The sequence below is a fragment of the Bradyrhizobium sp. JYMT SZCCT0428 genome (genome assembly GCF_018131075.1).
GTDB lineage: Bacteria > Pseudomonadota > Alphaproteobacteria > Rhizobiales > Xanthobacteraceae > Bradyrhizobium.
On record NZ_JAFCLS010000054.1, the window covers coordinates 1 to 49,541 of the forward strand.

General features: G+C 62.0%; 41 protein-coding genes and 1 pseudogene. 11 read left to right on the forward strand and 31 right to left on the reverse strand.

Annotated features, from left to right (window positions below):
- The 25 genes and pseudogenes from JQ575_RS36350 to JQ575_RS36470 form a co-directional block, all read right to left on the reverse strand.
- Window positions 1–859: pseudogene (locus tag JQ575_RS36350) on the reverse strand (hypothetical protein); the annotation flags it as partial.
- Entirely contained in the window at window positions 819–5,456 is a 4,638-nt protein-coding gene (locus JQ575_RS36355; protein ID WP_212038019.1) for a cadherin-like domain-containing protein, read from the reverse strand. The gene JQ575_RS36355 and the pseudogene JQ575_RS36350, both read right to left, overlap by 41 nt.
- Window positions 5,457–5,804: 348 nt before the next feature.
- A complete protein-coding gene (locus JQ575_RS36360) occupies window positions 5,805–7,412 on the reverse strand; it encodes an isochorismatase family protein (protein ID WP_212038020.1) in 1,608 nt (535 codons plus the stop codon).
- Window positions 7,413–7,434: 22 nt separating this feature from the next.
- Window positions 7,435–8,283 (reverse strand): MBL fold metallo-hydrolase, encoded by an 849-nt coding sequence (locus JQ575_RS36365; protein ID WP_212038021.1) that lies wholly within the window; start codon window positions 8,281–8,283, stop codon window positions 7,435–7,437.
- A 39-nt stretch (window positions 8,284–8,322) separates the two neighbouring features.
- Window positions 8,323–9,222 (reverse strand): amidohydrolase, encoded by a 900-nt coding sequence (locus JQ575_RS36370; RefSeq protein ID WP_212038022.1) that lies wholly within the window; start codon window positions 9,220–9,222, stop codon window positions 8,323–8,325.
- Window positions 9,219–10,337 (reverse strand): VWA domain-containing protein, encoded by a 1,119-nt coding sequence (locus tag JQ575_RS36375; RefSeq protein WP_212038023.1) that lies wholly within the window; start codon window positions 10,335–10,337, stop codon window positions 9,219–9,221. Before JQ575_RS36375 ends, JQ575_RS36370 begins: the two co-directional genes overlap by 4 nt.
- Entirely contained in the window at window positions 10,334–11,215 is an 882-nt protein-coding gene (locus tag JQ575_RS36380) for a MoxR family ATPase (RefSeq protein ID WP_212038024.1), read from the reverse strand. Before JQ575_RS36380 ends, JQ575_RS36375 begins: the two co-directional genes overlap by 4 nt.
- A 10-nt stretch (window positions 11,216–11,225) precedes the next feature.
- The gene (locus JQ575_RS36385) at window positions 11,226–12,251 is read right to left on the reverse strand and encodes a xanthine dehydrogenase family protein molybdopterin-binding subunit (RefSeq protein ID WP_249167145.1); all 1,026 of its coding nucleotides are present in this window, start codon (window positions 12,249–12,251) and stop codon (window positions 11,226–11,228) included.
- 1 nt (window position 12,252) lies between these two features.
- Entirely contained in the window at window positions 12,253–13,932 is a 1,680-nt protein-coding gene (locus JQ575_RS36390) for a xanthine dehydrogenase family protein molybdopterin-binding subunit (RefSeq protein WP_212038026.1), read from the reverse strand.
- Window positions 13,933–13,942: 10 nt separating this feature from the next.
- Window positions 13,943–14,425 carry a (2Fe-2S)-binding protein gene (locus tag JQ575_RS36395; protein WP_212038027.1) on the reverse strand — a complete coding sequence of 161 codons (483 nt, stop codon included), beginning with the start codon at window positions 14,423–14,425 and terminating at the stop codon, window positions 13,943–13,945.
- 11 nt (window positions 14,426–14,436) lie between these two features.
- Entirely contained in the window at window positions 14,437–15,261 is an 825-nt protein-coding gene (locus JQ575_RS36400) for a xanthine dehydrogenase family protein subunit M (RefSeq protein ID WP_212038028.1), read from the reverse strand.
- 8 nt (window positions 15,262–15,269) lie between these two features.
- Entirely contained in the window at window positions 15,270–15,713 is a 444-nt protein-coding gene (locus JQ575_RS36405; protein WP_212038029.1) for an SRPBCC family protein, read from the reverse strand.
- Window positions 15,714–15,716: 3 nt separating this feature from the next.
- Window positions 15,717–16,154 (reverse strand): SRPBCC family protein, encoded by a 438-nt coding sequence (locus tag JQ575_RS36410; RefSeq protein ID WP_211995586.1) that lies wholly within the window; start codon window positions 16,152–16,154, stop codon window positions 15,717–15,719.
- A 3-nt stretch (window positions 16,155–16,157) separates the two neighbouring features.
- Window positions 16,158–19,064 (reverse strand): flotillin family protein, encoded by a 2,907-nt coding sequence (locus JQ575_RS36415; RefSeq protein WP_212038030.1) that lies wholly within the window; start codon window positions 19,062–19,064, stop codon window positions 16,158–16,160.
- 39 nt (window positions 19,065–19,103) lie between these two features.
- The gene (locus tag JQ575_RS36420; protein ID WP_212038031.1) at window positions 19,104–19,937 is read right to left on the reverse strand and encodes a phosphoenolpyruvate hydrolase family protein; all 834 of its coding nucleotides are present in this window, start codon (window positions 19,935–19,937) and stop codon (window positions 19,104–19,106) included.
- A gap of 11 nt (window positions 19,938–19,948) precedes the next feature.
- Complete coding sequence (locus JQ575_RS36425; RefSeq protein WP_212038032.1) at window positions 19,949–22,210, reverse strand: ABC transporter permease; 2,262 nt, start codon at window positions 22,208–22,210, stop codon at window positions 19,949–19,951.
- Window positions 22,197–22,979: an ABC transporter ATP-binding protein gene (locus JQ575_RS36430; protein ID WP_212038053.1), complete on the reverse strand. Its 783-nt coding sequence runs from the start codon at window positions 22,977–22,979 to the stop codon at window positions 22,197–22,199. The genes JQ575_RS36425 and JQ575_RS36430 overlap by 14 nt, the downstream gene beginning before the upstream one ends.
- A gap of 23 nt (window positions 22,980–23,002) precedes the next feature.
- Entirely contained in the window at window positions 23,003–24,064 is a 1,062-nt protein-coding gene (locus JQ575_RS36435; RefSeq protein ID WP_212038033.1) for a branched-chain amino acid ABC transporter permease, read from the reverse strand.
- A gap of 3 nt (window positions 24,065–24,067) precedes the next feature.
- Window positions 24,068–25,084, reverse strand: coding sequence for a branched-chain amino acid ABC transporter permease (locus JQ575_RS36440; protein WP_212038034.1), 1,017 nt, complete (start codon window positions 25,082–25,084; stop codon window positions 24,068–24,070).
- A 139-nt stretch (window positions 25,085–25,223) separates the two neighbouring features.
- On the reverse strand, window positions 25,224–26,060 hold the full coding sequence (locus JQ575_RS36445; RefSeq protein ID WP_212038035.1) for an AraC family transcriptional regulator: 837 nt from the start codon (window positions 26,058–26,060) through the stop codon (window positions 25,224–25,226).
- Between the two features lie 136 nt (window positions 26,061–26,196).
- Window positions 26,197–27,252 (reverse strand): iron-containing alcohol dehydrogenase, encoded by a 1,056-nt coding sequence (locus tag JQ575_RS36450; RefSeq protein ID WP_212038036.1) that lies wholly within the window; start codon window positions 27,250–27,252, stop codon window positions 26,197–26,199.
- 116 nt (window positions 27,253–27,368) lie between these two features.
- The gene (locus JQ575_RS36455; protein WP_211995594.1) at window positions 27,369–28,634 is read right to left on the reverse strand and encodes an ABC transporter substrate-binding protein; all 1,266 of its coding nucleotides are present in this window, start codon (window positions 28,632–28,634) and stop codon (window positions 27,369–27,371) included.
- Window positions 28,635–28,973: 339 nt separating this feature from the next.
- Window positions 28,974–30,125, reverse strand: coding sequence for a Gfo/Idh/MocA family protein (locus tag JQ575_RS36460; RefSeq protein ID WP_212038037.1), 1,152 nt, complete (start codon window positions 30,123–30,125; stop codon window positions 28,974–28,976).
- 30 nt (window positions 30,126–30,155) lie between these two features.
- Window positions 30,156–31,229, reverse strand: coding sequence for a sugar phosphate isomerase/epimerase (locus tag JQ575_RS36465; RefSeq protein WP_249167146.1), 1,074 nt, complete (start codon window positions 31,227–31,229; stop codon window positions 30,156–30,158).
- A 1,016-nt stretch (window positions 31,230–32,245) separates the two neighbouring features.
- Window positions 32,246–32,932 carry a DarT ssDNA thymidine ADP-ribosyltransferase family protein gene (locus JQ575_RS36470; RefSeq protein WP_212038038.1) on the reverse strand — a complete coding sequence of 229 codons (687 nt, stop codon included), beginning with the start codon at window positions 32,930–32,932 and terminating at the stop codon, window positions 32,246–32,248.
- Between the two features lie 390 nt (window positions 32,933–33,322).
- On the opposite strand from JQ575_RS36470, the gene JQ575_RS36475 reads away from it, so the two are divergent.
- The 10 genes from JQ575_RS36475 to JQ575_RS46680 all read left to right on the forward strand — a co-directional run bounded on the left by JQ575_RS36475 (window position 33,323) and on the right by JQ575_RS46680 (window position 42,033).
- Window positions 33,323–34,558, forward strand: a complete 1,236-nt coding sequence (locus JQ575_RS36475; protein WP_212038039.1) for a site-specific integrase — start codon at window positions 33,323–33,325, stop codon at window positions 34,556–34,558.
- Between the two features lie 277 nt (window positions 34,559–34,835).
- Window positions 34,836–35,372 (forward strand): hypothetical protein, encoded by a 537-nt coding sequence (locus JQ575_RS36480; RefSeq protein ID WP_212038040.1) that lies wholly within the window; start codon window positions 34,836–34,838, stop codon window positions 35,370–35,372.
- Window positions 35,373–35,465: 93 nt separating this feature from the next.
- Window positions 35,466–35,837 carry an AlpA family transcriptional regulator gene (locus JQ575_RS36485; protein WP_212038041.1) on the forward strand — a complete coding sequence of 124 codons (372 nt, stop codon included), beginning with the start codon at window positions 35,466–35,468 and terminating at the stop codon, window positions 35,835–35,837.
- 147 nt (window positions 35,838–35,984) lie between these two features.
- The gene (locus JQ575_RS36490) at window positions 35,985–36,215 is read left to right on the forward strand and encodes a hypothetical protein (protein WP_212038042.1); all 231 of its coding nucleotides are present in this window, start codon (window positions 35,985–35,987) and stop codon (window positions 36,213–36,215) included.
- Window positions 36,212–38,338 (forward strand): VapE domain-containing protein, encoded by a 2,127-nt coding sequence (locus tag JQ575_RS36495; protein WP_212038043.1) that lies wholly within the window; start codon window positions 36,212–36,214, stop codon window positions 38,336–38,338. The genes JQ575_RS36490 and JQ575_RS36495 overlap by 4 nt, the downstream gene beginning before the upstream one ends.
- A 388-nt stretch (window positions 38,339–38,726) precedes the next feature.
- Window positions 38,727–39,143, forward strand: a complete 417-nt coding sequence (locus JQ575_RS36500; protein WP_212038044.1) for a hypothetical protein — start codon at window positions 38,727–38,729, stop codon at window positions 39,141–39,143.
- Window positions 39,140–40,564, forward strand: coding sequence for a hypothetical protein (locus JQ575_RS36505; protein WP_212038045.1), 1,425 nt, complete (start codon window positions 39,140–39,142; stop codon window positions 40,562–40,564). The genes JQ575_RS36500 and JQ575_RS36505 overlap by 4 nt, the downstream gene beginning before the upstream one ends.
- A gap of 29 nt (window positions 40,565–40,593) precedes the next feature.
- A complete protein-coding gene (locus tag JQ575_RS45880; RefSeq protein ID WP_283842681.1) occupies window positions 40,594–40,716 on the forward strand; it encodes a hypothetical protein in 123 nt (40 codons plus the stop codon).
- A 439-nt stretch (window positions 40,717–41,155) separates the two neighbouring features.
- Window positions 41,156–41,833: a recombinase family protein gene (locus tag JQ575_RS36510; RefSeq protein ID WP_212038046.1), complete on the forward strand. Its 678-nt coding sequence runs from the start codon at window positions 41,156–41,158 to the stop codon at window positions 41,831–41,833.
- Entirely contained in the window at window positions 41,830–42,033 is a 204-nt protein-coding gene (locus tag JQ575_RS46680; RefSeq protein ID WP_212038047.1) for an SEC-C metal-binding domain-containing protein, read from the forward strand. Before JQ575_RS36510 ends, JQ575_RS46680 begins: the two co-directional genes overlap by 4 nt.
- Window positions 42,034–42,339: 306 nt before the next feature.
- On the opposite strand, the gene groL is transcribed toward JQ575_RS46680, so the two are convergent.
- The 5 genes from groL to JQ575_RS36535 all read right to left on the reverse strand — a co-directional run bounded on the left by groL (window position 42,340) and on the right by JQ575_RS36535 (window position 48,101).
- Entirely contained in the window at window positions 42,340–43,992 is a 1,653-nt protein-coding gene (gene groL / locus JQ575_RS36520) for a chaperonin GroEL (protein WP_212038048.1), read from the reverse strand.
- Window positions 43,993–44,026: 34 nt separating this feature from the next.
- Window positions 44,027–44,344 (reverse strand): co-chaperone GroES, encoded by a 318-nt coding sequence (locus JQ575_RS36525; RefSeq protein ID WP_212038049.1) that lies wholly within the window; start codon window positions 44,342–44,344, stop codon window positions 44,027–44,029.
- A 485-nt stretch (window positions 44,345–44,829) separates the two neighbouring features.
- Window positions 44,830–46,812 (reverse strand): bifunctional diguanylate cyclase/phosphodiesterase, encoded by a 1,983-nt coding sequence (locus JQ575_RS36530; protein WP_212038050.1) that lies wholly within the window; start codon window positions 46,810–46,812, stop codon window positions 44,830–44,832.
- A gap of 735 nt (window positions 46,813–47,547) precedes the next feature.
- Window positions 47,548–47,874: an HNH endonuclease gene (locus JQ575_RS46685; RefSeq protein WP_409364861.1), complete on the reverse strand. Its 327-nt coding sequence runs from the start codon at window positions 47,872–47,874 to the stop codon at window positions 47,548–47,550.
- A complete protein-coding gene (locus tag JQ575_RS36535) occupies window positions 47,832–48,101 on the reverse strand; it encodes a hypothetical protein (protein WP_212038051.1) in 270 nt (89 codons plus the stop codon). Before JQ575_RS36535 ends, JQ575_RS46685 begins: the two co-directional genes overlap by 43 nt.
- Before the next feature lie 482 nt (window positions 48,102–48,583).
- Between JQ575_RS36535 and JQ575_RS46690 the strand changes: the two genes are divergently transcribed.
- The gene (locus JQ575_RS46690; RefSeq protein ID WP_212038052.1) at window positions 48,584–49,105 is read left to right on the forward strand and encodes a septal ring lytic transglycosylase RlpA family protein; all 522 of its coding nucleotides are present in this window, start codon (window positions 48,584–48,586) and stop codon (window positions 49,103–49,105) included.
- 109 nt (window positions 49,106–49,214) lie between these two features.
- Here JQ575_RS46690 and JQ575_RS36545 read toward each other — a convergent pair.
- Window positions 49,215–49,541: ABC transporter substrate binding protein (locus JQ575_RS36545; protein ID WP_283842682.1), on the reverse strand; the 327-nt coding region annotated here is incomplete at its 5' end.

Genomic DNA, 49,541 nt, shown 5'->3' on the forward strand with positions numbered 1-49,541 from the left:
AGGTTTGACCGGAGCTGGAAAAAACCAGTTGGTCACTGTCTGTCCCTGCATCGATGGCGATGTTGGGATTCCATGCGGATGTGCTGCCGACGAATATAGTATCAAATTGGGCACCGAGGTTGATCGTCGTGACATTGGCACTTCCGCTGCTTAATAGTTGAACGGTATCGGACGAGCTTCCCCCCTGAATGATCGTGGCACTGGCAGCATCAGCAAGACGCACCAACTGACCACTAAAAGTACTGTCGTTGCCAACGTCGATCGTCGTTACGCTGGCATTGCCGGAGAGCATCACAGTATCGAAGCCGTCACCACCCAGAATGGTCGTTGCACTGGCGTTGCCGGAGAGCGTCATAGTATCTCTTCCGGCGCCACCCTGAATGGTACCGGCGCTGGCGGTGCCGGACAGATTGATCTGGCTCGTAAACGTGCTCCCGCCGAGCGTCACATCGCTGGTGGTGCCATCCCTCAGCGTCAGCGTGACCGGCGTCGTCGAGACGTTGACGACCTCCACCTTCTCGAAGTTCGCAAAGCCCGCAAGGGCGTTCAAGTTGAACGTGCCACCCCCGAACAGGACCAGCGAATCAAACCCTTCACCCCCGTCAAGATCGTCCCCGGGATTGAGCGTCAAGGCGTTGCCCTTGACCGTATCGTCGTCCGCCGTCAAGGCGAGAACATCGGCGCCCTCGGTGAGGACGATCGCATTGGGGTCTGAATGGAATGTCCCCTCGGTATCGACGATCGTCTCGATCGACGAGCTGAAGAAGATTGCTTCGCGTTCGGAGGCGGTGAAGGCGAAGCTTGAGGTCTGGAGCGTGTCATCGCCGGTGCCGCCGAAGACAGTGAGTGCCGGTGGCATTGCTGCTGTGAACGGCGAGACCCGAGATCGTCTTGCCGGTCAGGTCGAACGTCGCCTCGCCGGTCACGACTTTGCCGCCCGAGTTCCCGGAGATGCCGGTGAAGCCCGTCAGGGTGTCACCATCCACGAGCACGGAGTTGGTGCCGACCGATAGATTAGAGATATTGGTCAATGTTGCCGGCCGCAGATCATAGGTTTGACCGGAGCTGGAAAAAACCAGTTGGTCACTGTCTGTCCCTGCATCGATGGCGATGTTGGGATTCCATGCGGATGTGCTGCCGACGAATATAGTATCAAATTGGGCACCGAGGTTGATCGTCGTGACATTGGCACTTCCGCTGCTTAATAGTTGAACGGTATCGGACGAGCTTCCCCCCTGAATGATCGTGGCACTGGCAGCATCAGCAAGACGCACCAACTGACCACTAAAAGTACTGTCGTTGCCAACGTCGATCGTCGTTACGCTGGCATTGCCGGAGAGCATCACAGTATCGAAGCCGTCACCACCCAGAATGGTCGTTGCACTGGCGTTGCCGGAGAGCGTCATAGTATCTCTTCCGGCGCCCCCCTGAATGGTACCGGCGCTGGCGGTGCCGGACAAATTGATCTGGGTCGTAAAGGCGACCCCGCCGATCGTCACATCGCTTGTCGTGCCGTCCCTCAGTGTCAGCGTGACCGGCGTCGTCGAGGACGTGTTGACGACCTCCACCTTCTCGAAGTTGGCAAAGCCCGCAAGGGCGTTCAAGTTGAACGTGCCGCCCCCGAACAGGGCCAGCGAATCAAACCCGTCGCCCCCGTCAAGATCGTCCCCGGAATTGAGCGTCGAAGCGTTGCCTATTACCCGCGTATTGACGGCGCTGGGTAGAAGCACGTCCGTTCCGGTGGTCAAGGTGACTTCCTCACCACCGACAACATTGAACACAGTCAAGTTGAAGCTCTGCGCAACCGGCGTTGAGCCGTCCTCGTTGCCGTCCTCCACCGACACGGCAAACGATGCCGCCGACGTCTCCGTGCCGTCATGCTGGAACGACACCAGCCCGGCCGCCAGCTGCTGGCCCGTGAAGCTGGTCGCCGATGACCCGTTCACCAGCAGCGTGCCGTTCACCGGGTTGGTCACCGTGAACGTCACATCCGCAGCGCCGTCGTCCGGATCCGTGAAACTCAGGTCGGTCGCCGTGATTGCATAGGTGCCGCCCTCCTGCACCGCCGCCGTCAGATCGCCCGTCAGGGCCGGCGCCTGATTCTGCGCCGTCACCGTCAGGTCGAAGCTTTGCGCCACCGACGTCGAACCGTCCTCGTCGCCGTCCTCCACCGAAACCGCAAACGACGCCGCCGACGTCTGCGAGCCGTCATGCTGGAACGACACCAGCCCATCCGCCAACTGCTCGCCCGTGAAGCTACTCGCCGATGACCCGTTCACCAGTAGTGTGCCGTTAACAGGGTTGGTCACCGTGAACGTTACATCCGCCGCGACATCGTCCGGGTCCGCGAAGTTCAGGTCGGCCGTCGTGATCGCATAGCTGCCGCCTTCCGACACCGTCGCCGCCAAGCCGCCCGTCAGGGCCGGCGCATCGTTCTGCGCCGTGACGCTGAAGTTGAAGCTCTGCGCAACCGGCGTCGAACCGTCCTCGTCGCCGTCCTCCACCGAAACCGCAAACGATGCCGCCGACGTCTCCGAGCCGTCATGCTGGAACGACACCAGACCGTCCGCCAATTGCTGGCCCGTGAAACTGCCCGCCGATGATCCGTTCACCAGCACGGTGCCGTTTACGGGGTTAGTTACCGTGAACGTGACATCCGAGGCGGCATCGTCCGAATCCGTGAAGTTCAGGTCGGTTGTCGTGATTGCATACGTGTCGCCTTCCGACACCGTCGCCGCCAGATCGCCCGTCAAGACCGGCGCCTGATTTTGTGCCGTCACCGTCAGGTCAAAGGTCTGCGCCACCGGCGTTGAGCCGTCCTCGTTGCCGTCCTCCACCGACACGGCAAACGATGCCGCCGAGGTTTCCGAGCCGTCGTGCTGGAACGACACCAGCCCGTCCGCCAGCTGTTGGCCCGTGAAGGTGCTCGCCGAGGATCCGTTCACCAGCAGCGTGCCGTTCACCGGGTTCGTCACCGTGAACATCACATCCGATGCGTCGTCGTCCGGATCCGTGAAGTTCAGGTCGGCAATTGTGATTGCATAGCTGCCGCCTTCCGACACCGTGGCCGCCAGGTCCCCGGTCAGACCCGGCGCGTCGTTTTGCGCTGTGACATCAAAGTTGAAGGTCTGCGCTACCGGCGCCGAGCCGTCCTCGTCGCCGTCCTCCACCGACACCGCAAACGACGCCGCCGACGTCTCCGAGCCGTCGTGCTGGAACGACACCAGCCCGTCCGCCAATTGCTGGCCCGTGAAGCTGGTCGCCGATGACCCGTTCACCAGCACGGTGCCGTTGACAGGGTTGGTCACCGTGAACGTCACACCCGACGCGCCGTCGTCCGCGTCCGTGAAGTTCAGGTCGGCCGTCGTGATTGCATAGCTGCCGCCTTCCGACACTGTCGCCGCCAGCCCGCCGGTCAGGACCGGCGCGTCGTTCTGCGCCGTGACACCAAAGTTGAAGGTCTGTGCTACCGGCGTCGACCCGTCCTCGTTACCGTCCTCCACCGACACGGCAAACGACGCGGCCGACGTCTCCGAACCGTCGTGCTGGAACGATACCAACCCGGCCACCAGCTGCTGGCCCGTGAAGCTGGTCGCCGATGACCCGTTCACCAGCACAGTGCCGTTGACAGGGTTGGTCACCGTGAAGGTCACACCCGACGCGACATCGTCCGGATCGGTAAAGTTCAGGTCGTCGGTTGTGATCGCATAGCTGCCACCCTCCGACACCGTCGCCGCCAGGTCGCCTGTCAGAACCGGCGCGTCGTTCTGCGCCGTGACACCAAAGTTGAAGCTCTGCGCAACCGGCGTCGAGCCGTCCTCGTTGCCGTCCTCCACCGACACGGCAAACGACGCCGACGACGTTTCCGAGCCGTTGTGCTGGAACGAGACCAGCCCGTCCGCCAACTGCTGGCCCGTGAAGCTGGCCGCCGAAGACCCGTTCACCAGCACGGTGCCGTTGACGGGGTTGGTCACCGTGAACGTCACACCCGACGCGACGTCGTCGGGGTCCGTGAAGTTCAGGTCGGCCGTGGTGATGGCATAGGTGCCGCCCTCCGATACCGTCGCCGCTAGGTCCCCGGTCAGGACCGGAGGCGCATTTGTCGACGGGAAGGTGATCGTCGCCGTCGCGCTCCCGATGTTCTGGCCACCATTGGCGGTGCCGTCACCGTCGTTGAGGGTGAACGCAAGCTGACGGGGCTGCGTCGACGGGCTGCCGGAGGTGTTCGCATAGCCGATGTGCTCGAGCAGAATCTGCACCGCCGCCGGTGTGGAATTGTTGTTGCTGAACGTGATGACAAGATCGGTTCCATTGGTGCCGCCCGACACGGAGCCAATGGTAGTGCCGTTGACGCGCACGGTGCTGCCGCCGTTGGTCAAGGTGACCACCGAATCGGCTATGATGCCCAGCCGGTCTGTCGTCACACCGTTCTGAGTGAAGGCGACGCGCAGCGCGCCGCCGTTGAAATTCGTCGAATCGACATCGATGACCGTGCCTGCGGGCGCGATCTTAGTCAGCGGACTGCCGACACTGTACGCAAGCGACACCGAACTGCCTGCCGCCCCGCCATTCAAGTCGACCACCGGCGCATCATTTGCGGCCGCGACGCTGACGGTCACGCTGCGCGCTACACTGGCGTCCGTGCCGTCACCGACAACGATCTGAACCGTCCGGTTGGAGGACGTCGGTTGATTGCTGGTGTTGTTGTACTGGATGCCTTGCAGGATCGCCTGATAGGTGGCTTGCGAGGCGGAGCCAGTGATCGATAGCGTACCGGTGGCCTGGCTGTAGCTCACCGTCAGCCCGGCGGCAGCGGCGGCTGCAGAAGCGTTGAGCGAAAGCTGCTCGACCGCATTTCCGTCCGGACGCGTCGTCAGCCTGGCAGTAAGCGAAGTGACGTTTGGCGAGTCGGGATCGGAGATCGTCGCGACCGGCGCAATCACGCTCGGGGTCTGCTCGATGAACGCGTCGGTCGCATTGTTGCCGGTCCCCGGGCCATTGAGATCAACGAGTGGGCGGTCGTTCACCGGCGTGACAGTCAGCGTGTCAGTGCGACTGGTCCCCGCGAGATTGAACGTGAGAGCCTGGCTGGTTGTGGGAGCGTCGCTCGTATCCAGAAAGGTCAGATTGCGGATGACAGTCTGAACCCGGTTATCGGTCGCGTTACTGTTGAAGGTGACGACGAAATTCGCGCCGCCAGAGCCTCCCGCGAACGTGCCAATGGTGTTGCCGTTAATACGGATGCTATTGCCGACAATGGTGACACCGTTGCCAAATCCGATCTGATCTTCGGCCAGCAACCCCGAAATGGTCAGCGTCTGGCCGTTGAAGTTGCCGCTCGCGCTTACGGTCGCTCTCGGCGCTAACCGGATTGCAGACCCGCCTTCGGAGTAGGAGCCCGTCGCGTTGACGCCAGAAGTGGAGTTGTCGAGGTCGAAGCCATTCACAGTCGCCATAGCGCCCTCCTCATGTGGGGCGGAAGGCTGCGTTCGCTGCGCAAGGGCAATAGTGGATATGTGCCCGGGCAGACCTGAGTCAGAATTGGACTCAAATCCCGTTCACAAGAAGCGGCCAGACAATTAGTCCCCTCGCTACGACGAAGCCCTTCCGGATTATTTTGATACGTGCTTCAAATGCCCCATCGTGTGGATGGCGCGTCGCTGCGCCGGCGGCAGAGCGGCACGATGGGCGGGCTGAGGACACCCCAACCTGGTACACTTGTCCATGTGCCTCGTCGCCAGGGTAGAGCCCTCTTCCGGGGTAATCCCATCGCATAGTCCTGCAACGAAGATTTCTACCCTAGATCAGGACAATGCAGCGATGAGATCGTCAGCGCGAGTCACCATCGCCACGTTCTGGATCGCGTAGTTCACCGCGGCAATGTGCCATTCGGCGTTCATCGTCGAGCAGCAATCCTCCGGCACGATCATGTAGAAGCCTTTGTCCGCGCCGGTGCGGGCGGTGTGCTCGATTGACATATTGGTCCAGGCGCCGGTGACGATGACGAAATCGCGCCCGGCCGCCTTCAGCATCGCCTCCAGCCTCGTGCCCTCCCAGGCACTCATCCGCATTTTCTCCACCACCTGGTCGCCGGCGTGCGGCTCGAGCCCCGGCACCGGCGCAGCGCCCCAGGTGCCGCGCACCAGTGCTTTGGCGTCGATCAACCCCTCGAACAGCGGCGCATTCGCCGTAACGCCCGGCGCGCCGGGCTCCACCACGAACCAGACGTGAATCACCATGACGCCGCGCGCACGCGCGGCCTCCGCGAGCCGCTTCGCGTTGGCGATGGCGTTCTGTTCGCGGCAATGTGCCGGCGAACCGGACGACTCAAAAGCGCCGCCGTCCATCACCACATCGTTTTGCATGTCCTGAATGATCAGCGCACAGCGCATCGGATCGACCGCGTAACCCGGCTCGGCGAGCTGGGCCGCAGACCGATTGACAGTGGCCACCGGAGCCACCGGAGCCGGTGCCGGCCGGGCTGCGGCCGGCGCGTTCTGGCTGGCACGCATATAGGGTTCGTTGCGCGGCCCGACCTTCACCGGCACCGCATAGACCGAATGCGTCGCGGTGATGTAGAGCGTGCGCCAATCCGGCCCGCCCCAGGTCAGATTGCTGACCAGTTCGGGAACGCGCAGCTTGCCGATCAATCTGCCGTCCGGCGCATAGACCCAGATTCCGCCCGGCGCCGAAACCCAGACATTGCCGAGCGCGTCGCATTTCATGCCATCAGGCACGCCGGGCTCCGTGGCCGAGACGATGTTGGAGGCGAACACCCGCCCGTTACCGAGACCGCCACCGGCATCGACGTCGAACACGCGGATCAGATGCTTGACGGTATCGTTGACGTAGAGCCGCTGCTCATCCGGCGAAAAGCACAGCCCGTTCGGCTGATCGAACAGATAGCGGTCGACCAGCAATTGCGGCTCGCCGCCACGCGGCGGCACGCGATAGACGCCCTGGAAGCCGAGCTGACGCGGCCGTTCGACGCCGTAGACCGGCATCCGGCCGTACCACGGGTCGGAAAAATAGATCGCGCCGTCGGACTTGACGCAGACGTCATTCGGCGAATTCAGCTCCAGCCCGTCGAAATGCGACGCCAAAATCTCGCGCCGCCCGTCGGGACGTTCGCGCACCAGCGTGGAAGTGGCGTGCTCGCAGACGATCAGGTTCAGCCCGGCATCATAGGTCATGCCGTTGCATTTGTTGGCCGGACGCATCGCCTCGCGAATGCCCTGCCCGTCGAGACGGCGGCGCACGTCACCCGGCATGTCGGAGAACAGCAAATCATGCGCCTTCGGGTGCCAGACCGGACCTTCCGTGAACTGGAATCCGGTGCCGGCCTGCCGCACCGGCGCCCACAGGTCGATCAGGTCGGCAAAGGAAGGGCGCAGCGCGATATGCGTGGTCATCGCTGGTCTCCGGAGCCGCAGCTCATGCCGCGAACCAATTGCGTGACGGCAGCGATTGCACGATCGGTCCCGGCACCGCCATGTCGAGGCGCGCCACGACCTGGCCGTGCTCGATCTTGGCCGGCTTGTCATGCACCGGCAGCAGGAAACGCGAACCGGACAGCAGCCGCTTGATCGCCGCCTTCTCCTCGCGCTTGGTGTTGCCGTGGTTGCCTGTGGTGCGCGGCTCGTTGTGATGCAGTTCGTGGAAAGGATTCACGATCTGGTCGTTGAAATCGTAGATCACGTCGCCGCATATGGTGGCGCGGCCCTCGGCGGTCTCGACATGGATGTTCATTGAGCCTTCGGTGTGAGCGCCCGCCGCATCGACGGTTACACCGGGGCAGACCTCGATCGGGCCGGACAGTTCGAGATCTTCCAGCCGCAGCGCGTGGCGGGTGTGCAACCGGTCGATCAGGTGCTTGATGTCAGGCGCCGGATATTGCGGATGCATCAGGCCCGACACCGAATATTCCAGTTCGCGCCGGTTCAGCAGCACCGTCGTGTTCATCGGAAACAACTCGTCCTTGCCGGCATGGTCGATGTGGAGATGGGTGTGCATGACGTAGCGCACATCGCCCATCCGCACGCCATATCTCGCGAGCTGGTTCTCTATCATGTTCTCATGGTGCTGCAGCCCGCGCATGCCGAGGCTTTCCATGATCTGGTTGTGCCGATAGCCGGTATCGACCACCATCGGCCACGGCCCTCCGAGGATCAGGAAGCCGTAAGTGTATACCCGCCTGGTGTGCCCGCAATCGCGCCCCAGTACGAGGAAGCTGGATTCCAGCTCGATGTCGCCGTAGTCCAGGATCTTGATTTCGAGCGCCATGTGATTTTTCCCCTCGTTGAATCCCGTTGTTTTCTGAAATCAGGCCAGCCGGTAGATGCCGGCGGCGGTGTCGTGAAAGATCGCCTGCCGGTCCGCGGCGGACAGCGACTGCGTCGCCGCGCGATAGGCATCGAACAACGCCTCGTAGCGGGTCCAGAGTTTTTCGATCGGAAAGTTGGAGCCGAACATGCAGCGGCCGGCGCCGAACAGCCGCACGGTTTCACCGACCACGAAGCCGATATGCGCGGGGTCATTGCGATGCAGGAAGGTGCCGAGGCCGGACAGCTTCGCCACAACGTTGGGCCGCTGCGCCAGCAGCGCCATGCCGGCGCGCCAGCTCTCAATGCCGGCGGGCGACAAATCCTCCAGCATGCCGGCATGCTGCAGAACGAAGCTGACGCCGGGACAGGCATCGGCAAGCTCGGCCGCACCGGCCATCTGCGGCGCGAACACCTGCAGATCGAAGGCCCAGCCATATTCGCTCAATCGCGCGATGTTGCGCCGGAGCGTGGGATCGCGCGCCAGATCCGCACCCGATGCGAAACGATATTGCGGATTGTCGTGCCAGTGCAGCTGCATCCTGACGCCTCGCACCAGCGGGAACGCCGCCAGTTGCTCCAGTTGCGACCGCACATCCTCCGCGGTGAAATCCGCATAGGCGACGATGGCGTGCGGCCAGCCGGTTTCCCGCGCAGCGTCGCTGACATAGCGGACCTCATCGAGGAAGCGCGCCGGTGCCCAGTTCGCCTGCACGTAAACCGATCGCGTGATGCCGGCGGCGGAGACATCCGCCAGATATTCCGCGATGGTGTAGTCGCGGCGGATCGGCTCGTAGGGCCCAAAGATCCGCGGCAGCATCGGACCGAGCAGCCAGGGCAGATCCTGCTGCCGCCAGATGTGATGATGCGCATCGACGCAGCCGGACGCAGGCTTGGTCATCGGGCGGCCCTCCGTCGTGAGAGATCGAGAACATGCCGGCACAGCCGCTCGGTCGTCGCGCCATTGGCGACGCTGTCGAGCATCGGCAGCACCGCGCGCAGCGCCGCGGTCTCGGGGCGATAATCGGCCGCGGCGGCCAGCGGCGTCAGCCAGTCGATCCGCCAGGCGCGCGCGGCGAGATGGCCGACCGCGCGGATCATCTGCGCCGGATCGCCGCGCTCGAGCCCGTCGGACAGCACCAGCACCAGCGCGCCGCGGGCGTAGCCGGCGAAGCGTGGCACCGCGAGGAAGGCGGCCAGCGCATCGCCAATCCGGGTGCCGCCGTCCCAGTCGGCCACGAGATCCGCGGCGACCGCAAGCGACTGCTCGCGGTTCTTCAGCCGCAGCGCACGGGTCAGCCGCGTCAGCCGCGTGCCGAACGTGAACACCTCGACGCGCGGAGTTGCGTTGACCAGCGCATGGGCAAAGCGCAGATGCGCGTCGGAGCGCGCCTTCATCGAGCCGGACACGTCGATCAGCAGCAGGATGGCGCGAGGCCGCAATTGGCGTTCGCGGCGGCGCAGCCGGACGAGCTCGCCATCGGTGCGGATGGCGTCCCGCAGCGAGCGCTGCAGGTCAAAGCCCCCGCCGCGCTTGGCGGAACGCATCCGATAGCCGCGGCGGCGCGGCAGGCGAGCCGGCAGGTGCCGGCTGAAACGCGCCAGCTGATGGCTCTCGTCGTCCGGCCGCAGCGCGCGCCGCGACAGCGCCTCGCTTGATGTCGCCGCCTGCCCGGTTTCGTTTGTCTCGTCCGATAGCGGCGCGTCATAGCCCGCGCCATCGTCCTGAACTTTCAGCTCCTCGTCGCTTTCGGCGACCTGATCGGACAGCACGCCGGCAAGGCCGAGAAAGTGCATGTCGAACAGCATGTCGAAATCGGGTTGCCGCTCGAACGGCGGCGCCAGCGTGGCGACGCCGGCACGGCGGATGTCCTCGATATCGCGCGGGCCGAGCAGTTCGATCGCGCGCAGAAAGGCCAGACCCTGTTCCGGCGCGACCGGAAAGCCATTGCCGCGCAGCAGCGCGATGAAATCCAGCAGCGGCCGGGCCGCGCGCGGCAGAGCAAGCGCCGTCATGCCGCGATCTCCGCGATGATGGCGTCGAGCCGCGGTGCGATGAAGGCAAGATCCTCTTCGTCCTTCAGCGCCACGCCGATCGCGCGGCGGAACGCGTCCGGCCACGGCGCGCCGGTTTTCGCCAGCAGCGTCGACGCCTCCGCCCAGTCGATCGCTTCGGCGACGCCGGGCGGCTTGGTCAGCGGCTCCTGCCGCAGCCGCCCGACCGCCGTCACGATCGCGCGCGCGGTGGCCTCGGCGACGGAGGACGAACGCATCATGATGATCCGCGCCTCGCGCTCCGGGTCCGGATAGGCGATGTAGTGATAGACGCAGCGCCGCCGCAGCGCTTCATGCAGATCGCGGGTGCGGTTCGAAGTCAGGATCACCACCGGGCGTTCATGCGCGCGCAGCGTGCCGCGCTCCGGGATCGAGATCGAGAAATCCGACAGGAATTCAAGCAGGAACGCCTCGAACTCAGGATCGGAGCGGTCGATTTCGTCGATCAGCAGCACGGTCGAGTCCGGCCGGCGCAGCGCCGCCAGCATCGGCCGCTCGATCAGGAAATCGTCGCGGTAGATGTCGATCGGCTCGTCGCCTGCCTGGCGGATCGCCAGCATCTGGCGCGGGTAGTTCCACTCGTACAGCGCGGCGGCGGAATCGATGCCCTCATAGCATTGCAGCCGGATCAACTGCCGCCCCATGATTCCGGCGATCGCCTTGGCGGCCTCGGTCTTGCCGACACCCGGCGCGCCTTCCAGCAGCAACGGCTTGCCGAGCGCGAGCGCGAGATAACCGGCGGTCGCAAAGCCGTCATCGGCGAGGTAATAGGCCGCGCGCAGCGCCTCGGCCAGTTTCTCCGGCCGATCGATCCCACCAACACTACCGCGCATCGCCATCCCGATGCCCCTATGCGCGCCGGACTTGCGGCCGCGCGCCGCCCTGCGCCTTCAATGCGCGCAGGATCTTTTCCGGGGTGATCGGCAGCGTATCGATGCGCACGCCGATGGCGTTGAAGATCGCGTTGGCGACCGCCGGCAGCACCGGATTGGCGCACATCTCGCCGGGGCCCTTGCCGCCGAACGGACCATCCGGCGCCGGCCGCTCCAGCACCGTGATGTCGTGCGGCGCGATGTCGCCGGGGCCAGGCATCAGATATTGGTTGTAGTCGCGCCCGCCATGTTCGGGGTTTGGATAATACGGCTCCGGCGTCTCGTAGAGCGCGTGGCTCATGCCCATCCAGGCGCCGCCGACCAGTTGTTGCTCGACCATTTTCGGATTGAGCGCGCGGCCGAGCTCATAGGCGCTGGTCAGCTTGTTGACCTTGACGTCACCGGTTTCGTCGCAGACCTCCAGATCGACGACGAGGCAGGCATGAGCATAGGCGGTGACCGGCGACATCTCGCCGGTCTCCGGATGGACCGTCGAGAGCGGGATCAGAAAGATGCCGCGGCCGGAGATCGTCTTGCCCTGCTTGAACTGCGCCGCCTGCGACGCGGCTTTCACGGTGATCGATTTCGACGCCGCGCCGCGGACGTGGATGTTGCCCTTGCCGTCGGTGACGAGGTCGTCGGCGTTGACCTCGAGCTCCTCGGCGGCCGCCTCCAGCAGCACGCCCCGCGCCTCCTTTGCGGCGACGATCACCGCATTGCCAACGCGATGCGTGCCGCGCGAGGCGAACGAGCCCATGTCGTGCGGACCGGTGTCGCTGTCGGCGGTATCGACATAGACGTCCTCGATCGGCACGCCCAGCGTCTCTGCCGCGATCTGCCGGCTGACCTGCTTCATGCCCTGCCCGAGATCAATCGCCGACAGCGCCACGGTGAACTTGCCGTCCGGATTGGCATGCACCAGCGCCTGGCTGGGATCGCCGCCGAGATTCATGCCGATCGGGTAGTTGATGGACGCCATTCCGCGCCCCTGATGCCGTGCCATCTCAGCGCCTCCGTGTGAACACTGACGAGAACCGCGCCGCGCCGTGTTGGGGTGGTGCCGGCGCATTCGGAACCGGCGGCGCCGGAGCCGGCAAGGGCGCAGCATCGGCTGGCTGCGCCGGATAATTCGGCAGTGCTGCCGCCGGCTGATGCGCCGGCGGCGGCTGATAGACCGGCACGGCGGGCCGCGGCTGATGCGCCGGTAGCGGTGCCGCGCCCGGCGTCAGCTGTGGCGGCGCCTGCCGCGTCTCCGGCCTGCCGATCCGGCCGCTCTCATCGGTCACCGTGGGCGGTATGGCCGCGCGCGGGCCGCCGCCGCCGCTCAGCGACGAAGCGCGCCGCGCCGTCTCGCTCAAAGGCCAGTTCACCTTCTCGGCCACGACCTGCACGCATTCGATCAGCGCGGTGTTGTGCGCGACACGGCGATGCGCCTTCATGTCGCCGTCGCGATAGGCGTTGAGGATGCGGAACTCCATCGGGTCGATGCCGACCAGATGCGCCAGCTTGTCCATCTGCACCTCGATCGAGAAGTCCACCCCGGTGACGCCGAAGCCGCGCATCGCGGTGGCCGGCACGCGGTTGGTGAAGACGCAATAGGCATCGCCGCGCACATTCGGGATCGTGTAGGGGCCCGGCATGTGCGCGACGCATTTGACCACGCCGTAGCTGGTCAGCCGCGTGTAGGCGCCGGCATCGAAATAGGAGGTGATCTGCCGCGCGACGATACGGCCGTCGCGCATCACGCCGTCCTTGATGACGTGCCGCTCGGCCCCGCGCGGCGAGGCGAACTGCATCTCCTCCTCGCGCCCCAGCACATAGCGGACCGGCCGACCGGTGAGGATTGCGCCGAGCACCGCCAGCGGCTCGGTCAGCGAGTCGACCTTGCCGCCAAAGCCGCCACCGACGGTACCGCCGATGAAGTGCAGCCGGTTGGATTCCAGCGCAAGGATTTTCGCGGTGGTGCCGAGCGAGAAGAACAGGCCCTGCGCGCAGGAATGCACGACGTAGCGGTTGTTGGTTTCGGGCGCCGCGATGGTGCCGTTGGTCTCGGTCGAGGCGTGCTCGATCGGCGACATCTGGTAGCGCTCCTCGAGCACGTGATCGGCGGTGCGGAACGCCGCCTCGACATCGCCGAAGCGCAGCTTCTGATGGTCGTATTTGTCGTGATACTCGAAATAGTTTCCCGGATAGGTCTCGTTGACGACGACCGCGCCCGGCTTCAGCGCCTCCTGCACGTCGAACACCGTGGGCAGCGGATCATAGCTGACCCGAACAAGCTTGACCGCGGCCAGCGCTTCCGCCTCGCTGTCGGCAATGATGGCGACGATCGGCTCGCCCTTGTAGCGCACCTTGTCGACCGCGAGCGTCGGCTCGTCGTCCTTGCCGAAATCGATCAGGCTGAGCAGCGTGTTCTTGTTGAGCGGAACGTCCTGTCCCCGGATCACGCGCTTGACGCCAGGGGCGCGCTCCGCGGCTGTCACGTCGATGCTCCGGATCCGGGCGTGGTGGTGCGGCGAGCGCACGACCTTCAGATGCAGCAGGCCGTCAAAGCCGTGATCGTCGAAGAAGCGGGTGCGGCCGGTGACATGCCCCAGCATGTCCTGGCGCTGCTCGCCCTTGCCGATCACGTTGAGATTGTCGTCGCGCTCGTCGGCGAACAGATCCTTGCGAAACTCCAGCATCGGGATCTCCTCAGGCGCGGCGGGCGCCGCGCTGCTGCGCGGCGGCCAGGATGGCGTTGATGATCGGCTCGTAACCGGTGCAGCGGCAGACATTGCCGGCGATCGCCTCGACGACCTCGACACGCGTCGGATTCGGATTGCGGTCGAGCAGCGCCTTCGCGGCCATCAGCATGCCGGGCGTGCAGAAACCGCACTGCGCGGCGAAATGCTCCATGAAGGCGGCCTGCAGCGGATGCAGTGTCGGCCCGTCGGCGAGCCCGCTCGCGGTTTCGATCGATCGCCCCTCGCAGGTCACGCTGAGCGTCAGGCACCCCAGCCGCGGCTCGCCATCGACCAGCACGGTGCAGACGCCGCAGGTGCCCTGGCCGCAACCGAACTTCGGGGCGAAATCGCCGAGCCCGCGCCTGATCGTGCCGAGCAGCGTTTCCGCCGGCTCGACGAACACCGCGCGATCCGAGCCGTTGAGGCGAAACTGTACAGGCATCCGGGCCATTCTGCGTTCCTTCAGGATGTCTCGCCGGCAAGCAGCCGGCCGAGATGCACAGGCAATACTTCACGGCGATACCATTCCGAGGCGATCGCATCGGTCGCGGGTTGCGTGCCCTCGAGCGCCGCACTCTTCGCTGCGGCAATGGTGGCGGCGTCCAGGGTGCGGCCTTCCAGCACGCGCTCGACCGCCTTGGCGCGCAGCGGCGTCGGCCCCATCGCGCCGTAGGCGATCCGCGCGCCGCTGATCCGTCCACCGTTCTGCGGCAGATGCGCCGCGATCGACAGCACCGAGACGCCCTTGGGCCGCACCCGGGCGACTTTGACGAAGCGAAACGCATCGGCGCCGGCCGGGCGGCTGAAGCCGACCGAAGCGACCAGTCCCACCCCGCCCCGCGCCCGGTTCGCCAGCATCTCCACCAGCGGCATTACCCGCGCGCCGCCGAAGCCGGCATGCAGCGTGACGACGGCGTCGAGCGCCAGCAGCGCGGTGGTGAAATCGCCATAGGGCGTTGCGGCGAACAGATTGCCGCCGATGGTCGCCGTGGTCCGCACGGCAGGACCGCCAATGCCGCGCGCCGCCGCATGCAGATAGGGCAGGTCACGGCTGGCCAGCACCATCGCCATGGTGACGCCGGCGCCGAGTTCGACGCGTGCACCGCCGGTGTTCATCGCCAGCAGCACCGGGTCGACCGCGCGCAGCAACGTGCCTTCCGTCATCACGCCTTCGTTGATATCGCGCACCAGCAGCGTGCCGCCGCCGAGCAACTGCGCGCCGCGGTCGCTGGCGAGGATGCCAGCGGCTTCCTGTAACCCCTGCACGATGCGGACATTGACGGGCATGGCGTTTCCTAACCTGCAAGTTCGGGCAGCTGGCGGACCGCCGCGATGCCGTTTGAATAGACTTCGTTGCCCACGAGCTCGGCGAGTTCCGTCTCGCGCCCGGCCGGCGTGGTGAACCGGCCTTCCCATTGCCAGAAGCTGCGATTGCCGTCGGTGACCGGCAGCAGCCGGACATGGGCGACGTAATTGAACAGCGGAATCGGCGTCTCCAGCAGGCAATAGCTGAAGGTCATTTCCAGATCCGACAGCGCCAGAAGCTGCTCGCGCAATTCGGCGCCGTCCTGCATCGTGAAGCGGCGGACGCAGCCGATCTTGTCGGACGGATAGCCGCGCTCGATGGTGCTCTTGGCGACGATCGGATGCCAGGATTCATGGCCGTTGAAGTCGCGCAGCACCGCCCACAGCCGCTCGGCCGGGGCGTCGATGATGGTGCTGCGAACCACCCGCGGCATGGCTCAGGCTCCGAAGGCGCGGTTGAGCGCGTCAAAACCGGTCTGGAACACATTGCCGCCGACCCCGCCGACCAGGTCTGCTTCCAGCTCCGGTGCGCAGTCGAAATCGGCGCTCCATTCGATGAAGGTACGGTCCTGGTCGGTGACGGGAGTCAGCCGCAGCGTGGCGACGTAGTTGGTCAGCGGCATCGGCGAATCAAGGATCGAATAGGTGCAGACCATGTCGAAGTCCGACAGGCCGAGCAGCTTTTCGCGCAGCCGGTCGCCGTTGCGCAGCGCGAATGCGCGGACGCAACCGACCTTGTCGGCCGGCTCACCGTTCTCGATCCGGCTCTCCGCGATACCGGGATGCCAGTTCGGTAAACCGTTGAAGTCGCGCACGCGCGCCCAGACCTTGGTGGCCGGCGCATTGATGACGCTGGATACATAGACGCGGGCCATCGATTACTCCTTGCCCTTGCCTTTGTCGCCGCGGCCGGATGGCTTGCGTTCGCCGGGCCCCGACTCCGTAAGGGTCGGCCCGTCCTTCGGCTTGGGCGGCAGGGCCTCCTTGCTGACGCGCTGCATGTCGCTGGCCTCGCGCATCAACCCGCCCATCTTGGCGAGGTTGCCGCCCTCGATGCCGATTTCCTTCAGCACCTGATCGATCAGCGGCGCCTGCACCCGGTAGCGCAGTGCCGATTCGATCACCTCGTCGGTCGGCGTGCGCGAACTGCCGCCGCCATTGCCGGCCATGCCGCCAAGCCCGTCGACATGCAGGATGCGGATGCCCTCGATCTTCTCCATCGGCTTGACGCTTTCGCGGACGATGCCCTCGATCCGGTCCAGCAGTCGGCGCCGGAACAGGCCGTAGCGCGCCTCGTCGGTGAGCGCATTCTCGGCCTCATAGAGCAGCTTCTGCGCTTCCGCATCGACCGCGGCGCGGATCGCATCGGCCTCGGCCCCAATTCGCTTCTCATCGGCGTTCTTTCTCGCCAGCATGATCTCGACCGCGGTACGCCGCTTGGCGTTCTCGCTTTCGCGCACCGTCTTGACGATCTCCTCGGCTTCCACCGCCTTGGCCTTCGCCATCTCCGCCTTCACCTGGGCTGCGGATTCCAGCAGCGACTTCTCGAAAATCGCGATCGCCTTGTCCATCACCGCGCTCTCGACCTCGCGTTCGCGATCGACCTCGAGCTTGCGCAGGTCGCGGTCGCGACCAACACGGGCCTCGTCGAGGCCGCGCTCGGAAGCGATGCGCGCACGTTCGATTTCCTCGCGCGCCGCAATTTCGGACTCCTGCAGCGCCTGGTTGCGCGCGATATCGAGCTGTTCGAGCGCCTTGCGCCGCTCCAGCCGGGCCACCTCCAACTCGCGCTCGCGCGTGATGTCGACCTTCTCGACCTCCTGGCGTGCATTGATCTCGGCTGCGCGCACGGCACGGTCGGAATCAACCCGCTCGATCTTCCGCGCGGAAATCGCGATGACGCGCTCCTCTTCAGCGATCTCGACGGTCTTCTTTTGATCGATCTGCAATACCTCGCGGCTCTTCGACGCCGCGATCCGCCCCTTGTCGATCGCAAGCTCGGCTTCGATGCGGCTTACCTCGACCGCATCGCGCTTCTTGATTTCGGCGGTCTCGATCGCCTTGGCGCGATCGATATCGAGGCTGCGGATTTCCAGATCGGAGGCGATCCGCGAGGCGGCAACCGCTTGCTCCTGTGCAATGCGAGCCGTCTCGGTCGCCTCGCGCGCGGCGATCTCAGCGCCTTCCAGCGTCTGCGTCCGTGCGATCTCCTGCGACCGGGTTTCCTGCTCGGCGAGAATGCGATGCGCCGCGATTTCCTTTTCGTTGGCGATCCGGGCCGCCTCGACCGCATGGAGCGCGGCGATCTCCGCCTCGTCGATCGCCTGGTTGCGGGTAATGGTCAGCGCGCGGACCCGCTCCTCCTGGACGATGCGGGCGGACTCCACCAGCTCCTTGGCCGCGATGGTCTCCTGCTGGACGGTACGATCACGGACGATCTCGCGCGCCAGCCGTTTTTCCTCCGCGGCGAGGCGACTGGCGATGATCGCGCTGTTGCGAGCAATTTCAGCGGATTCGGTGGCGAGCCGCGCGGCGATGTCGGCCTCCTCGATCGACCGCCGCTTCTCGATGTCGAGGCTGGAAATCCGCTGCTCGTTGGCGATCCGGTCGGTGCTGACCGACGCTTCCTGCGCAATCCGGGCGCGCTCGGTGGATTCGCGCGCGGCGATTTCAGCGGCCTGCAGCGCCCGCAACTGCTCGATCTCGCGCTCGCGGATCTCGCGGTCGGCGGTGATACGGGCCTCCTTGATCAGCTGGTCGTTGGCGATCCGCGCCTTCTCCACCATCTCGCGCGCGGCGATCTCGGCCTGGTCGACGGTCTGGCTGCGCTCGATCTCGCGCTGGCGGACGTCGCGCTCGGAGGCGATCCGCGCCTCGCTGATGGCGCGCTCATTGCCGATCCGCGACTTCTCGATTTCCTCGCGCGCGTTGATCTGGGCCTGCTCGGCCTCGGTGTCGCGCATCGCACGTTCGCGGGCGATTTCGGCGCGTTGCACGGCGCGGCGCACCTCGACGTCGCGCTGCTGCTCCAGGCGCGCCAGCTCGCTCTCGCGCTCGATCTCGAGCGACTGCTTCTCCGCCTCGAGATTGCGCGAGCGGATCTTGATCATCGAATCCTGTTCGATGTCGTTGCGCGCCTTGCGCCGGCCCTCGATCTGCTCGATCAGATGGGTCAGGCCCTCGGCATCGAAGCGGTTCGAGGCGTTGAAATATTGCAGGTCGGTCTGATCGAGATTGGTCAGCGCCACCGATTCCAGTTCGAGCCCGTTCTTGGCCAGCGCCTCGGCGGCGGCCTCCTTGACCTTGGCGAGATAGACCCCGCGCTGCTCGTGCATGTCCTCCATCGTCATTTCGGAGGCGACCGAGCGGATCGCCGAAACGAACTTGCCTGATAACAGCTCGTGCAGCGTCTCCGGCTGCATGGTGCGCCGGCCGAGCGTCGAGGCCGCGAGCGACACCGCCTCTGTGGTGGCGCGGACGCGGACGTAGAAGTCGGCGTCGATGTCGACCCGCATCCGGTCGCGGGTGATGATGGCGTCGTCCTGGCCGCGATGCACCCGCATCTGAAGCACGTTCATGTTGACAGGCGTGATGTCGTGGATGAACGGCAGCACGAAGGCGCCGGAATCGATCACCACTTTCTCGCCGGCAGCACCGGTACGGACGAACGCCGCCTCCTTCGACGAGCGCCGGTAGAGCCAGTTCACCAGATAGACGACGATCGCGATCACGACGATCGCGACGATCAGCCAGAGAATGAGCGCTCCGATCAGCTGGCCTGACATGTCTGTTCTCCCTTCACAAAGTGCTGTCGCATGGTCCGTTCAGCTGCGGCTGATGGCCTTGAATTTCCGGGTCTGCTCGCGGATCGCGACTTCGACCGGCAGCCGCTCCATCGAGGAAGCGCCGTAGAAGCCGTGGCAATGCCGCGAGTGCTTGATGACGAATTCGGCGTCCGCGGGTTCTGCCACCGGACCGCCATGCACGAGAATGATCGCATCAGGTTTCACCGCGAGCGCCGCCGCCGCCCAGGCGTCCAGCAGGGCTGGAACGTCCTCGAGCTTCAGTGCGGTCCGCGCGCCGATCGCGCCGCCGGCGGTCAACCCGAAATGGCAGACAATGATGTCGGCCCCCGCGCCCGCCATGTCAGCGGCATCGTCGGCCGAGAACACATAGGGCGTCGTCAGCAGGCCCTTGGCGCCGGCCAGCGCGATCATCTCGACCTCGAGCGCGTAGGACATGCCGGTTTCCTCCAGCCCGATACGGAAGCTGCCGTCGATCAGCCCGACCGTCGGAAAGTTCTGTACGCCGGAAAAGCCCACAGCTTTTACCTCGTCGAGAAAGCGGTCCATGCTGCGGAACGGATCGGTGGCGCAGACGCCGGCCAGCACCGGAGTCTTCTTCACCACAGGCAGCACTTCGGCGGCCATCTCCATCACGATTGCGTTGGCGTCGCCGTACGGCATCAGGCCGGACAGCGAACCGCGCCCGGCCATCCGGAAGCGGCCGGAATTGTAGATCACGATCAGGTCGATGCCGCCGGCTTCCTCGCATTTGGCTGACAGACCGGTGCCGGCGCCGCCGCCGACGATGGGCTCGCCGCGCGCGATCATGTCGTGAAACCTGGAGAGAAGCGCCTGCCGGTCGATCGCTGCCATGCTGTGATTCCCTATCGGCCCGCGGCGCGTGCGCGCGGCCGTGCGCCTTGCAGCGCGCGAAAATGCTGTACCAGCGCGGCCGCAAACGCCGGGCTGTTGATGTGATGCGGAACGCGAACGAGCTGGCGCGACGCCGTCTGCCGCACGCTCGCCTGCAGCGCGCCGAACAGCGCCTCGCGCGCCGCGGTGTCGAAGAACGGCTTGCCCGCCTCGTCGAGGGCCGAGACCCCGCCCTCCGGCAGCAGGAAGCGCACGGGGCCTTCCATCAGATTGAGCCTTTCACCGATCCAGCGGCCCATCGCGGCATTCTCGTCGGGCTGCGTCCGCATCAGCGTGACCTGCGGATTGTGCTGATGAAGCAACCGGGTCCGGTAGCGCTCGGGGACGCTGTCGGGCGCGCCGAAATTGACCATGTCGAGCGCGCCGACCGAACCGACATAAGGAATTCGGGTGCGGATGATGGCGCCAAACCGGTCCTCGGTCGCCGGAAACACGCCGCCGAACAACAGATCGGCGATTTCGGTGGTCGAGACGTCGATCACCGCCGGCACCAGGCCGCCATCGACCAGCTTCTCCATCGACTGGCCGCCGATGCCGGTGGCATGGAACACCAGACATTCGTAGTCGTCGCCAATCAATTTCGTCACCTGCTGAACGCAGGGCGTCGTGACGCCGAACATCGTAAGGCCGACCAGCGGCCGTTCGCCGCCGGCGTGGCGGCGCGGCGGCGGCGCCTTGGTCGCCTCCAGCCGCGCCCTCGCCATCCCGGCCATCGCCTGCGCGCCGTTCGCCAGCACCTGCCGCGAAATCGCATTCAGTCCCTGAACGTCGGTGACGGAATACATCATCATGATATCGGAAGGGCCGACATAGGCCCGCGTGTTGCCGGAGGCGACGGTGGAGATCATCAGCTTCGGCACGCCGACCGGCAGCGCCCGCATCGCCGGCGTCGCGAGCGCCGTAGCGCCGGAGCCGCCGGCGGAAATCAGGCCGAGCAGCCTGACGCCCTCGCGGCCGGACTTGCCCTTCACCCAGCTCTCGAAAGCCTCCGCCATTGCCGCCACGGCGGCGCCGCGGTCGGCATTGAACACGCCGGCGGAACCGCGCGGGTGATGCAGCGCTATCTCCAGCGGCGGCACGTCCGCGCCGGAGATCCGGCCGGTGGTCGACAGATCGACCAGCTTCACCGGCAGGCCCGCCGCCTTGATGATGTCGGCGATGAAGCGCAGCTCCTCGCCCTTGGTATCGAGCGTACCGGCCACCGCGACGAACGGTTCGTTGAGACCACCTATGCTGCGCCCGACCTTGCGGTCGGATGCTGCGGTCGCGGCGATGACGGGCATGCGCGTCAGGGTGTGCGCGGACGCCTCGATCCGCGCTGCCGCAACATCGGCGCTCCAGCGGGTCGGCAGCACCGGGTTCGACAAATAGACCCGGATCGGCGCATCGTTGCGTGTTGGCGCCGCTGCAGTCCTTCGGCCGCCGGGTTCACTCACGGAAGCAGGCGGCGGTTCGATCTCCTCATGGCCATGGCGACCAACGCCGAGCAGGCGCTGCTGCAGGTCGCGATCGGCGGCCAGCCGCGCCGCCTCGATGACGCGGTTGACCCGGCCGTTGACCATGATCGCGACCGTTTCGGAGATCTCGGTTGCCACGCCGATATTCTGCTCGATGACGAGGATGGCGACGTCGCCTTCCTCGCTCAGGCGCACGAGCATGTCCTCGACATGAGCGACGATGACAGGCGCGAGGCCTTCGGTCGGCTCGTCCATGATCAAGAGCCGCGGATTGAGCAGCAACGCCCGCGAAATCGCCAGCATCTGCTGCTCGCCGCCGGAGAGCTGCGAGCCGGCGTTGTTCTTGCGTTCGGCAAGCCGCGGAAAGGTGTCGTAGACCCGCTCCCGCGTCCAGCCGCCGCGCGGCCCGCGCTGCGCCAGCCGCAGGTGCTCGTCGACACTCAGCGACCGCCACAGCCGCCGGCCCTGCGGCACATAGCCGATGCCGAGCCGGGCGATGTCGGTGGTGGAACGGCCGACCAGTTCCTCGCCGAATGCGCTGATCGAGCCGCTCGACACCGGAACCAGGCCCATGATCGCCTTGCACAGCGAGGTCTTGCCCATGCCGTTGCGGCCGACCAGGCTGAGCACTCCATCCTGCAAGGTCAGATCGACGCCCTGCAGCGCGTGCGAGCGGCCGTAATACAGGTTCAGCCCGCTGACCTGGAGCGCCGGCGGCGTGCCGCGTAGCTGATGACGGCGGTCAGTGGTGGGCATGACCGCCTCCGAGATAAAGCTCCTGAACTTCCGGATCGGATTCGATCTCGTCGGACCGGCCTTCCTTGAAGATACGGCCGTTGTGCATCATCGTCACGCTATCGGCGACACGCAGCGCGACATCCATGTCGTGTTCGATAATGATGAAGCCGATATGCGCCGGCAGCGAGGTCAAAATCGTCACCAGATCAGCGCGCTCGGTCGGCGACAGCCCTGCCGCGGGCTCGTCGAACAGCACAAAGCGCGGCGCGCCTGATAGCGCCAGGGCAACTTCGAGCTGCCGCTGCTGGCCATAGGCCAGCTCGCCGACCAAGCGGTCCTTATCGGCGGTCAGGTGCACAGCCTCGACCAGAATTTCCGCTGCTTGCAGGAGTGCATCGTCGGGGCGGGGCCGAACCAGCGAGAAGCGGTTTCGCGAAACACCGCAGCAGGCCAGATAGATATTGTCCATCACGCTCAGTCCGGTGAAGAGCGAGGATATCTGGTAGGTGCGGCGCAAGCCCCGGCGGATGCGCTCATGGGGCGGGAAGACCGTCACATCCTCGCCAAAAAACCGGACCAGGCCCGCTGTGGGCAGAAAATCCCCGGTGATGCAGTTGAACAGCGTGGTCTTGCCCGCGCCATTCGATCCGAGAACGGCCCGCCTTTCGCCCGGCTTCACCGAAAGCGTCACGTCCGAGATTGCGGCCAGCGCGCCGAACATCTTGGTGATGCCGCGCAGTTCCAGCGCATTGCCGGAGCTGGCATTGCCGGCCCCGGGTACGTTCATCCGGGAAGACACGACGGGCGCGTTCATGCACCGCCTCCCGTCGTTGCGGCCTTGCGCGCCGCCATCCTCGCGCGCCAGCGATCCCACAGGCCCAGCACACCATCCGGCGAGAACAGCACGATCGCCAGGAAGCCGATCCCGATGATCAGCTTGAAGCGATCCGCCGAGAACCCGAAAAAGCCGAGAATGTCGGTCGAGAACACTTGCAGCAACACGTAGATGAAAGCGCCGATAAACGGTCCGAGCGGACGGCGCATCCCGCCGACGACCGCGACCACGAGCACATCGATCGCGGAGGAAATACCGATCGTGCCCGGCGCGATCTGCGCATTCTGCCAGACCAGAAGAATGCCGCCCGTGGAGGCGAAAACGCTCGCCAGAGCGTAGGCCGCCACGCGATGGGCGGTCACGTTGAAACCCAGTGCCGCCATGCGGCGCGGGTTGTCGCGCACGCCCTGAAGCGCGAGTCCGAAGGGAGAGCGCGCAAGATAGACCACTGCGCCGTAGCAAAGCGCGGCGCAGGCAAGGGTGAGGTAGTAGAAAGGCAGGGGATCGCGCCAGTTCACGCCGAACAGCTTCGGCGGCAACACGAGGTTGAACCCGGAATAGCCGTTGAAGATCGAGTAGTTCTGCCGTGTGAAATAGAAAAAGGCCGCCGCGATCGCGAGCGTGATCATGATCGTGTAGATGCCGTCGGTGCGAACGGCGAGCGCGCCGCATATCGTCGCGAAAAGCGCCGCGATCAGGAAGGCGGCCGGAAGCACGATCCACCAGGAGAGACCGAGACTGACATTGGCCGCGCCGGACGGCCCAAGGATTGCGACCATGTAGCCGGCCAATCCCGCAATCGACATCTGCAGCAGGCTCACCATTCCGCCATAGCCGGCGAGGAACATCAGGCTGAGCCCGATCATGCCCAGAATGAACGTCCAGCCCATGATCTGGAACAGCCAGAAATTATTGGCCACGATCGGCAGCAACAGCAGGATCAACCCGAGGATCCACCAGGGGGCGGGAATGCGCTCGGACCACATCCGATGGTCGACGGGGCTGGCAAAGCGAGGGGCTTGATCGGCAACCGACATGGCCTATCGCCTCGTTCCCAGAAGGCCCTGCGGCCGAAACGCCAGCACCGCCGCCATGATGAGGAAGGTGAGAACGATCGAATAGGTCGGCGCGTAGACAAACCCCATCTGTTCGGCCACCCCGATGATCAAAGCGCCCAAAGCCGCGCCGACGATCGACCCCATGCCTCCGACGATCACCACCACGAGGCTCGCCAGCAGGAAACGCGTATCCTCGCCCGGCGACAGCGACTGGAACGTGGCACCGATGATCCCCGCGATACCGGCAAGCCCGGCGCCGAAGCCGAACACCGCCAGAAACACCATGTGGATGCGCACGCCGGATGCGGCCAGCATCTCGCGGTCGTCCACGCCCGCACGGATCAGCATGCCAAGCGCGGTGCGGTTCAAAACGAGCCACATCGCGATGCCGATCACGATTGCCGCGACCAGGATCCAGACGCGCACGGACGGGTAGCGCAGCCAGGTGACCACGCCGGTCGCTTCGTTGAAGTTGCTCACGAGGGGCAATTCCATCGGCCCCTGCAGGAATTGCGGAGCGAGGATCGAATACGATTGCCCACCCCACCACCACAGCATGAGGTCGGCAAACACGATCGAAAGCCCGATGCTGACCAGCGTCTGGCGGAGCTCTTCGCCTTCCATTTTCGAGAAGATGAAAAACTGCATCAAGAGCCCGATCAGCCCCACGACGATGAACACAATCGGAAATGCCAGCAGCCACGAACCCGAGGCGGTCGCGACCTCGTAGCCAACATATCCGCCGATCAGGAACAACGAGCCATGCGCGAGATTGACGACGCGCATCAGACCGAAAATCAGCGTGAAGCCGGCTGCTACGAGAAAATAGAGCGCGCCAAGCGTGATGCCGCCCAAAAGGGCGTTCAGGAAGATTTGCTTGCGGCCCCAAACCGCCACCAGTTCAGGCGGCCAGGGGGCCAGCACAAGACACAGGAACGCTGCGGCCAAGAGGAAAAAAAACAGGCTCCAGAGCGGATAGCGCTTGATGAAATTGTCCATCTCAGAACGGCCCAGCAGCTTCCCGTGGCGCACTTCGCCACCGTTGGAATGAAGGCTAGATCGAAGTTGCCGGCCTGTCCTTTCCCGAACGTCTGTTCTCTAGCCCGAACGTCTCTTCTTTGGCGTGCAGCACCTCTTTTCAGTGTGTGAGGCCCGCGACGCTGCGCCGGTAGGCGCTCGGCGGCACGACGCCATTGGCGATGAAGAACCGCGAGAAGCTCGCCGGGGTCGCAAAGCCGAGATCGAGCCCGATTTCAGAAACCGTTTCCGTGCCTCCGGCCAATCGATCGATCGCGCGCTCCATGCGCAGGGCGTTGAGGAAGATCGTCGGGGGCAGACCCATCTGCTCGCGAAACAGCTTGAAGAAATGCGGGCGCGAAAGACCGGCGTTCCGCGAAATCTCTGCAAGGTCGACGGGTTCGCCGAGCCTCTCGCTCAGCAGGCTGATCGCGCGCCGGAGGCGAAAATCCCGCAGTCCCGAGCAATGCGCAGCCGGCCTGTCGGCCGCGCTCGTCCACTGCCACGTCTGATCGAAGGCTGCCTGAGTGAGGGCACTGAGCCGGTCCTCGAAAGAGCCATCGCAGCCGCCATGGTCGGCGAGAAGCCGTGCGGTTTCCAGGACAAGCCGGGTGATGTGGTCGCTCATTTCGACGGTCGAGCGGCCGAAGCGCAGGATCTCGAAGGCCGTGTGGCTCGCATCAACGAACCAGCCCGGGCGAATATAGAGAACGAGCGTCAGCGTTGGTTCGCGGCGGTCGACCGGCGCAAAATAATGCGGTTGCCACGGGCTGATTGCCGTTGCGCTGAAGGGTGTGAGCGGCAAAATCCTGCCATCGACAACCACGCTGGCGACCGGTCCGCTGACGTGGAAGATCAGGTGCCCCTCGCGATGGGCATGCGGCACCATCGGCCGATCCAGCTCATAGAGGCAAGCGCGCCCGAACGCACCATGTGCGACCGCGTGAGCAATACTCATCGGTTTCCTCCCCGCCCATCTTTGTGCGCGGTTATGGAGGAATGTATAAGGAGATCGCGTTGTGACAACAGGCAAATTGCCCCGGCCGCCACCGGTCCAGGCCGTTTGCCCCGCGCCGGATGCTGCTCGTTCGTGCTCACCAGGCGGCCTCGAGAATGCGGCGGCAGTCGCCTGGGGTCAGCCGTCGGGGATTGGCAAGGGCTCCGGGATCGTTCGCGGCCATTTCCGCAAAACGGTCGAACTGAGCCGGATTGATCCCCAGCTCCCGCAAGGAGGTCGGCAGGCCGATGGCGCGGGCGAACGCTCCGATGGCGGTGCTGAGGTGCGGCTCCGGCGTTGTTCTGGCGAAGGTTTCGGCCATGGCGGCGTATCGATCGCCGACGGCTTCGGTGTTGAAGTCGGCCATGGCCGCCATCAACGGCACATGGAGATCGCCTTGCAGGACGCCGGGTCCAAGTTCAGCCTTGATCGGGTGCGCAAGCGCATCGACCCCGCCAACCGCTTTTTCCAGCGCGAGCCCGGCCGTCAATGCCGCCGCCATCAATTCGCGCTGCGCTTCCCGGTGACCGGGCGATGCAAGCGCCACGGGTAGCCACCGCGTGAGCCGCTTGGTGGCCTCCAGCGCAAGCGCGTCTGCCGGCGGGTGGTAGACGGGGCTGGCATAGGCTTCGATGGCATGGACCAGCACCTCCATGGCCGCAGCGGCGAGGCGGCGTGAGGACGCCCCCTCAAGCACCGTCGGATCGGCGATGACCCGGTCGGGGCGCGGGCAGGTAACCGGCTGGCCCTGCCCCAGACGCACCCGCCGCGCCAATCCGAAATCGCAAAGGCCGGCAGGAACCGCGATCAGCATGAGGCGTTCGCCCCGCCGCAATGCATGCTCCGCAGCGAGCCGCGCCTGCCCGACGGCTGCGGATCCGCCCACGGCGATGAGCGTGCCGGTCCGGATGTCGCTCATGGCGCTCAGGATCCTGACGGTTGCATCTGCATGAGGGCTGGCACGATCGGTCCGCGCCAGGCTGATCGCCGTCTGGTCGAGTGACTCCTGCACGCGCGCGCAAACGGCCGCGCTGCCCGGCTCGTTGTCAACGAGTAGCAGCGCCCGAGCGAGCGGCCCTACCTCCTCGGGAAGCGCATCCTCGATCGCAGCTTCTGCGAAATGGGTGCGCGTGAGATAGTCGATGAGAGTCATCGAAAGGCGCTCCCGGCGTTTCCGCCGCATGGAGTCCGCAATGGCGGAATTCCCGAAGGAAGCGATGGCCGGCTGACAGCGCCGGCCACCGAAGATGACATCAGGGGCAGGCGCGCTCAGCCGCCCGCGCGCAGCTTGGCGCAGTCAACCGCATCGCGCGCCGGCAGCCCCAGGGCCTTGAACTGAGCCGTCGTCATGCCGAGCGTCTGGTTCACGTTCTCGGTCTTGGCGACCATCTTGCTGGTCAAGTTGCCGTCCGGTCCATCGACCACTTCGTTGACGAAGACCGTTCCGGTCGCCTGCCGGTTTTCGTTCAGCGTGATCTTGCCGATCGGGCTGTCGAGCTGAAGCTTGTTGAGCGCTTCCTTGAACTTTGCCTGACCGTTCGACAGATCGCCCCCGGCCGCTTCGAGCCCTTTAATGGCGGCCTGCGTGGCGACGTAGTAGCCCAGACCGAACAGCGACGGCGACGGCAGGCGCTGGGCGGCGGGGAAGGTGTCCTGATAGAGCTTCACATACGAGGTCCATGCCGGGTCGGTATTGTCGGCAGCGAAGGGGCCGGAGGTCGGCGTGCCCTTCAGCACGTCTTTCGCTTTACCTTTCGCCGTCAGAACCGTCTGGTCGGCCATGATGGTGCCGCCGATCAGGCGGGTCTTTTCACCGGCCTGCTGGTACTGATTGAGGAAGTTGATCGCATCCGTGCCGCCAAGGCCCAGATAGATCGCATCCACATTGTCCGGCAGCTGCGCGATGATCCCGCCGAAGTCCGATTGGCCGAGCGGCTGCCAGAAGCGCTGGACGATGTCGCCGCCCGACTTACAGAAGTCCACCGCAAAACCCATGAAGTTCGTGTAGCCGAACGAGTAATCGGCTGCGATCGTTGCAACCTTCTTCCAGCCCTTCGTCTTCACGACGTAGCCGCCGAGGCCGTAGCCCCATTGCGAGCCGTCGAGGTTGAAGCGATAGAAGTTCGCCGCCGGATCGACCCATGTCGTCTCGAGCGCGCCGGAAATGCCGTTGATCACCACCTTGTCGGGGATGGTCTTGGCGAAGTCGCGCATGGCGATGCCTTCCGAGCCGGAAAGCGGGCCGATGATGAAGTCGACCTTGTCCTGCTCGATAAGCTTGCGCGCCATACGGACCGTTGTGTCGGGTTTGGTATCCGTCGGAGCGACGACGGTTTCAATCTTCTTGCCGGCAATGGTGTTGTTCACCTGCTTGAGAGCCAGTTCGACATTTCGGACACCATCCTGGCCACCGGTCGCGAAGGCGCCTTCCAGCGCTACCAGAATGCCGATCTTGATGGTGCCGCTCTGGGCGAGAGCTGCGCCGGGCAGCATAAGGGCAGCCACCGCGACGGCGCCAAGCAAAGACTTGCGCATTGTTGTCCTCCCTCTGACGCGGAAGAGCGAATCCGGCGACCACGCCGGACCTTCCTCATGTGCGTCTCCTGACGCGCCCCTTGCGGGCGCCTTCAGGAAAGCTGCCGATCAAAGCCCAAGCCGCCAATATCCAAGCGTCTCATTTTCGCGGACGCTGTCATGCGCGGGCAGCGCAGCATCTGTCCGATGGCAAGCTCCCCTGCCCGATCGCATCTATTACTTATCCGCTGAGCGGTTTGAGACTGTTGGGATAGGTACGTGTTGATTACCCAATTCCTCTTCACCGCGCTGCGAAAGGCCAACGCACCACGCGACAGCAATGCCGGCGCGTCGGTGCGTTCACAATTCAACTGGCATCCAGACCCCTCCGGCTGCGCTCGAGCGCAACACGGCATCCACCATCGCGACACCGGCAAAGCCATCCTCGATCGTTGGAAACGTCACTGCCGGATCAGCAACGGAAGCGGCACGCCTGGCCACAATAGCTGCGGCCACTTCGGCATAGATCGTCGCGAACGCTTCCAGATATCCCTCGGGATGGCCAGATGGCGTACGACTGACGCGCTGACCGGCGGCATTCACGGACGTTGCACCGCGGCGTACCAGGCGTGGCGCCTCACCGAGCGGCGACCAGACAAGACGGTTCGGTTCTTCCTGTCGCCAGTCCAGACCGCCCTTCTCGCCGAAGATCCGTAACCGCAGCCCGTTATCGTTTCCGGGGGCAACCTGGCTCGCCCACAAGGCGCCCCGCGCCCCGTTCTTGTAGCGCAGCAGAATTTGCACATTGTCATCGACACGGCGGCCCGGCACGAAGATGGTCGTCTCGGCCAAAATCTGCTCAGGCATTATCCCGGTGACAAAGTGCGCCAGCTGATAGGCGTGGGTACCGATGTCGCCGACGCAGCCGCCGGCACCAGCGCGCGCCGGATCGGTACGCCAGTCGGCCTGCTTCTGACCCGTGGCCTCAAGCGGATCGGCCAGCCAATCCTGCGGGTATTCGACCTGCACGATCCTGACAGCGCCGAGTTCGCCGCCCTGAACCATGGCGCGTGCATGCCGGACCAGCGGATAGCCGGAATAATTATAGGTGACGGCAAATATCCGTCCGCTCGCGCGCGCCTTGTCGCGCAAGCGGCGCGCCTCCTCAAGGGTTGTCGTCAACGGTTTGTCGCAGATGATGTGAACACCCGCATCCAGGAAGGCGTCGGCGACCGGTGCGTGCATATGGTTTGGCGTGACGATCGCAACCGCTTCGATACCGTCACCTCGCGCGGCCTCGGCCTGCGCCATGGTCCGGAAGTCAGGATAGGATCGATCGGATGGAAGGCCGATCGTCGCCGCCGATCGGATCGCTCTGTCGGGCGAGGCCGAAAGCGCGCCGGCGACGAGTTCGTAACGATCATCCAGACGCGCGGCGATACGGTGGACGGCGCCGATGAAGGCGCCTTCCCCGCCGCCTACCATTCCCAGTCGAATGCGTGGTTCAGCCATGTCGCGCGCTCCATCGATCTGTTCCGGTGCTCAACTGAGGCCCAATGTCCGCCGGACCTGCGCATCGTCGCTGGCGCCGCCCGCAAAATCATCGAAGGCTCGATCGGTGACGCGGATGATGTGATCGCGGATAAAGGTAGCGCCTTCGCGTGCGCCGTCCTCCGCGTTTTTCAGGCAGCATTCCCACTCCAGCACCGCCCAGCGGTCGAATCCGATGGCAGCCAGCCGCGAGAAGATCGCCTTGAAGTCGACCTGTCCGTCGCCGAGCGAACGAAAGCGGCCGGCGCGATTGATCCAGGACTGGAAGCCCGAATAGACGCCCTGCCGCCCGGTCGGATTGAACTCCGCGTCCTTGACGTGGAAGGCGCGAATGCGCTCGGCGTAAATATCGATGAAGGCCAGATAGTCCAGTTGCTGCAGGACGAAGTGCGACGGATCGTAATTGATCGCGCAACGCGGATGATTGCCGGTGCGCTCGTAGAACATCTCAAAGGTGATGCCGTCGCAAACGTCCTCGCCTGGATGGATCTCGTAGCAGAGGTCGACGCCCGCGTCCTCATAGGCATCAAGAATCGGACGCCAGCGACGCGCGAGTTCGTCGAACGCCGCCTCGATCAGGCCCGGCGGCCGCTGCGGCCAGGGATAAAGGAACGGCCAGGCCAACGCGCCGGTGAAGCTGACGCTGCCGCTAAGGCCGAGGCGGCGAGACGCCTGCGCCGCCTTCATCATTTGATCCGCCGCCCAGACCTGACGTTCGTTCGGCCTGCCCCTGACGGAAGGCGGCGCAAAAGCGTCGAAGGCTTCGTTGTACGCCGGATGGACCGCGACGAGCTGTCCCTGCAAATGGGTGGACAATTCCGTGATCACCAGACCATGGCTCGCCGCCGCGCCGGCAATCTCGTCGCAATAGGTTTGAGAGGCGGCGGCCTTGTCGAGATCGATCAGGCGTGGATCGGAGGTCGGGACCTGAACGCCCTTGTACCCAAGCGATGCCGCCCAGCCGCAGATGGCATCGAAGCTGTCAAACGGCGGATCATCGCCGATGAACTGCGCCAGAAAAATCGCGGGCCCCTTCATGGTGGCCGGCCGGATGGTCGCTGACATGGCATTTTCTCCGGTTCAGGCCGCTGCGCTACGCCAGCAAGAATCCGCCTCCATGGGGAGAATTAAAGTATTCCGACGAACGACATCAGCCAATACCTGAGCGGCTCAAACGCATCGCAACGGACGCAAATCTGCGATCCCGCAGCGCGGATAGCGCTCAAGGTTTGTACGTTACGTTCGCGCCTCTCGAAAAGAGAGGGCGCAGGGAATGCCGGATGCGCGCTGCACCCGCGGTCTCGTGTGCGATTAGTGCTAAGAAGCTGCACACGAGCATACAGGGCAGCGGAGAACATCCGACATTCCCTGCGCAGTGGCTTTACGGCTTATGACGCGCTCTCGCCGGTGAGACGGCCTCTATTGCCACCGTCACCCCTCGGAAGCGTTAGCTTCCTCGGAGCTTGACGCCGTTACGGGCGCCAGGACCACACGCTTTTGCCGTACGCCTCAGCCGCGACCGTCAATCGCAACATCAGCGTCCACCGCATCCCCGCCCCTCGTTGTGACGATGGCCAACGCCCCTCTGAGTGGGACGGGATGGCTATTTATGTGCAGATGATTTGGGGTGGATGGGAAGAGGAATATTTTTTATTTTGGGGCTTGACTTAACTTCTGAAAATCGGAAGTGATTTGCCCGACGGGTCAGAATGACGCAGCTGGGCAAGGATAACTGGTTCCGAAAACGGCTTCCACTGATCAGTTGATCTCGCAAATCGAACATTATGAATTTGAGCGCACCGAGCGCTGCTAGCGGCGCCGCGCCACGATTTGTGGTCTATGGCGTGGCCGGTGGCGCGACGTGAAGACGCTCTAGTGTTGGAATTGGAAGACGCGCCGCGCCGGAAGCGACTCTATGAATTGATGGTTCGTCACAAGACTTTTCACGCCGATCACAAAAGCGATCACCAATGCCGGCCTTATCCTGGGACGACCTCTGCTCACTTTGCTCCGTCTTGCCTGGCGAAGTGGGCGAACAACCTTGGGTCAGCATCTTAAATTGTCGTCCGACCGGCTCCGAATCAGTCTGAACCCCGATAATCAAGCTCCAGAAAAATTCTTTGTTCGCTGCATGTCTCAATGACCTTGTCGGCTACTTTTGTTGATACTTGCACCATGTCCCGGATAGAAATTAGAGCCGGATCGCCCTCCTCGGAGGAAACGAACAAGAGTTGTTCGATGGGTTCACGTTTCTGATTTTTCTTCAAAACTTGATTCCACATGATCTTCTCTCGGTCTTCTTTTGAGGGCGGAGCGAGGAAGAGCACAAAGTCGAGCTTGTTATCGATGTGTTCAATGAATGAAGAGTGTATTAGGCGATCCAACGCAATCGACGCAGCCACTTTTTCGACTCCGCCTTGATTGGAGGGTGCATTGGTAATCATGACTCCGGGTAGCTTTATTACGTCAGGATCAATGGAGAGATAAATGGGATCGAGCCCGCGTTCCGTCGCTCGAAAGCACATCGGATGGTTGGTCGTAAGGCACAAACAAACGAACTGATCCGTTCCCGAGGTAATATCGCTTGCGAGACTGTTTGCGTCGCCTCCGGTTGTGATTCCTTCCAAGCGACCGAGCTTCCTAAGTTCACTGGTGCAAAGGAGGCCGTCAGTTTTGATGGTTGCTAGGTTCTTCTTGTCCGTGAAGTGATAAAAGTGGTCAAACTGCTTGCTGTTGCGCACACGCAGTATAAATGCATCCAAATCCATGGCCGCCTCCAATGAAAACCCAACTATTAGGTGTGCGATCACTCATCTCAACTAGTGATTTGGCGGCAGGGTGATTTTTTCGTACCCAGCACGTTGCATGCCGCTGCTAGTGACGGATGGGAATCATTTTGGGGACCCTGCGGTCCATCCAGTAAGATTTGTCTATAGAATCAATTACTTGGTCGTACGTCGTGGCGGAGAGGGAGGCCGCCGTTTTAGCGTCCGGCAAGCCCCGAAGAGGTCCGAAAAGCCCCGGCGGCTCGGCCGCGAAAAGTCTTGCGCCATAGCGGTTTCCCGCTTGTTCTTGCCCGTTTTGCCCCGATATTGGTCGGTAAGCACCGGTATAGCCGAGCCGGGAGTCTAGCCGGGGGTTTATAACAGGGAATTGCAATGGCATTGACCACTAGGCAGGTCGCGAAACTCACTGAGCCGGGCCGCTACGGCGACGGCAGGGGCCTCTATCTCCAGGTAACGCCGACCGGTGCCCGCTCGTGGCTGCTGCGCTACGAGCGGGGTGGACGCGAGCGCGCCATGGGCCTTGGACCAGTTGATGACTTCACGCTGGATGAGGCCCGGGAGCGCGCCCGCAAGGCGCGGCAACTCTTGAAGGATGGGATTGACCCGCTCGATGCCCGAAATGAGGAGCGCGCCAGCCAGGCCGCCGAGCGCGTCCTGGCTGCGGCCGCAAATGTCACCTTTCAGGAATGCACGGAGCAATATTACAAGTTTCATTCACGCAAGTGGAACAACGCAAAACACAGCGCGCAATTTCTCTCGACAATGAAGATGTACGCGTACCCAGTGCTGGAAAAGCTGCCGGTGGCAGCGATCGACAAGGCGTTGGTGCTCAAGGCGATCGAGCCTATCTGGTACACGAAAACCGAGACCGCGAGCCGCGTGCGCGGCCGAATTGAAGCCGTTCTCGACTTTGCGAAGACACGTGGCTATCGGGCGGGAGAAAACCCCGCTGCGTGGGACGGCAACCTGGTTCACGCCCTCCCCGCGCGCAATACAATCGCGAAAGTCCAACACCACGCGGCGCTGCCCTTTGCTGAACTACCCAATTTTATGGCTGAGCTCGCAGCTCGCGATGGCATCGCCGCGAGGGCCTTGGAGTTCACTATCCTGAACGCCAGTCGGACAGGTGAAGCCATCGGCAGTCGCTGGTCGGAGATTGATCTGGATACAAAGCTGTGGACCATCCCAGCTGAGCGCATGAAGGCCAAAAAGGAACATCGAGTGCCACTGACTGGCCGTAGTGTTGATATTTTGAAAGCGCTGCCGCGTGAAGGGAATTTTGTATTTCCCGGCGGCCGCAAGGGCGTTCCGATCTCAAATATGGCGATGGCCGAGGTATTGAAGCGAATGGGTCGGCTCGACATTACAGTCCATGGCTTCCGGTCTTCCTTTCGGGATTGGGCGGCGGAGCGGACCAGCTATCCCAATCACGTCGTCGAAATGGCACTCGCACACGTAGTTGGCAATAAGGTGGAGGCCGCATATCGACGCGGCGATTTGTTAGCCAAGCGTGCGCGCCTCATGGCCGACTGGACGAAGCATTGCATGGCGAAACCGGTTGACACGGCGGAAAGCAATGTCAGGCCGATAAGGGCTGCGGGACGATGAGCAGCAAGACACGGAGCGGCGGCCAACAATCGGGTCGCACCGCCAAGTCAGAGTCGTTCCGATCGGCCTTGAGCCGCGCACGCATTAATAAGGCAATCGGCAAGCGGGCTGACGAGGTGTTCGCGACTAAGAACCGTCCACAAGGCTCACTACCAACGCCTGGAAACCCGAGCTGCAATCTGCCCTAAAAAAGGACGTTTACGACGCGAACCAAGTAAAAGAAAAGCTCAGGGCTTCTATTTTGAGATTAACTCCAAAGACAGTCACTGAGGCCAGTTTGGACAATGATGTGGTGGCTATCTGCACCGCCGTGGTGCTCGAGCGATTTGCAACGAAAAGATCTGAATCGCCTGCTAGCAAAAGACAGACCGAAAGCGAGATCAGAACTTTAGCAAAGCTCTCGACCCGTCTCGTACAACATATCGAAAGCATGCACCAAACATCTCGTGAGCTGTTAGAGGTAAGCCTTCCCGCGCACGAACTCAGGATACTCAATAAAACAGCGCAATCCGTAGCCGGTGCTTCCAAGCATGCGATAACTCGTCTCCCCGCCGTTCCGTTCCTTGAACAATCCACCGGTAGAAGAGTCAACAAGCCCGCTGAGGCGGTGACTAGATGCGCGGCCGCGATTTTCAACCGGCGCACCAGACGAAAGCCAGTCAGGATAGTGGATCGGATCAGTGGTGAAGCAGGTGGACCGTTCGTCAAATGGCTAGCTGAGGTCTTTTCAATATTAGAAATAGAAGCGAGCGCGGACGCAGAGGCTCGCAAATATCATGAGTGGATCAGCATGGGGACAACTACGGAGAAATAATACGTTTCCACCATGTGACCATTTCTTTTAAATTTTGGATGGTTGCTTCGTTCCAGCCGGACAGCGCCGCTGGGTGTTAACGGAGCGCAAAACATGACTACGAAAGCTAAGCTTCTGGATACGGCTACACCGATTGTGAAGCCAACGGATCATACCAGCAGCTGCCCTAGCAATAAGCTCGGCTCTGGGGAGATCAATTCAAATCATCTCAACAGAATGTTTCGCAGACGCGGCCTTACGGAATTTATCCCACTAGGTCGCACGCAGATCGACGAGTTGATCAAGGCAGGTGATTTTCCTGAACCGGTGCCGTTAAGCGACTCTGGGCGCGCCGTTGCGTGGCTAGAATGCGATCTGGTCGCTTGGCAAAAAGATCGAATTGCGGCGCGGAACGCTCGTGTCGCCGAGCGCGAAAAGGCCCACACGACGCCAGTATCGCCGAGCACAACGAAGCCAAGGCCGTGATTCGTGACACTCCCAGATACGGCGAAGCCCGCCACTGCAATTGCAGCGAACGGGCTTCGGGATGATGATCGCTTCGCGGGCGAGATCGTAACAAGCATACCATCAATTAACGCGCAGGCGCAACAATCGTTCGCCCCAATACAGGCCATGCCGGTAATTACCGGCATCCGGCCCAGACCGTACGGCAAGCCCGCATGGCTGGTGTCGATCGATGACGTCTGCACCGAAGAGCCCATTCAGGATCGGAAACTGCGCCGCTACCGCCGGTTCTGCGCCGCTATCGAATGGAGATTCGGCGTCAACTTCGGCCCGATGCCGCAGTCCGCCTGGTCGGCCATCGTCGAGGCCGCGATTGCGGAAGGCGGTGCGTCATCATGAGCGCCGATACGTCACGCATTCTCAGCATTGCGCAGGATTACATTGCGCAAGGTCTGGCTGTCATCCCGATCGACCATAAGCAAAAGGCGCCGAAAATTAAAGCATGGGAAAAACTAGAAATCACGGCGGATAATGCTGCTAGGTTTTTTAACGGCGCTGAGCAGAACATCGGCGTTCAACTGGGGGCCAGATCTAATGGCTTGGCCGACGTTGATCTCGACTGTGCCGAGGCCGTCAGACTGGCCCCCTACTTTTTACCGCCGACCGAGGCGGTGTTTGGTAGAGCCAGCAAGCCGTCATCCCATTATCTCTTCCTTATCGACGATGCACCCGAAAAGGCGACCGAGCAGCTCAAGGACGAAAACAAGCAAACCATCGTCGAGTTGCGCATGGGCGGAGGGACCGCAGCTGCACAGACGGTCTTCCCGGGTAGCACACATCCCAGCGGAGAAACGATCGAATGGGTAAAAAATGATGCCCCCGCCAAATCGGACTACGTAACGCTAAAGCGAGCGATCACGAAGATAGCGATCGGCGCGATTCTAATGCGGCAATGGCCAAAGGGTAGCGGCCACGAGGCAGCCCTCACCGTCGGCGGCTTTCTCGCGCGTTGCGGTTGGAGCCCCGTGGAAATCGGTGACTTCGTCGGTGTACTCACACGCGAAGCTGGCGACCAACCGACCGAGGATGACAACCGACGGACAGCAAGAGACGCCGCCCAGGCTCACGCCAACGGACAGCATTCATTCGGCTTTCCTAAGCTCACAGAAGACTGGGGCGAGAAATCCGCCAAGGCCATCGCAAAGATCCTCGGATACAAGGGGGAGAAATCCGCGCACGTAACAGCTTCGACTGATGGTCCGGCATGGCGCGAGCGCCGAAGAGACGGCTCGCCCCTTCCGACCATGTACAACGCGCGACTCGCCATAACCGCGCTGGGTGTTGAGTGTAGTCGCGATACCTTCCATAATAAGACGTTCTTTGGATATAGCGGTGACGGCCTGCAACACGAGCTGAAGCAATTAGTCGGAGAGGTGACGGACGACGGCATAATAATGCTGCGCCAGATAATGTCGCAACGTTTGGGCGTCGACCTCGAAGACAAGGCAACCCGAGACGCGGTCAAGTCGTTAGCGCTCGAACATTGCTTCAATCCCGTGTGCGACATGCTCGACGAGGCGGAGAAGAACTACGACGGCGTCGCGCGCCTCGACCGGATGGCCGTCGACTATTTTAACTGCGACGACACGCCGCTCAATCGAGCCATCGTACGGAAGGCGATGATCGCCGCAGTGCGTCGCGCGCGAAGTCCCGGCTGTAAGTTTGACACCATCATCGTTATGGAAAGTCCCGAGGGTTGGAACAAGTCAACGGCTTGGCGGGTACTTGCTGGCGACGAGAACTTTTCCGACGAGAGTATCCTCGGGCGGAGTAGCCGCGAGGTGCAGGAACAACTCTCTGGAGTCTGGATACATGAAAACGCCGACCTCGCGGGAATGCGCAAGGCCGAGGTGGAGCATGTGAAAGCCTTCGCCAGCCGTCAAGTTGACCGAGCGCGCCCCGCTTACGGGCACTATGTTCTCAGCCAACCAAGACACTCGATCGAAATTGCAACGACCAACAGCGACGACTATTTGCAATCGCAGGATGGCAACCGCCGATTTTGGCCACTGGCCGTGCGGAAGGCAATCGACCTCGATCTGCTGCGACGTGACCGCCTGCAATTGTGGGGGGAGGCTGCAAAATACGAATCCGAGGGTGAGAGCATCGCCCTCGATGAAGCGTTGTGGCCAAAGGCTCGCGACGAACAGGAAAAGAGACGCGCGACACACCCATGGGAGGACGTCCTCGCCGAAATTCCCGATCGCGTCGTGTTGGAATTGGACACCACCGTACAGATCATCTACTGCGCGGACGGTCAGGAACGCGTGGCGAGCTCGGACCTGCTGACACACGTATTGGGTATCCCGCTGGGACAGCAGCTCAAGAAGCACAGCATGGAACTTGCTACCATCATGAAGCTCGCCGGTTGGGAGCGCGGCCCGGGGAACAATAAGGTCACCATCCGCGGCAAGCAGGTGCGGGGGTACTTCAGGTGGGTCGACGGGCGGGTGCTGCCTTAGCAATAACCAACCCAACCCAACCTGAGGCACGTGCGCCAAGTGCCCTATGATGGTGAGGGTGTGGGCACCCTGTGTTGTGGCGCAATTGCAAACACACGCCCAGCAAACTATGCCGATGGGTTGGTTAGGATGGTTAGATTGGTTGGTTTGCTGCGGCCGTAGGGTAACCGGCAAAACCAGCAGGTTGGCTTGGGTTGGCTAAAACCATCCCCCCGCCTTGTGGCCGCTTGAGGTGCCTTTGTGATCACGCGCAATTCATCGGGTCGTGTTTGCTTACAAATTGCCTGCCGTTTGGTATAAAATCACAAGCAATCAACGGATTGATCTGATGCCCAGAGGTGGCAAGCGAGTTGGTGCTGGCAGAAAACGGGGGTCCAAGAACGTACGCTTGGCTGCCCGCGAAGAGGCCATGCGCGTTGCGGGCATCGAGCCTAAGGCATTTCTGCTTAAGGCGCTCGCACATCAACACAAGATCATTCAAGAGGAAATCGCGAAGGACGAGCCGGACGCGGCTGCCATTGCAAAGGCGTACGCAGTTGGAGCTGAGTATGCTTCCCGAGCTGCGCCTTATTGCCATCCACGACTCGGACAACTCGATATAAGGGATCGCAGTATGGAGCGCGTATTACCAACGCAGATCACAATGACGGTCGCTGACGCGATGGAAGCATACATGCGGATATTGAAGCGACCGCACGAACAGCTTTCTGCACCTACTGTAATTGAACATGATGCTGCAGAACTAGTTGGCCGCCGGACTACGTCGGGGTCTGGCTCGATCGCAAAGCTCGCTACGAGGACATGATCAGCTCGCCCGCGCACATCGTAGGCGCAATCGAATATTACAGGACGCGCCCCGTCGAGTTTATCGAAGACTGGTGTCAGACGTTTGACCCACGCAATGCTGGCACGGACAAGCCGACGCGGTTACCGCTCATCCTGTTTCCTCGTCAGCGCGACTTCATCGAGTTCTTGTATGAATGTTTGAAAGGTGAAACCGGCGGGCTCGTTGAAAAGTCCCGAGACATGGGCGCAACGTGGCTTGGTGTATCCTTCAGTGTTTGGCTGTTTCTGTTCGTGCCAGGCGCAACGATCGGCTGGGGATCGCGCAAGGAAGCCCTCGTTGACCGCATTGGCGACATGAGTTCCATCTTCGAGAAGATCAGGTTTCAATTGCGCTCTATTCCCCGGCAGTTTTGGCCGATCAAATTCAATGAAGGCAACATGTCGTTCATGCGTATATGGGCTGCTTCAGGCGAATCGATCACAGGGGAATCTGGAGATGACATCGGGCGCGGTGGTCGCACCTTGATTTACTTCAAGGACGAGTCGGCCCACTACGAACATCCTGAGTCCATTGAAGCGGCACTGGGCGACACCACCCGCGTGCAGATCGACGTCAGCAGCGTGAACGGTCTCGGCAACGTTTTCCACCGCAAGCGTGACGGCGGTGTGGAATGGGAGCCTGGCAAGCCAGCACTGCGCGGCAAGACCAACGTATTCATCATGGACTGGTCCGACCACCCCGACAAGTCACAGTCGTGGTACGACGAGCGCCGCCACTTGGCCGTCGACGCTGGTCTGTTGCACGTGTTCGCTCAGGAAGTAGATCGAAACTATTCCGCCTCGGTCGAGGGCGTGGTGATCCCTGCCGAGTGGGTGCGGTCCGCGATAGACGCGCACGAGAAGCTGAACTGGGAGGAAGCGGACAATGACCCGTGCTACGCGGGACTGGACGTGGCCGACGGTGGCGGGGACAGAAACGCACTTGCGATCCGCGAGGCGACTGTCCTGCGGTCCGTTGAGCAGTGGGGTGAGCGAGATACAGGCATTACAACTCGCCGTGCGCTCGACGGAGTTTCTTCTTATGGTCGAAAGCGTCGACGTGTCCGCCTTCAATACGACTCTGTCGGTGTAGGTGCTGGCGTGAAGGCAGAGGGCAATCGCCTGAACGACGACGACTTGATGCCAAAGTTCGTCAACCTCGTTTCTTGGAACGCTGGAGCTGCGGTGCTCAACCCCGACGACCGCGTGATCGCGGACGACGACGAGTCTCCACTTAACAAGGACTTCTATGGAAATTTGAAAGCGCAAGCGTGGTGGCAACTGCGTCTGCGCTTCGAGCGCACGCACCGTGCTGTCCGGGACGGCGTGAAATACGACCGCGACGAACTGATTAGCCTGCCTTCCACGCTTCGCCTGCTCCGCCGCTCGAAAAAGAATTGAGCCAGCCGACCATGAGCAGGAATACCCGGATGAAGTTGATCATCGATAAGCACCCCGAGGGCACGCGCTCGCCGAACCTCGCTGACGCAGTTGTCATGTGCTTCTGGCCCGTGGACGAGCTGGCCTACGACTCGAGTTTTGAGTGGGTGTAGCGGGAGCCAGAACGGCGGGTCCCGTCAACGGCGTTTTAAGACCTACGACTCTAATCGTACGCAAGCGCGCGGACGAACAAGTAAGGCTCCTCGGCGGCTACGGCAGCCCGTTTGGCCTCCGCTCGGGCCTGGCGCCCTTTTAAGGGCAACCTTCGGATTCTTCGCGCCAGTGGCGCCAGAAACCGGCATCCCGGCCCCGTCCAATTGGGGACGCCCCGGTGGCCGCCGCCCATCAAGGATCCCCTTGTCGGGGCGTCAGCGGCCTGCAGGTGCAATTTTTGGGGCTACCGCTGAAATTTACCACCGAGCCTCAAAGGCGTCCCAGCGGCGCCCGCGCCTGACAAAATTTTCACAAAAAATCGTTCATTTACAGTATGTTAGTCGGATTGTAACACGCCAACGCCGGTTGCCGTGTTGTACATTTTAGGATTATAGTCTCATGACCAAAACTGCCATTGCGTACATCCGCGTTTCGACCGTGCGACAGGGAAAATCGGGCCTTGGACTCGAGGCCCAGCAAGCGACGCTGGCCAGATTTGCCGAAGCCGAGGGCTACGACCTAGTCCAGACCTTCAAGGAGGTCGAGACCGGTAAAGGTGCGGATGCCCTCGATCGCCGACCGCAACTGGCGGCGGCGCTGAAAGCGGCAAAGAAGATCAAGGCGCCGATCATCGTTGCCAAGCTGGATCGGCTGAGCCGAGACGTCCATTTCATCAGCGGGCTGATGTCGCACAAGACGCCGTTCATCGCCGCAGAGTTGGGCGCCGATGCCGACCCGTTCATGTTGCATCTGTACGCCGCGCTGGCTGAAAAAGAACGGGCGATGATCTCCCGCCGCACTCGGGACGCGCTCGCTGCTAAAAAGGCTCAGGGCGTTAAACTGGGCGGACTCAACGCAAGGAGCATTGCGAACCGCGACGAGGCGATGGAACGCGCAGAGCAGTTGCGTCCGATCTTGACCGAACTCGCGGGCCGGTCCGCGCGAGCCACGGCGGCGGCGCTAAATCAGCGCAAGATAGCGACCCCAACCGGCGGGAAATGGCACGCCGCTACTGTAATACGCGTTCAAAAGCGAATTGGAGAAAAGCCTATGAATAGCATCAGTGCTAGCGAGTGAAGCTCATCGGCCCGGACGGTTCAGGATGGGTTCGGTTCGAACACCGACATTGGGAAAACAGAAGGTGCTTTTTTGCTTGTAAACGCGGTAGATCGTCCCAGCGCAATCTATTTAGGCCGCCCCATTGGCGAGGAAACCGTAACGAACCATGTCCATGCGGGTCGGGAAGGAAATACAAGCGGTGTTGCGGCCTCAACTAGCCTTAACCGATTGCCGAGAAATGGGTGCTTATACGAGATGCACGGTCATTGCGGATCCGGGAGTTAAGAAACGCACTCGACATACCGCACGCTTCGATAAACGCTCTCATGCAATATTTGAAGTGGAAGGAATTGGTGCAAAGACCGGTCGAGAGCTGGCAGCGCCCAATTCATTGACGGAAAAGGGGCACGACGCCTTAACAGAAATGGCGCGCCCCACGCCGCATAGTTCAGTTGCGGTCCCAAAGCAAAAGGCCCAGCACTGCTGCCGGGCCTTTCTTGTTGTTAAGCGTGGAACGGTTGGAATCAGAAGTCCATACCGCCCATACCGCCCATGCCGCCGCCGCCCGGAGGCATGCCGCCAGCGCCTGCGTTCTTTTTCGGCACTTCGGCCACCATGGCTTCCGTGGTGATCAGCAGAGCCGCAACCGAAGCTGCGTTCTGGATCGCTACGCGAACCACCTTGGTCGGGTCAATGATGCCCTTCGAGATCAGGTTGACGTATTCGCCGGTCTGCGAGTCGAAGCCGTAGGCGTATTGATCCTTCTCGAGGATCTTGCCGACGATGACCGAGCCGTCTTCGCCTGCGTTGATCGCGATCTGGCGAGCGGGCCAAGAAAGTGCCTTGCGGACGATCTCGACGCCGGTCTTCTGGTCGTCGTTCTTGGTGCGCAGCCCCTTCAGATGCTGGGAGGCGCGCAGCAGGGCGACGCCGCCACCCGGCACGATGCCTTCTTCAACCGCCGCGCGGGTTGCATGCATAGCATCATCGACGCGATCCTTGCGCTCCTTCACTTCGGTTTCAGTCGCGCCGCCGACGCGGATCACCGCGACGCCGCCTGCGAGCTTGGCTAGACGCTCCTGCAACTTCTCCCGGTCGTAGTCCGAGGTGGTTTCATCGATCTGCGCCTTGATCTGCTGAACGCGCGCCTCGATGTCGGCCTTCTTGCCAGCGCCGCTGACGATGGTGGTGTTTTCCTTGTCGATCATCACCTTCTTGGCGCGACCGAGCATGGCGAGCGTGACGTTCTCCATCTTGATGCCGAGATCTTCCGAGATCGCCTGACCACCGGTCAGAACCGCGATGTCCTGCAGCATCGCCTTGCGGCGATCGCCGAAGCCCGGCGCCTTGACCGCGGCAACCTTGAGGCCGCCACGCAGACGGTTGACAACGAGGGTGGCGAGGGCTTCGCCTTCGACGTCTTCCGCGATAATCACGAGCGGCTTGCCGCTTTGCACCACGGCTTCCAATAGCGGAAGCAGTTCATTCAACTGAGAAAGCTTCTTTTCGTTGATCAGGACGTAGGCGTCATCCATTTCAACGCGCATCTTGTCGGCGTTGGTGACGAAGTAGGGAGAGATGTAGCCGCGGTCGAACTGCATGCCCTCGACGACCTCAAGTTCGGTCTCGAGTGACTTGGCTTCCTCAACCGTGATGACGCCCTCATTGCCGACCTTCTTCATGGCGTCAGCCAGGAACTTGCCGATTTCAACGTCGCCATTGGACGAGATGGTTCCGACCTGTGCGATTTCCTCGTTCGAGGTGACCTTCTTGGAGTTCTTGACGAGGTCGGCAACGACGGCTTCCACCGCCAGATCGATACCGCGCTTCAGATCCATCGGATTCATGCCAGCGGCAACCGACTTCGCGCCTTCCCTAATGATGGCGGCGGCCAGCACGGTCGCGGTGGTGGTGCCGTCGCCGGCCGCGTCAGCGGACTTGGAAGCGACTTCGCGCACCATTTGCGCGCCCATGTTCTCGAACTTGTCGTCGAGCTCAATTTCTTTGGCGACGGTGACGCCGTCCTTGGTGATGCGGGGAGCGCCGAACGACTTATCGAGAACTACGTTGCGGCCCTTGGGGCCGAGCGTGACCTTTACCGCGTTGTTGAGAATGTCGACGCCGCGCAGCATCTTGTCCCGCGCCTCAACGCCGAACCTAACTTCTTTACTAGCCATGATGTGTTTCCTTGAAATGTTGTCGGATTGGCGCTTAAGCGGCCTTCTTCTTGGCAGAGGGAACGTCGGTAAGGACGCCCATGATGTCGCTTTCCTTCATGATCAGCAGCTCCTGGCCGTCGATCTTGACCTCGGTGCCGGACCACTTGCCGAACAGCACGCGGTCGCCGACCTTGAGGTCGATCGGAATCAACTTGCCAGCTTCGTCACGGCCACCCGGGCCCACAGCGACGATTTCGCCCTGCGAGGGCTTTTCCTTGGCACTGTCCGGAATGATGATGCCACCTGCGGTCTTCTCTTCAGCATCGATACGCTTGACCACAACGCGGTCGTGAAGCGGACGAAATTTCATGAGATCCTCCTAACTTGTTGATTTTATTTGGGGTTGGCAGTCGCAAGCTGCGAGTGCTAGCAATGTTATAAGCCTGTATGAGCGAGATACAAGCCTGTCCACCGAAAAGAGGTGTCGCTACCAGCCCGGACCACGTTGATCGATCACCAGCGAGAGCTGGGTCGATTTTACCAGACCGCAAGTTTCAGTAGACAGCCGAGTATCAATCGAGGGTCTGCCGCCGTTGATTCAACTCTCGTGGGTCCAGATCCATGGTCGGCCAAACCCGTCATTTGCCGCGGATCGCCGTAAGACACGCCTTTCGCCAGTCAAAAATCTGGAAATCTGTTTTTACCAGGGAGATGGGACGACAAGCGCCGCGAGCTCGGGATCACCGCCCTACGGGAGAGCTCAGACGGCTATTCAGGCGGCAAGGTGGGAAGGCTGGCGCTAGTTGAACGGCATGTGCCGGCGTGACGGTTTTTTGGCGGAGCCGGGATCCCGAATCACCGCCCGAGCGCAGAAAGTTGATCCTGCCCGCGAAGCTCACGGGCGATCAAAGCAAGGGCTTGGGCAGGCAGCATCGGCTTGCCAATAAAATATCCCTGACCTTCTGCACACCCGTTATCGCGCAAATAGTTCAACTCTTCCTGCGTTTCGATGCCCTCGGCGACAACATTCATGTTGAGATCTGTGGCAAGCCGAATGATCGACTTAACAATCGCAGCGCAGCCGTCATCGTTGAGCATCTCATTCGTGAAGGATCGGTCTATCTTGATTCTGTCGAAGGGTATTTTGCGCAGATGGGTGAGTGAGGAATAGCCTGTGCCAAAGTCATCGAGAGCTACGGTGACACCGAGCGCTAGCATCGAGCTCAGTATGCCCGACGCGGCCTCATAATTTGATATCAGCATCGATTCAGTTAGTTCTACCTCAAGCCGGCCGGCATGGACCCGATTGTCTGCAAGGGCAGAGACGACTGTGTTCAAAACGCCAGCATTTTGAAGCTGGATAGCCGATAGATTAACGGCAATTCGGAGGTCGGAAGGCCACTCTGCAAGAGTTTCACAGGCGCGCCGTATCACCCAGTTTCCGATGGAATGAATAAGACCCGTCTCTTCGGCTAAGGGAATGAAGTCGAGCGGAGCAATCACCCCCCGTGTCGAGTGCCGCCATCGAAGAAGAGCCTCGAATCCAGTAACGCGGTCTAATCTCAGATCATAGAATGGCTGGTAAACAAGGAAAAGCTGATCATTCTCGATCGCTAGCGCCAGCTCGCGTTTGAGCGCCTGATGCTCGCGAGCTGCGATATCGTCGCTTGCTTCATGAAAGCACATTGAGCCGCGCCCTAATCGCTTGGCGCGATAAAGCGCGGCATCAGTCCGCTTAAGTAGGTGGGCGGCAGTGCTGCCATCGCCAGGCGCCAAGGCGATGCCAATGCTAGCTGCCGCCTTGATTTGCTTATCATCAATCCAAAAGGGTTCGGAAAAAATGGATTGCAACCGACCTGCCAGTTCGAACGCTTGTTCCCGCTCAGCCGCGCCTTCCGCAATGATAGCGAACTCATCGCCTCCCAGGCGTGCCATCATTTCCATTGCGCGGGCGGATCGACGTAAACGCGCGGCGATCTGGACGAGGAGTTCGTCTCCTGCAGGATGCCCAAATTGGTCGTTCACCTCCTTAAAGTGATCGAGGTCCAATAGCACTAGGACGAATTGGCCGTGTCCAGGAAGAAGTCCTTTCAAACACTCATCTAGTCGCTCGTTAAAGGCCAAACGATTGGGTAGGCGGGTGAGCGTGTCTTCCCTGACGGCCCTTTCCGCCTGCAATTGAGCGATTAAGCGCTCTGCAAACTCGAATGAATGGGCGAGGACGATCCGCAAGAGCACAAAGGCATAGACCACGGTAAGGATGGCGACCAACGAATAGACGAAATCGCCGTTCTGCCCAATGAAGATCGCTACCCCAAGAAGGATCGGGAAAGTGAAAGCAATTGCTGCTATCGGGATCGTCGCAAAAGCAAATGCGCCGCCGGCCAGCATTCCTGCACATAAGCAAGTTATCACCAACTGGCCGCCGTTCGAGGCGTCGGCGAAGAAAACGACCGGAACGATGCCCCAAATGGACCCGAGTATCGAAGCGTTTCGAACGAGGCCGTGCATGGCTCTTCGTGATACGAATTGCGGTTGGGTTGAACGCCAACTCGCGTTTGCCTTGATGCCGAGAAAAACCGCCGCGCTGACAACAACGCTCGCCCAAGAAACGGCCAACCATCGATCGGGGCCCGTCCAAAGAGCCATTGCCAGCACCATCGCGTTGCAGGCGTTCGCAATCAGCATGCCTAGAGCGCTTCTCCGAACAATTTTTATTTGTTCGGAGCGAATTAGGCCGGCCGTATCTTGGTCCGGAGAGGGCCCGCCGAATGCCCGCAGATCGCCTGCAAACAACATCGAAAAATATTCGCTGCATTTGTTCCCGGCGATGTTCATCGCATCACAATGCGAGTGTATTATTGAAGAATAATGAAGTCTTGGGTTCTTGGCTCCCACCATTGCGCGCAAGGTTTGATGCGCTTTTCAGGCGTTCAGGACAACCGCTTGGTTACCGTAGTTAACTCTTGGTGAACAAGGAGTGACCATGTCTCGGACGAGCGATCCGGGCCTTATACGCCGCCGTTAAACCCGCGCGTGTCCTTATTGGTTTCGTGACTGTCCAAGCGTCGCCGAAGCTTTCCGCTGAGCTCAAGTTACCGGTAGCCCATTCGGTCTCGCCCCCCTTTTCCATTTCGGTGCGCGTCATCGACGGGGATACGGTTAGTCTGGATGATGGTAGGCCCAACGTTCGCCTGGTGGGATTGCGCCCGAAACAGTGGATAGGGCGCGATGCGAAGCAGGGCGCCAGAAGGGTGAAGCCGCTAAAAGGCGGCTTGGAACTTGTCAGCGGCGGCCGTTCGGACTTTCAGCAGATTGCGTGTTCGTGTGCGCCCGGGACGGAAGGCACGGATGCGCAACTTCGGCCGTCGCTGCGGAACACTCCGGGTCAATGGCGTAGATGTGGGAACAACTGATCGGGGGTTGGCAGTCGTTTTGTATGCGGCGCAACAAGCTGTCCGAAGCTCCCACGCCCCTGGTGGTGACCCAGAATGGCAGCTGAAGGTGAGATTTCTCAACCCAGACAGCTTCAACACAATCATAGCTTAGCTACGGACTTGACCTCACGTATCGTCAGAGTCCGAGGTTAACGCGAACCGAGCTACGGGACTTGCTTGAAGCGCTCGAAGCGCACAGCAAGTCGATTTTTGTCAGGATGGTCCCTTGTGGGCCTGGCAGGCGAATATTCCGGCCATTTAGCTCTTTCAATGCTTCCAACATCGGGCCGTCATTTTGGCCGAGCAGTCGATCTGACACGTGCATACGAAAATCAGGATGGATTCCGATCAAATGAGCATCGAAGGCCGCGTGATGAATTTTGGAAAGAGGAATTCCGTTGGTGACCAGAGGTTGACCGACTAGATCGTCTTGTCGGCCACGATGTGAGCGGCGTCGAGCAATAAGGCCTCAGGGAGGCCAGAAAGGGCACAGCGACCATCGTATGCTCCGATTACGGCTGCTCTGAAGGTTGCCTGATGCAACCGCTGCTTGACCGTGCGCAGCGCGTATCGTCGCTCTGGGCTGTCCGCTGGCGGAGTCCAGTTGAGACCTCGGTCGAACCAAAGCTGGGTGTCGGGCGACGACGTTGTGACTTTGCGGCTGCACGGACCGAGATCAAAATAGGTCATGCCCATTTCTCCCTGCGCCATGATCGCTTCTACCTTGAGCCGCGTCGCTGATTGGTTCGAGATGCAGCGGCTGGCTTGGTGTCGCCTAGCCTAGCTTTTCCGACGGACGACGAACGAGAAAATCAGCGCGGCGAACCCGTGCTCTCCCCCTATCACCGGAAGCGTCAGGTCGAAAAGTGCCAACAGATAAAGCGCGCGTGCAGTAAGGCCGGGAGCAATGCCTAATTGATGGGAGGATCGATCTAAGGTGTCGCGCCTAGTCGTGGTTGATCTAACTCTCACTCCCTCGCCGTGGATCAGGAAGCAACAAACTCTCACTTAAGCAATACCTCGGAAATAGGCGTTTGTTGCTGCGGTGCGCCTAAAGCACCAAACGTATGAGTTGGAAGCATCGGTATATATCCCTTCATCGCCTGTATGACAGGAACAGAGCCTCAACAGCTTGCGTTATTCATTTGTACTATTTGTTGTGAGGCCGTCCCATGCGCCCTATTTTTGGAATAGTTGCAATCGTATCAGTACCGGTTTGGTTGTGCGTAAACGTAGATTCTGCTTCAGCACAGACCTTTCTTGATCGATGGTCTATCATTCCAAAAGCGCACGCAGAACCGGCACCCGAGGCACAGGACCAGCCCAGACAGGATCCTCCGCTTGAGCAACCCCCGACCGGAGCGGAGACGGCTCGTCGTCCGGAAGAGCGCTCAGCCCCTCGATCTTCAAACCGGGTTTTTTCTGGAAAAGCCTCTTACTATTCATATCCGACAGGAAAAACAGCGAGCGGTGCCCCGTTCATTCGGAATTCACTGACCGCTGCCCATCGCAACCTACCGTTCGGTACAAGAGTTCGTGTAACTGATCTTGCGAGCAGCAAGTCCGTAGTAGTTCGTATCAACGACCGGGGACCCTGGGTTCGCGGCCGGGTCCTCGACCTTTCACTCGGCGCTGCGCGCAGTTTAGGAATTACGGACCGCGGCGTGGCCCAGGTTCGCGCTGAGGTACTTTAATAGTCGCTGCAAGAAATGGATCGAGCTACAGGGCCGATTGCGACGTCGGTCTAACCGGTGAACTGACATTCTCAGTGTCCTCAAGGGTGCCAATATTAAAACTCGCAAACTATTCGATCACCGAATCTACGACGGCCAGCAATGTCGGTGGGATGTCAAAGCCGAGAGCCTTGGCAGTCTTGAGGTTCACTATCAGTTCCAGCCGAGCGGGTTGCTCAATGGGCAGATCGCCGGGCTTCTCCCCCTTTATGATGCGATCGACATAGCTAGCCGCTTTTCGCACCATGTCGGGCACGTTGGGACCATATGACATCAGCCCACCTTCATCGACGAACTCGCGCCCATCGATGTGTCCGAGCTCTCGAAGCGCACTTCGGAACTCAGTTACTAGCGCATCATCAGCCGCAGCATAATTGAGGATACCAACGTGGGGCAC

Coding starts and splice junctions, on each gene's coding strand:
- JQ575_RS36355 (WP_212038019.1), bottom strand. CDS start 5,456: ATGGCGACTGTGAATGGCTTCGACCTCGACAACTCCACTTCTGGCGTC.
- JQ575_RS36360 (WP_212038020.1), bottom strand. CDS start 7,412: ATGACCACGCATATCGCGCTGCGCCCTTCCTTTGCCGACCTGATCGAC.
- JQ575_RS36365 (WP_212038021.1), bottom strand. CDS start 8,283: ATGGCGCTCGAAATCAAGATCCTGGACTACGGCGACATCGAGCTGGAA.
- JQ575_RS36370 (WP_212038022.1), bottom strand. CDS start 9,222: ATGACCAAGCCTGCGTCCGGCTGCGTCGATGCGCATCATCACATCTGG.
- JQ575_RS36375 (WP_212038023.1), bottom strand. CDS start 10,337: ATGACGGCGCTTGCTCTGCCGCGCGCGGCCCGGCCGCTGCTGGATTTC.
- JQ575_RS36380 (WP_212038024.1), bottom strand. CDS start 11,215: ATGGCGATGCGCGGTAGTGTTGGTGGGATCGATCGGCCGGAGAAACTG.
- JQ575_RS36385 (WP_249167145.1), bottom strand. CDS start 12,251: ATGGCACGGCATCAGGGGCGCGGAATGGCGTCCATCAACTACCCGATC.
- JQ575_RS36390 (WP_212038026.1), bottom strand. CDS start 13,932: ATGCTGGAGTTTCGCAAGGATCTGTTCGCCGACGAGCGCGACGACAAT.
- JQ575_RS36395 (WP_212038027.1), bottom strand. CDS start 14,425: ATGGCCCGGATGCCTGTACAGTTTCGCCTCAACGGCTCGGATCGCGCG.
- JQ575_RS36400 (WP_212038028.1), bottom strand. CDS start 15,261: ATGCCCGTCAATGTCCGCATCGTGCAGGGGTTACAGGAAGCCGCTGGC.
- JQ575_RS36405 (WP_212038029.1), bottom strand. CDS start 15,713: ATGCCGCGGGTGGTTCGCAGCACCATCATCGACGCCCCGGCCGAGCGG.
- JQ575_RS36410 (WP_211995586.1), bottom strand. CDS start 16,154: ATGGCCCGCGTCTATGTATCCAGCGTCATCAATGCGCCGGCCACCAAG.
- JQ575_RS36415 (WP_212038030.1), bottom strand. CDS start 19,064: ATGTCAGGCCAGCTGATCGGAGCGCTCATTCTCTGGCTGATCGTCGCG.
- JQ575_RS36420 (WP_212038031.1), bottom strand. CDS start 19,937: ATGGCAGCGATCGACCGGCAGGCGCTTCTCTCCAGGTTTCACGACATG.
- JQ575_RS36425 (WP_212038032.1), bottom strand. CDS start 22,210: ATGCCCACCACTGACCGCCGTCATCAGCTACGCGGCACGCCGCCGGCG.
- JQ575_RS36430 (WP_212038053.1), bottom strand. CDS start 22,979: ATGAACGTACCCGGGGCCGGCAATGCCAGCTCCGGCAATGCGCTGGAA.
- JQ575_RS36435 (WP_212038033.1), bottom strand. CDS start 24,064: ATGTCGGTTGCCGATCAAGCCCCTCGCTTTGCCAGCCCCGTCGACCAT.
- JQ575_RS36440 (WP_212038034.1), bottom strand. CDS start 25,084: ATGGACAATTTCATCAAGCGCTATCCGCTCTGGAGCCTGTTTTTTTTC.
- JQ575_RS36445 (WP_212038035.1), bottom strand. CDS start 26,060: ATGAGTATTGCTCACGCGGTCGCACATGGTGCGTTCGGGCGCGCTTGC.
- JQ575_RS36450 (WP_212038036.1), bottom strand. CDS start 27,252: ATGACTCTCATCGACTATCTCACGCGCACCCATTTCGCAGAAGCTGCG.
- JQ575_RS36455 (WP_211995594.1), bottom strand. CDS start 28,634: ATGCGCAAGTCTTTGCTTGGCGCCGTCGCGGTGGCTGCCCTTATGCTG.
- JQ575_RS36460 (WP_212038037.1), bottom strand. CDS start 30,125: ATGGCTGAACCACGCATTCGACTGGGAATGGTAGGCGGCGGGGAAGGC.
- JQ575_RS36465 (WP_249167146.1), bottom strand. CDS start 31,229: ATGTCAGCGACCATCCGGCCGGCCACCATGAAGGGGCCCGCGATTTTT.
- JQ575_RS36470 (WP_212038038.1), bottom strand. CDS start 32,932: ATGGATTTGGATGCATTTATACTGCGTGTGCGCAACAGCAAGCAGTTT.
- JQ575_RS36475 (WP_212038039.1), top strand. CDS start 33,323: ATGGCATTGACCACTAGGCAGGTCGCGAAACTCACTGAGCCGGGCCGC.
- JQ575_RS36485 (WP_212038041.1), top strand. CDS start 35,466: ATGACTACGAAAGCTAAGCTTCTGGATACGGCTACACCGATTGTGAAG.
- JQ575_RS36490 (WP_212038042.1), top strand. CDS start 35,985: ATGCCGGTAATTACCGGCATCCGGCCCAGACCGTACGGCAAGCCCGCA.
- JQ575_RS36495 (WP_212038043.1), top strand. CDS start 36,212: ATGAGCGCCGATACGTCACGCATTCTCAGCATTGCGCAGGATTACATT.
- JQ575_RS36505 (WP_212038045.1), top strand. CDS start 39,140: ATGATCAGCTCGCCCGCGCACATCGTAGGCGCAATCGAATATTACAGG.
- JQ575_RS45880 (WP_283842681.1), top strand. CDS start 40,594: ATGAAGTTGATCATCGATAAGCACCCCGAGGGCACGCGCTCGCCGAAC.
- JQ575_RS36510 (WP_212038046.1), top strand. CDS start 41,156: ATGACCAAAACTGCCATTGCGTACATCCGCGTTTCGACCGTGCGACAG.
- groL (WP_212038048.1), bottom strand. CDS start 43,992: ATGGCTAGTAAAGAAGTTAGGTTCGGCGTTGAGGCGCGGGACAAGATG.
- JQ575_RS36525 (WP_212038049.1), bottom strand. CDS start 44,344: ATGAAATTTCGTCCGCTTCACGACCGCGTTGTGGTCAAGCGTATCGAT.
- JQ575_RS36530 (WP_212038050.1), bottom strand. CDS start 46,812: ATGAACATCGCCGGGAACAAATGCAGCGAATATTTTTCGATGTTGTTT.
- JQ575_RS36535 (WP_212038051.1), bottom strand. CDS start 48,101: ATGACCTATTTTGATCTCGGTCCGTGCAGCCGCAAAGTCACAACGTCG.
- JQ575_RS46690 (WP_212038052.1), top strand. CDS start 48,584: ATGCGCCCTATTTTTGGAATAGTTGCAATCGTATCAGTACCGGTTTGG.